This is a genomic window from Deltaproteobacteria bacterium (assembly GCA_019310525.1).
Classification (GTDB): domain Bacteria; phylum Desulfobacterota; class DSM-4660; order Desulfatiglandales; family HGW-15; genus JAFDEE01.
The window spans coordinates 1-57,671 of sequence record JAFDEE010000034.1 but is presented as its reverse complement, the minus strand read 5'-3'; the positions used below and the strand labels follow the sequence as shown (position 1 = coordinate 57,671).

48 protein-coding genes, 1 tRNA gene and 1 pseudogene (1 of these 50 running past the window's edge) are annotated in these 57,671 nt (G+C 51.0%); 26 read left to right on the top strand and 24 right to left on the bottom strand.

Annotated features, from left to right (window positions below):
• Nucleotides 1-449: the 3' portion of an NAD(P)H-dependent oxidoreductase gene (locus JRF57_08210; GenBank protein MBW2303678.1), read on the top strand. Its footprint begins 34 nt before the window's first position; only the last 449 of its 483 coding nucleotides appear in the window; its start codon lies beyond the left edge, outside the window; the stop codon is at nucleotides 447-449.
• A gap of 34 nt (nucleotides 450-483) precedes the next feature.
• Complete coding sequence (larB, locus tag JRF57_08205) at nucleotides 484-1,233, top strand: nickel pincer cofactor biosynthesis protein LarB (GenBank protein ID MBW2303677.1); 750 nt, start codon at nucleotides 484-486, stop codon at nucleotides 1,231-1,233.
• Nucleotides 1,234-1,427: 194 nt separating this feature from the next.
• Here the strand turns inward: larB and JRF57_08200 are convergent, their stop codons facing one another.
• A complete protein-coding gene (locus JRF57_08200) occupies nucleotides 1,428-2,939 on the bottom strand; it encodes a radical SAM protein (GenBank protein ID MBW2303676.1) in 1,512 nt (503 codons plus the stop codon).
• 383 nt (nucleotides 2,940-3,322) lie between these two features.
• Here JRF57_08200 and JRF57_08195 point away from each other — a divergent pair, with 383 nt between their 5' ends.
• Nucleotides 3,323-3,772: a D-tyrosyl-tRNA(Tyr) deacylase gene (locus JRF57_08195; GenBank protein MBW2303675.1), complete on the top strand. Its 450-nt coding sequence runs from the start codon at nucleotides 3,323-3,325 to the stop codon at nucleotides 3,770-3,772.
• A gap of 241 nt (nucleotides 3,773-4,013) precedes the next feature.
• On the opposite strand, the gene JRF57_08190 is transcribed toward JRF57_08195, so the two are convergent.
• The 3 genes from JRF57_08190 to JRF57_08180 form a co-directional block, all read right to left on the bottom strand.
• Complete coding sequence (locus tag JRF57_08190; GenBank protein ID MBW2303674.1) at nucleotides 4,014-4,292, bottom strand: hypothetical protein; 279 nt, start codon at nucleotides 4,290-4,292, stop codon at nucleotides 4,014-4,016.
• Nucleotides 4,293-4,372: 80 nt separating this feature from the next.
• Nucleotides 4,373-5,068, bottom strand: coding sequence for a DUF1641 domain-containing protein (locus JRF57_08185; GenBank protein ID MBW2303673.1), 696 nt, complete (start codon nucleotides 5,066-5,068; stop codon nucleotides 4,373-4,375).
• 19 nt (nucleotides 5,069-5,087) lie between these two features.
• The gene (locus tag JRF57_08180; protein ID MBW2303672.1) at nucleotides 5,088-6,320 is read right to left on the bottom strand and encodes an FAD-dependent oxidoreductase; all 1,233 of its coding nucleotides are present in this window, start codon (nucleotides 6,318-6,320) and stop codon (nucleotides 5,088-5,090) included.
• Nucleotides 6,321-7,335: 1,015 nt separating this feature from the next.
• On the opposite strand from JRF57_08180, the gene JRF57_08175 reads away from it, so the two are divergent.
• Both JRF57_08175 and JRF57_08170 read left to right on the top strand, forming a co-directional pair.
• Nucleotides 7,336-7,473, top strand: a complete 138-nt coding sequence (locus JRF57_08175; protein ID MBW2303671.1) for a hypothetical protein — start codon at nucleotides 7,336-7,338, stop codon at nucleotides 7,471-7,473.
• Nucleotides 7,474-8,462: 989 nt separating this feature from the next.
• A complete protein-coding gene (locus JRF57_08170; protein ID MBW2303670.1) occupies nucleotides 8,463-9,944 on the top strand; it encodes a methyl-accepting chemotaxis protein in 1,482 nt (493 codons plus the stop codon).
• A gap of 146 nt (nucleotides 9,945-10,090) precedes the next feature.
• On the opposite strand, the gene JRF57_08165 is transcribed toward JRF57_08170, so the two are convergent.
• From JRF57_08165 to rnhA, 4 genes and pseudogenes are all read right to left on the bottom strand, one after another.
• Nucleotides 10,091-10,163, bottom strand: a tRNA-Phe gene (locus JRF57_08165).
• A 145-nt stretch (nucleotides 10,164-10,308) separates the two neighbouring features.
• Nucleotides 10,309-11,556 (bottom strand): hypothetical protein, encoded by a 1,248-nt coding sequence (locus tag JRF57_08160; GenBank protein MBW2303669.1) that lies wholly within the window; start codon nucleotides 11,554-11,556, stop codon nucleotides 10,309-10,311.
• A gap of 349 nt (nucleotides 11,557-11,905) precedes the next feature.
• Complete coding sequence (locus JRF57_08155; GenBank protein MBW2303668.1) at nucleotides 11,906-12,346, bottom strand: flavin reductase; 441 nt, start codon at nucleotides 12,344-12,346, stop codon at nucleotides 11,906-11,908.
• Nucleotides 12,347-12,394: 48 nt separating this feature from the next.
• A pseudogene (gene rnhA / locus JRF57_08150) lies at nucleotides 12,395-12,913 on the bottom strand (ribonuclease HI).
• A 172-nt stretch (nucleotides 12,914-13,085) separates the two neighbouring features.
• On the opposite strand from rnhA, the gene JRF57_08145 reads away from it, so the two are divergent.
• The 6 genes from JRF57_08145 (at nucleotide 13,086) to ddlA (ending at nucleotide 20,372) form a co-directional block, all read left to right on the top strand.
• A complete protein-coding gene (locus JRF57_08145; GenBank protein MBW2303667.1) occupies nucleotides 13,086-15,518 on the top strand; it encodes a PAS domain S-box protein in 2,433 nt (810 codons plus the stop codon).
• Between the two features lie 71 nt (nucleotides 15,519-15,589).
• Nucleotides 15,590-16,018, top strand: a complete 429-nt coding sequence (locus tag JRF57_08140) for a PaaI family thioesterase (protein ID MBW2303666.1) — start codon at nucleotides 15,590-15,592, stop codon at nucleotides 16,016-16,018.
• A 236-nt stretch (nucleotides 16,019-16,254) separates the two neighbouring features.
• Nucleotides 16,255-16,767 carry a hypoxanthine phosphoribosyltransferase gene (gene hpt / locus JRF57_08135; protein ID MBW2303665.1) on the top strand — a complete coding sequence of 171 codons (513 nt, stop codon included), beginning with the start codon at nucleotides 16,255-16,257 and terminating at the stop codon, nucleotides 16,765-16,767.
• Between the two features lie 36 nt (nucleotides 16,768-16,803).
• Nucleotides 16,804-17,793, top strand: a complete 990-nt coding sequence (locus JRF57_08130; GenBank protein MBW2303664.1) for a zinc-ribbon domain-containing protein — start codon at nucleotides 16,804-16,806, stop codon at nucleotides 17,791-17,793.
• A gap of 405 nt (nucleotides 17,794-18,198) precedes the next feature.
• Nucleotides 18,199-19,224, top strand: coding sequence for a potassium channel protein (locus JRF57_08125; protein ID MBW2303663.1), 1,026 nt, complete (start codon nucleotides 18,199-18,201; stop codon nucleotides 19,222-19,224).
• Nucleotides 19,225-19,265: 41 nt separating this feature from the next.
• On the top strand, nucleotides 19,266-20,372 hold the full coding sequence (ddlA, locus tag JRF57_08120) for a D-alanine--D-alanine ligase (protein MBW2303662.1): 1,107 nt from the start codon (nucleotides 19,266-19,268) through the stop codon (nucleotides 20,370-20,372).
• A gap of 84 nt (nucleotides 20,373-20,456) precedes the next feature.
• Here the strand turns inward: ddlA and JRF57_08115 are convergent, their stop codons facing one another.
• The 4 genes from JRF57_08115 to JRF57_08100 form a co-directional block, all read right to left on the bottom strand.
• Nucleotides 20,457-22,244 carry a long-chain fatty acid--CoA ligase gene (locus JRF57_08115; GenBank protein ID MBW2303661.1) on the bottom strand — a complete coding sequence of 596 codons (1,788 nt, stop codon included), beginning with the start codon at nucleotides 22,242-22,244 and terminating at the stop codon, nucleotides 20,457-20,459.
• A 523-nt stretch (nucleotides 22,245-22,767) separates the two neighbouring features.
• Nucleotides 22,768-23,589 (bottom strand): NTP transferase domain-containing protein, encoded by an 822-nt coding sequence (locus tag JRF57_08110; protein MBW2303660.1) that lies wholly within the window; start codon nucleotides 23,587-23,589, stop codon nucleotides 22,768-22,770.
• Between the two features lie 612 nt (nucleotides 23,590-24,201).
• Nucleotides 24,202-25,641, bottom strand: a complete 1,440-nt coding sequence (locus JRF57_08105) for an RtcB family protein (GenBank protein ID MBW2303659.1) — start codon at nucleotides 25,639-25,641, stop codon at nucleotides 24,202-24,204.
• A gap of 9 nt (nucleotides 25,642-25,650) precedes the next feature.
• Nucleotides 25,651-26,124 carry an archease gene (locus JRF57_08100; GenBank protein MBW2303658.1) on the bottom strand — a complete coding sequence of 158 codons (474 nt, stop codon included), beginning with the start codon at nucleotides 26,122-26,124 and terminating at the stop codon, nucleotides 25,651-25,653.
• Nucleotides 26,125-26,378: 254 nt separating this feature from the next.
• Here JRF57_08100 and JRF57_08095 point away from each other — a divergent pair, with 254 nt between their 5' ends.
• Nucleotides 26,379-26,666, top strand: coding sequence for a hypothetical protein (locus JRF57_08095; GenBank protein MBW2303657.1), 288 nt, complete (start codon nucleotides 26,379-26,381; stop codon nucleotides 26,664-26,666).
• A gap of 204 nt (nucleotides 26,667-26,870) precedes the next feature.
• Here JRF57_08095 and JRF57_08090 read toward each other — a convergent pair whose 3' ends face one another.
• From JRF57_08090 to ppcB, 9 genes are all read right to left on the bottom strand, one after another.
• Nucleotides 26,871-28,160 (bottom strand): Tm-1-like ATP-binding domain-containing protein, encoded by a 1,290-nt coding sequence (locus JRF57_08090; protein MBW2303656.1) that lies wholly within the window; start codon nucleotides 28,158-28,160, stop codon nucleotides 26,871-26,873.
• Nucleotides 28,161-28,570: 410 nt separating this feature from the next.
• Nucleotides 28,571-28,960 (bottom strand): CTP-dependent riboflavin kinase, encoded by a 390-nt coding sequence (locus JRF57_08085; GenBank protein ID MBW2303655.1) that lies wholly within the window; start codon nucleotides 28,958-28,960, stop codon nucleotides 28,571-28,573.
• Entirely contained in the window at nucleotides 28,890-29,555 is a 666-nt protein-coding gene (locus JRF57_08080) for a UbiX family flavin prenyltransferase (protein ID MBW2303654.1), read from the bottom strand. The genes JRF57_08085 and JRF57_08080 overlap by 71 nt, the downstream gene beginning before the upstream one ends.
• A gap of 1 nt (nucleotide 29,556) precedes the next feature.
• On the bottom strand, nucleotides 29,557-30,918 hold the full coding sequence (locus JRF57_08075) for a UbiD family decarboxylase (protein ID MBW2303653.1): 1,362 nt from the start codon (nucleotides 30,916-30,918) through the stop codon (nucleotides 29,557-29,559).
• Nucleotides 30,915-31,193: a phenylphosphate carboxylase subunit gamma gene (locus JRF57_08070; GenBank protein MBW2303652.1), complete on the bottom strand. Its 279-nt coding sequence runs from the start codon at nucleotides 31,191-31,193 to the stop codon at nucleotides 30,915-30,917. Before JRF57_08070 ends, JRF57_08075 begins: the two co-directional genes overlap by 4 nt.
• Nucleotides 31,194-31,205: 12 nt before the next feature.
• Nucleotides 31,206-32,651: a phenylphosphate carboxylase subunit alpha gene (ppcA, locus tag JRF57_08065; protein ID MBW2303651.1), complete on the bottom strand. Its 1,446-nt coding sequence runs from the start codon at nucleotides 32,649-32,651 to the stop codon at nucleotides 31,206-31,208.
• 184 nt (nucleotides 32,652-32,835) lie between these two features.
• Nucleotides 32,836-33,378 carry an HAD hydrolase family protein gene (locus tag JRF57_08060; protein MBW2303650.1) on the bottom strand — a complete coding sequence of 181 codons (543 nt, stop codon included), beginning with the start codon at nucleotides 33,376-33,378 and terminating at the stop codon, nucleotides 32,836-32,838.
• Between the two features lie 18 nt (nucleotides 33,379-33,396).
• Nucleotides 33,397-33,954, bottom strand: coding sequence for an HAD hydrolase family protein (locus JRF57_08055; GenBank protein MBW2303649.1), 558 nt, complete (start codon nucleotides 33,952-33,954; stop codon nucleotides 33,397-33,399).
• A 12-nt stretch (nucleotides 33,955-33,966) separates the two neighbouring features.
• Nucleotides 33,967-35,385 carry a phenylphosphate carboxylase subunit beta gene (gene ppcB / locus JRF57_08050; protein MBW2303648.1) on the bottom strand — a complete coding sequence of 473 codons (1,419 nt, stop codon included), beginning with the start codon at nucleotides 35,383-35,385 and terminating at the stop codon, nucleotides 33,967-33,969.
• A gap of 483 nt (nucleotides 35,386-35,868) precedes the next feature.
• On the opposite strand from ppcB, the gene JRF57_08045 reads away from it, so the two are divergent.
• Nucleotides 35,869-36,813, top strand: a complete 945-nt coding sequence (locus JRF57_08045; GenBank protein MBW2303647.1) for a LysR family transcriptional regulator — start codon at nucleotides 35,869-35,871, stop codon at nucleotides 36,811-36,813.
• 240 nt (nucleotides 36,814-37,053) lie between these two features.
• Here the strand turns inward: JRF57_08045 and JRF57_08040 are convergent, their stop codons facing one another.
• The 3 genes from JRF57_08040 to JRF57_08030 all read right to left on the bottom strand — a co-directional run bounded on the left by JRF57_08040 (nucleotide 37,054) and on the right by JRF57_08030 (nucleotide 40,601).
• Nucleotides 37,054-37,578: a response regulator gene (locus JRF57_08040; protein ID MBW2303646.1), complete on the bottom strand. Its 525-nt coding sequence runs from the start codon at nucleotides 37,576-37,578 to the stop codon at nucleotides 37,054-37,056.
• Between the two features lie 11 nt (nucleotides 37,579-37,589).
• Nucleotides 37,590-38,666, bottom strand: a complete 1,077-nt coding sequence (locus tag JRF57_08035; GenBank protein MBW2303645.1) for a PEP/pyruvate-binding domain-containing protein — start codon at nucleotides 38,664-38,666, stop codon at nucleotides 37,590-37,592.
• Nucleotides 38,667-38,753: 87 nt separating this feature from the next.
• Nucleotides 38,754-40,601, bottom strand: coding sequence for a PEP-utilizing enzyme, mobile region (locus JRF57_08030; GenBank protein MBW2303644.1), 1,848 nt, complete (start codon nucleotides 40,599-40,601; stop codon nucleotides 38,754-38,756).
• 1,269 nt (nucleotides 40,602-41,870) lie between these two features.
• Here JRF57_08030 and JRF57_08025 point away from each other — a divergent pair.
• The 13 genes from JRF57_08025 to JRF57_07965 all read left to right on the top strand — a co-directional run bounded on the left by JRF57_08025 (nucleotide 41,871) and on the right by JRF57_07965 (nucleotide 57,396).
• Entirely contained in the window at nucleotides 41,871-43,727 is a 1,857-nt protein-coding gene (locus tag JRF57_08025; protein MBW2303643.1) for a DUF4445 domain-containing protein, read from the top strand.
• Between the two features lie 8 nt (nucleotides 43,728-43,735).
• Nucleotides 43,736-44,653, top strand: coding sequence for a hypothetical protein (locus JRF57_08020; protein MBW2303642.1), 918 nt, complete (start codon nucleotides 43,736-43,738; stop codon nucleotides 44,651-44,653).
• A gap of 88 nt (nucleotides 44,654-44,741) precedes the next feature.
• Complete coding sequence (locus JRF57_08015; GenBank protein MBW2303641.1) at nucleotides 44,742-45,662, top strand: MoxR family ATPase; 921 nt, start codon at nucleotides 44,742-44,744, stop codon at nucleotides 45,660-45,662.
• A complete protein-coding gene (locus JRF57_08010; GenBank protein ID MBW2303640.1) occupies nucleotides 45,640-46,812 on the top strand; it encodes a VWA domain-containing protein in 1,173 nt (390 codons plus the stop codon). The genes JRF57_08015 and JRF57_08010 overlap by 23 nt, the downstream gene beginning before the upstream one ends.
• Before the next feature lie 137 nt (nucleotides 46,813-46,949).
• Nucleotides 46,950-48,419, top strand: a complete 1,470-nt coding sequence (locus JRF57_08005) for an MCP four helix bundle domain-containing protein (GenBank protein ID MBW2303639.1) — start codon at nucleotides 46,950-46,952, stop codon at nucleotides 48,417-48,419.
• Between the two features lie 66 nt (nucleotides 48,420-48,485).
• A complete protein-coding gene (locus JRF57_08000; GenBank protein MBW2303638.1) occupies nucleotides 48,486-49,916 on the top strand; it encodes a sigma-54-dependent Fis family transcriptional regulator in 1,431 nt (476 codons plus the stop codon).
• 726 nt (nucleotides 49,917-50,642) lie between these two features.
• Nucleotides 50,643-51,071, top strand: a complete 429-nt coding sequence (locus JRF57_07995) for a response regulator (GenBank protein ID MBW2303637.1) — start codon at nucleotides 50,643-50,645, stop codon at nucleotides 51,069-51,071.
• Between the two features lie 19 nt (nucleotides 51,072-51,090).
• Nucleotides 51,091-52,770: a two-component sensor histidine kinase gene (locus tag JRF57_07990; protein MBW2303636.1), complete on the top strand. Its 1,680-nt coding sequence runs from the start codon at nucleotides 51,091-51,093 to the stop codon at nucleotides 52,768-52,770.
• A 65-nt stretch (nucleotides 52,771-52,835) separates the two neighbouring features.
• On the top strand, nucleotides 52,836-53,267 hold the full coding sequence (locus JRF57_07985; protein MBW2303635.1) for a response regulator: 432 nt from the start codon (nucleotides 52,836-52,838) through the stop codon (nucleotides 53,265-53,267).
• A gap of 94 nt (nucleotides 53,268-53,361) precedes the next feature.
• A complete protein-coding gene (locus JRF57_07980; GenBank protein MBW2303634.1) occupies nucleotides 53,362-53,745 on the top strand; it encodes a response regulator in 384 nt (127 codons plus the stop codon).
• 115 nt (nucleotides 53,746-53,860) lie between these two features.
• On the top strand, nucleotides 53,861-55,441 hold the full coding sequence (locus tag JRF57_07975; protein MBW2303633.1) for a DASS family sodium-coupled anion symporter: 1,581 nt from the start codon (nucleotides 53,861-53,863) through the stop codon (nucleotides 55,439-55,441).
• Between the two features lie 30 nt (nucleotides 55,442-55,471).
• Nucleotides 55,472-56,668, top strand: a complete 1,197-nt coding sequence (locus JRF57_07970) for a response regulator (protein ID MBW2303632.1) — start codon at nucleotides 55,472-55,474, stop codon at nucleotides 56,666-56,668.
• A 287-nt stretch (nucleotides 56,669-56,955) separates the two neighbouring features.
• A complete protein-coding gene (locus JRF57_07965) occupies nucleotides 56,956-57,396 on the top strand; it encodes a response regulator (protein ID MBW2303631.1) in 441 nt (146 codons plus the stop codon).
• Nucleotides 57,397-57,671: the final 275 nt, after the last annotated feature.

Here is a 57,671-nt window from a genome sequence, read left to right as displayed (position 1 = left end):
GAAACACCCGGAAACTGGCTGAGGCCATCGCAAAGGGGGTCGGAGAGGTTGAAGGCGTTGAACCCGTCCTGAAGAGCGCGGCAGAGGTAACCCAGGAAGATTTTCTCGCCTCCGAGGGCGTCATCGCCGGATCACCCGTCTATTTCGGGGTCATGGCCGCTGAATTGAAAAAGGTCTTCGATGAATTCGTCGGGGTCCGTAAGAGAATGGAGGGCAAGGTAGGTGCCGCCTTCGCCACTTCTGGAGATCCTTCGGGCGGGAAAGAGACTACCATCATGTCCATCATTCAAGCCCTGTTGATATACGGGATGGTGATCGTTGGTGATCCCATGTCCGCTACCGGTCATTACGGCGTCGCATGTGTCGGCGCTCCGGACGCCCGGACAGAAGAGAACGCCGGGAAGCTCGGACGACGGGTGGCCGAACTCGTCAAGAAGCTTCGCGGCTGATTCCGCCGCTCGGGAGGTTTCGGGGAGGGGAGAGGTGGAAGAGAAGGCCGTTCGGGAACTGCTGGAGAATGTCAGGAAGGGCCGGATCGGGATCGATGAGGCGATGGAACGCCTCCGGGGGCTGCCCTTCGAGGATCTCGGTTACGCCTGTATCGATCACCATCGGGGCCTGCGCCGGGGAGCCTCCGAAGTTATCTTCGGCGAAGGGAAAACGGCTGAGGAGATCCTGGGAATCGTGCAGGGGATGTGTGAGCAGGGAGACAATATCTTGGTCACCCGGCTGGCTCCTGAAAAGGCTGAGAGGGTCATAACCCGCTACCCGGAGGCCACATACCACGAGAACTCCCGTGTCCTTGTGCTGGAAAACCGCCCCGTAGAGGACCGGGGAAAGGGAGAGATCCTGGTGATCAGCGCCGGAACCTCCGATATACCGGTGGCCGAGGAGGCGGCCCTGACAGCACGATTCATGGGAAATAGGGTGGAGACCGTCTACGATTTAGGGGTGTCGGGGCTTCACAGACTCCTGGCTCACCGGGAAAAGATTGCGGCTGCAGCGGTACTCATCGTGGTGGCGGGGATGGAAGGGGCGCTTCCCAGTGTGGTGGGGGGAATGGTGGACAAGCCCGTCATCGCAGTTCCCACAAGCATTGGCTACGGTGCAGGCCTTGGGGGGATTGCAGCCCTGCTGGGAATGCTCAACTCCTGTGCCGCCGGGGTAACGGTCGTGAACATCGACAACGGCTTCGGGGCCGGGTATGCGGCAAGCTTGATCAACAGGTTGTAAGGCCCCAAATCCCCGCCTGAAATCTTCGGCTCCCGCCTTGTCTGATCCCGGCACTCATTACTCGGAATTCCAAGGGCAGGGAGGTAAGACCCTCGAAAATCCTTAACCGTCAAGATCGGGATTTTCCCCGAAATGGAATATCAGCCCCTTAACAGGTTGTTGAAAAACGTAGCATCAGCAAGCGCAGTAGTTTTTCAACAACCTGTTAGATGCCGTATTTCCCTGACCAGCCCCTTCAATTCCGGGACCCTTTCCCTTTGATTCGAATCCCAGCAGGGCCAGAGCGTGTTGTTGTGGTAAAGGGGTTCCCCGGCCAGGTCATACTCCGATTGGTTCAAGGCATCCTCCCACAGGGCCGTGTGTGGGATGGGTGAATATTCGGCGAGGTAAGGCATGGCCCCTGCACTGTCCACGAATCGGATGGTGTCTATGACCGATTCAACGGACTGGCCGGGCAGGCCCGCAAGGATGTAAGCTCCGATGTCCTTTTTTTCGTAACCGGCCCGATGAAGGTGGCCTGTGGCCCTCTCGAATTCACCCTGGGATACCTTCCCGCCCAATCGATCTTGCAATTCCATATCCGAGGTTTCCAGCCCGAGGCGGATAGTCCTGAATCCGGACCTGATCATGAGCCTTGCGATCTCACCCGTTATTTCCCTGACATGAAGGGCGTTGGGGGTGTGAAACCTGATCTTCAGTCCCATTCTGACCAGGTCTTCCATGATCGGTATCATGCGGTTTTCGGCGTGGACGAGCAAGGCATCGTCATAAAAGGCAAAGTCCCGGACGCCGAAGTCTCGGTGCCAGTATAGGATCTCCTCCAGGATCTCGTCCCGGTCCCGCTCCAGGAACAGGGGTTGGAGATATCCGCTCGCACAATACTGACAATGGTAAGGACAACCTGAGGAAGTGGAAAGACAGACATAATCCAACCTGCGCATCAGATCAAAGGCCGGAACCAGAAATCCCGGAGCCTCGTTAAAACTTTCCCCTTCCGGGATCCCCAGCTTCCTTAAAAGTGCCAGCAGCTCCTCGAAGGCTCGCTTTCCCGCACCCGGGATGAGATGGTCGGCCCCTGAATGCTCCAGTGCATGATCCCTGCAAAGTGTGGCATAGATTCCCCCGAGGATCACCGGAACCCCCGGGAGATTGGTTTTCACCAGATTGATCACTTCCTGGACACCAGGGTACCAGTAAGTCATGAGGGAGGTGACCAGTACGGCCGCTGGCGGGGGGTGCTCTCCCAGTTCCCTGAGAAAGACCTCCTTTCGGATTCCATAACGGCTGTAAGGCCTGGGAACCCTTTGGAGGGGTGAGGGGTGGGGGACCCTTTCCCTCCAGAACTTCCCTGTTCCGTATGCCCTCCGGACCGGGTGACGGAGGGAGGATTCCCGGTACATCAGGGGGTGATAGACATCCATGCAGTCCAGGAAACGGATCGAATATCCTTGTCGCCTCAGCCCGGCGGCCAAGGTGAGAAGCCCTAAAGGCTTCGACCACAGGTCGTATGCTGCAAAGTCGTAAATCCAGGGGTTTATGAGGAGTAAAGTACCTTGCATTTGGAATATGGATGAAAGGTTTCCCCCTTTCGTTAGGGACTTCTTAATAGACGGACAACCATTGTAACCTATCCCGGTTTTAATGGACAGCCTTTGAAGGTTTCCCAGATGAAATTCTCTGGGCTCAGAATGGATCATTTGGATCATTGGACTGAAAGGCTCCCCTTGGAAGGTAAGGGGTAAGACAGGTTTGAATAAAAAGGGATCTTATGCAATAATCCCATCAGCGCGGGATCCCGTAGATAGTGTCCATCCATAAATCCATAAATGGCCAATTTCCGCAATCTCTGCGTCAGGCTCAAACCGGGGACCCGCCCGAAGGGTGGGGAGTCCAAGCGCAGCGCGGACAAATTTTAATCCTCGAAATACTTCAAGGTATTCCTGCGGTTAAAATTTTCGCCTTCCTTGACCTTGCACAAATTTTCTCATTTATGGATGGACACTAGATAGAACGTGAGGCATGCCGCCCCGGATGGCGGGTCCGGCCGAGCCACAATCAGGTGCGGGGTTATGGTTTTTCGGAGGATCGGATGCGGGCTGTTGTTCAAAGAGTTGAGGAGGCGAGAGTGCTCGTGGAGGACCGGGTGATCGGTGAAATCGGGACTGGACTCCTGGTCTTTCTAGGCGTTGGGGAGGAAGACGACGAAAAGGACGGCGAAAACCTTGCAAGGAAGATCGCTAATCTCAGGATCTTCCCTGATGAACATGGTCTCATGAACGTGTCCCTCGCCGAAACAGGGGGAGAAATCCTGGTGGTCTCCCAGTTCACTCTTTGGGGAGACTGCCGAAAGGGCAGGCGACCGTCTTTTGTCCGCGCCGCCTCTCCTGAGAAGGCAAAAGTACTTTACGAACGTTTTATAGGTGCGCTTCGCGGCATGGGCTTAAGGGTCTCCACTGGCGAGTTCCAGGCTATGATGAAAGTGCACCTCGTCAATGATGGGCCTGTTACCCTGCTCCTTGACAGCTCCAAGGCCTTCTAAGTCGGTTTGGAACGGTCGTTTGCAGCGGGAAAGATTTCGGTGCCTCTCCAAAAGCCTTTGGTGACGCTGCGTTCCAGGCCCCAAAAGGATACTTGCAAAGTGCCCTGAGGCCGCCCTCTTCTTGCCGCTGGAGGAGTAACGGTTTTGGCAGGCTGTTGAAAAGCTACTGCGCTCGCTACGTTTTTCAACAGCCTGTTGGACGGTCCTCAGGGAAAGAGGGGGGCTACCCTCTTAGGTTGTGTTAAAAGGTTCGGATACTGGGGGAGCGAAGAATCCGTGTTTCGGTGCACTCGGGTTTAGGACATCGCCTGGGGAGAAGATGGGGGTTTTTTCCATCAGGGGCGGAAAAGAAATACCAGATTCCACTTTTTCTGTTGAACCAGGCTTCACCGGTCACATGCTTTCCCTTTACGCGTACTCCGGCCTGATATATTGTAAACACGCCCTCTTCCCGGGGAATTCCGTAAACCCTGGCCTGTCTTTGACGGCCGTCTTCACACTGGACCATTTGCCTTTGCATGGCTCCCTCCTCTCCTGTGTTGTTCATGCATGTTCCAAAGGCGGAAGGCCCCATGGCTTCCAAGCCTGGCCTGCCTGGTTTTACTCTCCCATCCTGCGTGCCTCCCTGGTAGCGGCGGATGAGCTGGCTTCCTTAAGCTTTCCAAGACCCTTGGTCAATTCGAGCAACACACCGAGACCGTCTTTCAGTTCTTTTTTGGATCCGCCCCACAACAATCCAATAGGGCTTACGCATTTGGCTTTGGAAAGATCCACGCTGCACGGCACTTCTATCATGCTCTCAAAAAAGGCCTTGGCTTGGGGATCGGTCAGTTTCTTCGCGAAACCCAGCAGGGCCACCAAGCCGTCGCCGATCTGTTCGATATCCTCCGGGGTATATTCTGCGGCGATCTTGGCCCGGATACCCAACGTAGCATTTAGAATGCGGAACACCCCCCTCTGTTCCAGGTCATCAAGGTAATTGATGATCTGAGGCACACTGGATTTTAGCAGGGGTTCCAAGGTGGTGACGAAATCGATCAGATTGCCCAGTTGGCGTAGCGCGTAAGTCAGGTGTCGCACGCTTCTCAACAGTTGCTTGCCCAGTGCCAATAAGTCCTCCAACTGGAAGCTTGATTCCACCTCCTGAAGTTCTTCTATAAGGCTCTTGACAGCATGATTGGCCAGGGGCGTGAGGTCGTTTTTAAGCTCCTGCATGGAGGCCGAAGCCTCCAGCAAGGGGGTTAGTTTGGCCTCGATCCGATCGAGTCGTTCCAAGATCAAAGCTTCTTGATTCATGATACCCTCCTCCCTCCCCTCAAAAGACCTGGCGCATCTTTCCTGCCATGGTGAATTGCGGTTCTAATGGCAGCTCCAATCCCTTGAGCATCAGGTTCCAGTAAACCCACTTAAACATCATCTTGCCGTAGTAATTGAAGGCGCTCTCTCCCAGCAGATTGAATGGCCCCAGGCCCGGAAACGGAAATTTGCCGGGGAGGGGCTCCACCTCGTAATTGAAGTCGATCAATAGGGCTTTTTCATACCCTGAGCAGATAAAGCAAGTGGCATGGCCGTCGAAAGTGGGCTTGGGTTCTTTGCCGTCGATTTCCCTCAACAGGTTGTTCACCACGGTGTCCGATTCGTAGTGGGCTACTGCACCCGCCTTGGAAGTAGGAACGTTGGTCGCATCACCGATCACATACATGCGGTCATATTGCTTGGCCTTGAGCGTGTAATGGTCGGTGTCCACGTATCCCATGGGATCGCCGATTTCGGATTTTTGAACGTAAGCGGCCCCAAAGTTGGGTGGAATGGAGACCAGGAGATCGTAAGGCACCTTGTCTCCCTTATATGACTCAATGGTCTTCTCTCCGGGATTCACCTGGGCCAAGTCGAAATTGCCGGTGAACAGAACCCCCTTTTGCTCCGCGAAGCTGCCGAAGGTCTTGGCGGCCATAGGCTTGGTAAATATGTCCCCGAGTGGTGAGACCAGTTCAATCTCGACATCTTGGCGCACACCCTTTATCGTGAAGTACCAATCGGCCATAAAGATAAATTCAATGGGAGCGACCGGGCATTTGAAGGGCATTTCGGCGATGTTGAGGACGATACGGCCGGATTCAAAATATTTCAGCTTTTTTTGGAGTTCAATGGCGCCCTCCAAAGTATAAAAATCAAAAATATCTTTTCGCCAACCATCCATCATGCCATCAACCTCTTCCGGAACTGTACGGCAGCCCGAGGCGATGACCAGCCAATCGTAGTCGTAGTTGCCCTTTTTCCCGGTTACGGTTCGCTTGACCGGGTCAACGGCCACTACTTCATCCAACACGAATTGGACGCCTTCAGGAATGAATTCCCGCTTTGGTTTTACGCAGTCCCTCGGGGTATAAACGCCGAAGGGGATGAACAACCACCCGGGCTGGTAGTGGTGCATCTCGTCATTGTCGATGACCTGGATCTGCCATTGATTTTCATCGAGCTGTTGTTGCAACTTTGCGGCAACCATAGTGCCGCCAGCACCCGAACCAAGGATTACGATCTTTTTCATAGGATCCTCCCTCTGATTTTGAAACGAAATCTCCGTCTTCAGCGTTAACAGATACCGATCCTTCCCCCGGGTCCCCATGGATCGATAGGTGCCGCACCGTGGCGGCCGACTTCAATAGGGTTGAATAATCGTGATGGCTCCAGATGTTGCTCGATCAGGATTGGCTCTAAAAGCTGGAAAACTTTTCTATGATTTTGGGCTTCACCCGCCAAGAAAGAGCCAAGACAGCAGCCTGGGAAAGGATGTTAATCCTACAATGTAGTTATATTAATACGACATTGTAGTATATAGTGTCAAGTAACATCTCAATGTTTTTTCAACTCATCCTTTAGGTTTTCCCTGTAGGGCATCATTGTGGATTTTTTTTCAACTCATCCTTTAGGTTTTCCCTGTAGGGCATCATTGTGGATTTGATGAGAACTGGTGCGGTCCGTTAATATAGTGCCCATCCATAAATGGCCCTTTTGCCCAATCTCTGCGTCAGGCTCAGATTTTAATCCTCGAAATACTTCAATGTATTCCTGCGGTTAAAATCTTCGCCTTCCTTGACCTTGAACAAAATTGCCTGCTTACAAAATTGCCTGCTTTATGGATGGACACTAATATAGTTGACACACCGGGTTCAGGGCATAAATTGTAGGAAAGCGTCAATCCTGCTGGATGTTTGAACAAGAGATGCCTGAAGGGAGATCCTTTTGAATAAGAAAGAATTCGGCCGTATCCGGTCAAATTTGGGCAAGACCCAGGCCCAAATAGCCCATCTTCTGGGATGTTCCGTCAAGACTGTCCAGAGCTTTGAGCAAGGACTCAGGAAAATCCCCGTCCACGTTGAAAGACAGCTTTTATTTCTTTTGTCCTGTGCCAGGAGCCAAGGGCAAGAGAATAAGGGACTGTGCTGGGAAATCAACCATTGTCCAATAGAAATGCGGCGGAAGTGCCCGGCTTGGGAATTTCAATTGGGACACCTGTGTTGGTTTGTCAATGGGACGTTCTGTAAGGGGAAAGTCCAGGTTACATGGAGAGAAAAGATCAGGCTTTGCCGGAAATGCGAAGTGTTCCACCAGGCTTTGCCCGGCAAAATTTCAATCCTCAAAATACTAAATGTATTCCTGCGGTTGAAATTTTCGCCTTCCTTGAACTTGACCAAAATTGAGCATTTTTCAAAGATCTCACCTTATTGTTCCACTCATGAAATGTGGGAAAGCCCGTGCCTCCGGCAGGGAGAGAAGGAGTGAATATGACCGGAACCCTGATTTTTAAAAAAGAGGACAGCCTTGAATAAAGGTCCCTTGCTAACATGGCAGCTTTATGAGTCAATGCCCCTGGCAAAATCGTCTCTCTTCAAGAAAGCTTCGAGCAACAGCCCGTCAAGGGTTGACCCCGAGTTATTTTTTGCCTCCACAGCCGATCATTTCAGGTTTCAGTTTAGTTTTCACCTTCATCAACCGATGAGATAATAGAAAAATGCTATTAAGGGCCTGAAAAGCATTGTCGGCTGCTGAAAATGACGATTGAGGGGATGATTCATCAATGCCCTGACCGCGATAGCAATAATGAGGGAAACCAAAGGAAAGCAGCCACTAACCATAGATCCATCAGGGCGAAAAGGTCATTTTCAAAAGATAAGCCCATTGCCTGACCTTTTCGCCGGGCAAGACGGAGTACCGAAATACCCGGTCATTCGGAGCCAGGAGTGCCTTTGAATGAATTTTCGGTGCAGCCGCATTGTAGGTGCGACCATGCGTGGTGCTAATAGGATCTTCTGCGCCGAGCAGGTTTCCGAATTTAAGCAAACCTGTGTAACGCAGGAAGGCGCTATATTAAGGGATGGCAACGTTTCACATGCTTTGCCGCCCAAGTAGTATCCACCCCTGAATAGATTGCAAACACTAAAAATTTTTCGACCTTGAAATCAGGTACTTCTCAGCAAGGCCATGGAAACCGGAAACCAATCCTGAGGGTCAATGGTTAGGGTCCGGGCGGAGACAAAACAACGACTCTCCAGTGACATACTGCGTAGCGTTATATCCCGCCGCCGGCGCAAATCTTCCGCCTCCATGAGACGGTTAAAATTTTCGCCTTCCCCTCCGGGGCGTAGGCCTTACGGGCCGGAGGCTTGGCCTTGAAGAAAATTGCCTATTTATGGATGAACACTATTTAGGGATTTGCCAAATGAATTTGAAGCATTTACCGGTTGGAAAACAAATTGGGCTCAGTTTTGGTCTTGCCACAATCATAGTGACTGTGGTGGTGCTTTTAGGTTTTGCCGGCCTGAGCGGAGTTATCGTCGATGCCTCCCGGATAATCAAAGGTTACAGGTTAAATATGCTCTTGGCGCAAGAAGAGGTCGATGCCCTTGACTGGGCCAATAAGGTCCATGGGATATTGGCCGACCCGGACGTTGCCACATTGGTTGTGCAGATCAATGACTCCAAGGATGGTTTCAGCAAATGGCTGTATAGCGACAGGCGCAAAGAGGCAGAAGCGTTGTTTCCCTCCCTCGCACCATTACTTGCCAAAATCGAAGCACCGTACCGCCGTTTTCATGATTCTGCAGACAAGATCAGCAAGGACTTCAAGGAGGCTGGACAGGACCTTTCAGTCATTAAGAACGCAGAAGAGACTTACTTAAGGAAAGCCATGCCAGCTCTTGCTGAGATCAGAGAAGTTTTACATGAGATCCGCACTGAAGTCGAAAATCGGGTTTTGGCCGAGGAGACCACGATGCTGGATTCGGCCCGGAAGAGCAGGCGCTATGTGGCCATAGTGGGAATCGTGGCCATTGTCGCCTCCATAACCATCGGATTTCTCATTACATGGGGATTCGTTTCAGTCCTTAAAAGAGTTTCTGAACAGATAAACGAAGGGGCTGAAAATATTGCTTCAGCATCCACCCAGGTATCATCCTCCAGTCGCCAATTGGCCGAAGGCGCATCCGAGCAGGCTGCCTCCATTGAGGAAACATCTTCTTCATTGGAGGAAATGTCGTCGATGACCAGTCAAAATGCAGACAATGCCGACCAGGCGGACCATCTGATGAAGGATGCAAATATGCTGGTGGGTCAAGCGAACCGATCCATGACCGAATTGATCGAGTCAATGCAGGAAATTTCTGCTGCCAGCGAAGAAACTTCCAGGATTATAAAGACCATCGACGAAATCGCCTTTCAGACCAATCTGCTGGCCTTGAATACAGCGGTGGAGGCGGCACGGGCTGGAGAAGCTGGCGCCGGGTTTGCAGTGGTGGCTGATGAGGTGCGAAATCTTGCCATGAGGGTGGCTGATGCTGCCAAAGACACCGCAGCGTTGATTGAAGTCACGGTGAAAAAGGTGAATAACGGATCGGAACTGGTCTCCCGCACCAACGATGCCTTCTCACAGGTGTATCAAAGTGTCTCAAAGGTGGGAGAACTGGTGGCTGAGATTGCGGCTGCTTCCAATGAGCAGGCCCAGGGGATCAATCAGATAAACACTGCGATTTCCGAAATGGACAAGGTGGTGCAGCAGAATGCCGTTAATGCCGAAGAATCGGCTTCCGCCTCGGAACAGATAAACGCCCGGGCCGAGAAACTGAAAACCACCGTTGATGAACTTGCCCGGCTAGTGGGGAGCCGTTGGAAATAGGATGGGTTTTCCCAATATTCTTTGATATTTTTGAATGATACGGATTCGCTGGTTGAAAGGCGAGTACCTTTACACCCAGCAAAACGGCACAAAAAAAGAGGGTTAGGTGTGTTCCATCTAACCCTCATCCATATTAGCTTTTGGAGTGCCGAGACCCAGAATCGAACTGGGGACACGGGGATTTTCAGTCCCCTGCTCTACCGACTGAGCTATCTCGGCAATCGGGGCGTATGATAGTCTCTCCGGGTTCGCGCGTCAAGATGAATTTTCCATAATTTTCCCCCGATCCGGCATCATTCCTTTCCGTCCTTTCAGAAGGGGAGAGAGCGAGAGATTGTGGACCGGTTCAATAATTTAGTTTTTTTCAGGACTTAGAATCATCTTTATCCAATTCCAGTTCGAGGTCCAGGTTTTCCAGGTCCGTGGGGAGTTCAATCTCCTCCTGGGGGGTTGACTCCCGTGGCGGCTCTTCAGAAAGCATGATTTCGTCCAGATCTATGGGGGTCTCTTCTATCTCGAGATCAACTCCCTCATTCCCTGCCGCAGGTTCCAGTATGGGTTCCTCAAGTTCGAGTTCCTCATATTCAAGGGAAGGTTGAGCTTCATCAGAGGCGGATTGTTCGGTTTCGAGGGGGGGAGCCGGGGGTATGTCCGTCCCGATTTCCAGTTCCCCGGTCTCATTGACCTTGAGATCCTCAAGGCTTAGGTTGATCTCCCCGAGTTCAGCTCCACCAGTCGTTTCCGGTTCCACGGGGACCTCTTCGTCGGTTTCTCCAGGGGAGCCGTCACCGGGCTTAAGGAACTCATCTTCCAGGCTGATCTCATCCAGGGAAAGTTCGACCTCCCCGCTCTCACCCGTATCTGCAGCCTCTTTTTCTCCGATCTCCAGGTCGCTGAGGTCCAGTTCGCCTTCCCCTTCGCCCTCAGGTAAAGACGTTTCAAGGCCGACTTCAGGAGGATTCTCTTCAGCACCTTCAAGAGCGGAGATATCTCCCTGGTCCGCCCCTTCGATACTGTATTTGTTGAGTTCAAGTGTAAGGTCTTCAGAGCCGGCCTCCATCAGGGGTTCCCCTTCTTCATCAGAGGCAAGCCCTTCTAAATCGAGACTGATTTCTTCTTCTTTTGGTTCCAGCGCGGTCTCTTCATGGAGGTCTTCGGCGAGTTCCGGAGCCGGCTCTTTTGATTCAATGGGGATTTCTTCCTCCTCAGCCACTTCGAGTTCGAAATCGGGACCGATGTTGATCTCGGCCTCTTTGGGCAGTTCGATTTCTCCCTTCAACTCTTCTTCTGCTGAAACAATACCCTCGTCGGCCGCGCCGGTTTCAGGTTCAACAGGAGGTTCAAACCCGAATTCACCGGTCTCGTCCATCATGGTATCCTGTGCCTCGAGATCAACATCCAGGGATGGTTCACCCAAAATGGCCTGTCCGTCAAACTGCGCTGAATCCTCGATCCCTTCCTCCTCGCCGATCAGGGCTCCCAGGAGAAAGGGAGGGTTGGGTGGAAAGGCCGGGAAATTCAGCATTGCCTGTACCTGGGAGATGTCACGATTACACTTGGGGCAGGCAAGGTTATAATCAAAACTGATATAGTTGCATTTTGGGCATTTCATTTTCGACCCCCGCTGTTGATTGTGTTTAAAAAGAGTATGACCGGCGTTGGTGGCTCGGACGAAAATAGAGCCTCCCAGGCCGGAACCAGGTTGCTGTTTTTCAAAAACCTAAACTGAGCGTTACGAATTTTTTAAACACCTTCTTAATCCCTTGAATACAGTAACTGTGTCCGGTGCGGCAGCGAGACCTTTGAAAAACGCCCCCTTTTGCCCAATTAATTGCGGCGTCAGGCTCAAATTTCAATCCTCAAAATACTAAATGTATTCCTGCGGTTGAAATTTTCGCCTTCCTTGAACTTGACCAAAATTGAGCATTTTTCAAAGGTCTCGCAGCGAAAATGCCCCCTTCCTAGTCCTTCCCGAGGTACACCCCTCCGTAGTCTGAAGTATTCAAGGGGTCTTCACTAAAATGAAGTCGACCGCTCAGGACCTGGCCCACATAAAGGGTATGGTTCCCTGGAGTGTATTTTTCGATAACCCTGCATTCGATAAAGCCAAGCGAATCCTTGAGGATAGGGCAACCGCTCGCCCCCTCGACCCAGTCGATGGACTTGAATTTTGCTCCGGGCTGCGGCCCCTTGAAGCGCTCTAAAAAGTCTTTTTGATCCTTTCTGAGAAGGTGAAGGGCAAAGGCGTTGCTCTTTTCTATAAGTTCGTGGGTGTATCGATTTGGATGCACTGCGACCAGGACAAGGGGAGGGGCATAGGATACCTGGGAAACCCAGGAGGCGATCATGCCGTTGATCCGTGTCTTGTAACGGGCCGTCAGGACATAGATCCCATAAGTCATACATCCCAATACGTCAAGCCACTCATCCGGTACGGGTTCTCTTTCCTCCGGGCGTCTTTGGCACTGTTGAAGGGCCTCCCTGGCAAGGGCGTCACAACGCTCGTTCTCTTTATGACCGGCATGCCCCTTTATCCATTTCCACTCGATCTCATGTCCCTTGGACAGTTCAAGGAGTCTCTCCCACAGATCGCGATTCAGGACAGGTTTCTTCCGTGAATTGATCCAGTTGTTTCTTTTCCAGACGGGAACCCATTCCGTCATTCCTTTTAACAAATAATTGGAGTCGGTGGTCACCCGTATACGTGAAGGCCTCTTGATAAGGCGGAGCGCCTCGATCAGGGCTGTCATCTCCATTCGGTTGTTTGTGGTATTCGGATGGCAGCCGGATATCTCTTTTACCGTATCACCGAACTTGAGAATTGCTCCGTACCCCCCCGGCCCAGGGTTGCCGCTACAAGCTCCGTCACAATAGATCTCGATAGCCCTGTCACTGCGGGTTTTCTTCGCACCAGGCTTTGTTTCCCCTCTTACAGCATTTTTTCGAGTCACATCAGACAAGATTCCCATCTCCCGAATGAAATTTTTATGCAAAACTTGTTCCTGAATGAAAAAAAGGGGATTTCCCAACCTATCGAGAGAGCCGATAAGTTGAACCGGTTGAGGGAAAACCCAAAAATGTAATGACAATTTAACTGAATTTATTATAGGATGCACGAAATATACTACAAGCGGAATTTTTATGGCAGACGATCGAACGAACGGAAAACAGGGACCCCAAAAGGGGGAAGTACCGGAAGGGCCCATAGGAAGCCCCCAAAGCGCCGGAAAGTCGAAAATTGACCGTCAGGCCCGCCTCTCTGATGAACGGTATCGAAGCTTCATAGAAAATATCAGGGAGGGGGTCTATGAAGTGGATATCGACGGCAATTTTCTCTATTTCAACAATTCCCTTTGCACGGTCTTCGGCTACCCTAGGGAAGAGATCCAATGGCAGAACTTCAGCAAATTCATGGATGAAGAACATGCCCGGGCTGCCTTTGAAATCTTCAACAAGATTTACAGGACAGGCGAGGGGATCTCGGATCTGGTCTGGCGGATCGTGGACAAGGATGGACAGGGGAGGATTATTGAACTCTCCGCCAGTCTCATCACCAATCCAGAAGGGGAAAAGATCGGTTTTCGGGGAATCGCAAGGGATGTCACGGAGAAATACAGGGCCCAGGAAGCCCTTCGCGAATCCGAGTACCGTTATCAATGCCAGTACGAGGCAAGCCGTGCGGCTGAAAAAAGATACCGGACCCTCCTGGAGTTTGTGCCTTACCCCATGGTGGTTTTCGCCATGGATGATACCGTGACCTATCTGAATCCCGCCTTTACTGAAACCTTCGGATGGACCTTGGAAGAATTAAGGGGCAAGCCGATCCCTTACTTCCCCGACGATCTGGCCCAGGAATCCCGCAAGGATTTTCTCAAGCGGTTCGAGGAAGACCATCTATCACGTTATGAGTCAAAAAGACTGACCAAGGACGGCAGGGTTCTTGACGTTGTCATCAAGGAGACCCTGTTTTCGGAAGATGGCCGCGGCCCGACCGGAAAACTCGTAATTCTAAGGGATATCACTCAAGAAAAACGCGTTACCAGCATGAGCGAGGCCATGATCCGGATCAGCATGGCCCTTCCTGAATATCCGGACCTGGAGGACTTGCTCAATTACATCAGCGGAGAGATCAAGCGATTGTTGAACGCCGAAGGCGCCATGGTTATTCTCCTGGATGAGGAGAAAAACGAGCTTTTTTTCAGGGCGGGTGCCTACCTCGACCAGGACACCCAGAGGCGTGCCCGGGAGATCCGATACCCGGCCAACACGGGAGTTGCAGGCCGGGTGATTCAGACGGGAAGGCCGGCCATAGTTTTGGACACCTCGAAAGACCCGGATTTCAACCCGGCTGTGGATAGAAGGCTCGGAACCCATGCCCGAAATATGCTCATGGTGCCCTTGAGGAGCAGTGATCGGATCATTGGTGTGTTATGTGCCATCAATAAGGGAGAAGGCGTATTCGAAAGCCAGGACCAAGAACTCCTGAACATGATCGCGGGCACGGTGGCACTTTCCGTGGAAAACGCCCGGTTCGCCAAAGAGATCACCGAGGCTTACAATGAGGTGACCAGCCTCAACCGCGCCAAGGACAGGGTGATCAATCACCTCTCCCATGAATTGAAGACCCCGGTGTCCATCCTCATGGGATCCCTGAATATATTGAGAAAAAGGCTTGAAGCCCTTCCGGAAAAAGACTGGAAAGTCACCTTGGAAAGGGCCCACAGGAATCTCAACCGAATTCTTGAGATCCAGTACCAGGTTGAAGACATCATGCAGGAGAAGCATTTTAAGACCCATGCCCTCCTCTCCATGCTACTTCAACAATGCCGGGACGAACTTGAAGTGCTTGTGGCGGAAGAAGTGGGAGAGGGCGACATCGTAGAAAGAATACATAAACGGATCGAAGAACTGTTCGGCACAAAGGAGAGCAAGGTCAGGGAGCTTTCCCTTAATAAATTCGTGGGAGACCGGGTCGAACAATTAAAGGAGCAGTTTTTACACCGGAAAGTCGAGATCAACGTAGAATTGGAAGATACTCCCTCCATCTGCATTCCGGAAGATGTCCTCGGGAAAATCGTGGACGGGATGGTGAAGAACGCCGTGGAGGCTACTCCGGACAGCGGGAAAATCGAGATCACGGTCAGGAAAAGAGGCAGGGGTGCGGAGTTTGAAGTCAAGGATTACGGTATCGGAATCACCGAGGAAAACCAACGGCGCATCTTCGAAGGGTTTTTCATGACCCAGGAGACCATGGAATACTCATCGAAAAGGCCCTTTGATTTCAATGCGGGGGGAAAAGGAGCGGACCTGCTTCGTATGAAGATTTTTGCGGAACGCTACCATTTTGACCTGGACATGGAGTCCTCCCGGTGCCGCTATATCCCTCGTGAACAGGACCATTGCCCCGGAAAAATAGAGGAGTGTCCATTCTGCAAGACGAGGGAAGATTGTTACCAATCGGGGGGCAGCAAATTCAAGGTCTTCTTCCCTCCGGCCCCGGTAGAGGGCTGCGATAAGAAGGAGTCTTCCGGGGAGGACAAGGGAAAGGAAAGGGACGGTGCATTTTCCGCTTAGGAGAACGGATGAGAGATCCAGGAGTCTCAGGGTCTGCCGAGTGGTACGGAAAGGAGGTCTTGTTCACCGGTATGGAGCAGGGGAAGCAAGAGGCTTTTAGGAGGGCGGTGGAGGATGAGCCCTTTGCCGTTAAAATGGGTATGCGGTTGATATCCGTGGACGAGGGTCGTGCCGTGGTGGAAATGAAGATCCGGCATGACAGCCTCAACACCCTCGGTATGATCCACGGAGGAGCCGTTTTTTCCCTCATCGACGAGGCCTTTGAGATTGCATCCAATTCCCACGGTACAAAGGCGGTGGCCTTGAACATGAATGTGACCTTTCACCGGCCGCCTGCCCTGGGAGACCTGGTTCGGGCCGAGGCGAAAGAAATTCATCGTACCCGGAAAACGGCGACCTATGAGATCAAGGTGACGGACCCCGCAGGGGCCCTCATCGCCTCTTGCACGGCCCTGGTCTACCGCAAAGGAGAACGACTGGATTTCCTTGATGGAGAATAGGTGCTTTATGCAGCCGCCTTGCATTTTGACGCTTCCATTGATGCAGCGGCGGGTTTCATGGGCTTGGGCCGACTGCCTTGTGATTAAAAAGGGGGAGAAGGCGCTCGGCGGATTAGGAAGTCGGTTGACTTATCTTTAGAAATTCAATATCTTACGAAGAGAGTGCTGGTCGATGAAGTGGGGGGTTCGACCAGAAACCTGGTGGATTTCGAGTATGAAAGCGAGTAAAGGGAAAGGTGAAAAAAGAACTGCTTTTTGATCGCAAAACGATTTTTGAGCGTGTGCAGGGCCTTGCCCGGGAAATATCGTCAGAATATGCAGGGAAGGAGCCGGTCGTTATCGGAGTCCTGAACGGGGCCGTTTTTTTTCTCACGGACCTGGTCAGGGAGTTGGATATTCCTTCTGTCATCGACTTTATAAAGGCATCAAGTTACGGCTCCCGGATGCAATCCAGCGGATCGGTCGCCCTCACCAAAGACGTCGAGATACCCCTTGAGGGCAGGGATGTCATCCTGGTGGAGGATATCGTGGATACCGGGCTCACACTGAAAAAGATCCTGGAACACCTCGAAGGCAAGTCTCCTTCATCGATAAAAGTCTGCGCCTTGATCGACAAGCTGGAACGGAGGGAGGAACAGATAAATATCGATTATTGGGGATTCCGGGTGGACAAAGGATTCCTGGTGGGATACGGCCTTGACTTCAACGAGCAGTACAGGTCCCTGCCGGGTATATATACGCTGGAATGACGGGGTATCCCGCGCTTCAAAGGGAGGAAGGGGCGTATGATTGTAACATGCGAAAAGTGTCAGTCGAAGTTCCGGTTGGAGGATGGTTTGGTCAAGGAAGGAGGGACCAAGGTCAGATGTTCCCTCTGCCGACACGTATTTACCGCCTATCCCTCCGAATCCGTTGAGCCCGGAGAAACGGAGGATACCCATGATGTGGTGGAAGAGACCCTGAAGGAAACCGTCGCCCTGGATGCCCCTCCGGGTCAGGAAGAGGCGCAGCCCGAACCTCTCGGGGGGGAGGAGAAGGAAGCTGACAGGGGAGAGGCCGAAAAAATAGCCGAAGAAGAACTTCAGGATTTTTCCTTTGGAGAGGAGGAGGGAGCAGTCGAGGAAGGCGCCGTTGATTTCGGGGAAGATGAAATGGAAGAAACTGAAGCAGAACCGGAGCCTTCAGGAGATGTTGAGGAGACCTCCGAGCCGTCCACGGCACCGAAGCGGGGTCGTTCAAAGGCAGTACCCATAGTTCTGATCATTATCCTTCTCCTTCTGCTCGGAGGCGCATACGTCTATTTTTTCAAACCTGACATCATCACTGACTTCCTGCCTGTTCCCAAGAAGAGCCCGCAGGAGGAGATAAAGGATTCCGGTGTCAGCAGGCTCACCTTTCCAACTGTAAGCGGAGCCTTTGTGGAGTCCCAGAAGGCGGGTCAACTTTTCGTGATCAGGGGGATGGTGACCAATAATTACCCCAAACCCCGCAGTTTCATATACGTAAAAGGGAGCCTATTGGACGACCGGGGCAAGGTAGTCAAGATAAAAAAGGTCTATGCGGGAAACAGTGTCCCGGATGAGGAGCTCAAATCCATGTCCATGGCGGATATTGACCAGATCCTCAACAACAAAAACGGAAAGGGAAACATGAACATCGGAATCCTGCCGGGAAATTCGATTCCCATTATGATCGTCTTCGACCAACTCCCGGAAAACCTCAGCGAGTTTACCGTGGAAGCCGTCAGTTCCAGTCCATCCACCCGGGCGGAATAATCCACTGACCTCTACGGCCCCTCCGGTTCCTTCTGAAGGAGTAACTGAAGAATATTAATAAGGAAGTTCATGTCACTATTGTCCAAAATAGGATTTGTTGCTCCAAGCAGAGGCTTCGGATTTTCTCCGGAGCGGGCCTATTTCGGCCCTGAATCAGGACAGATGAAGGGCCGAAATCCGCAGTGCCTGTCCGCCGCTGTCTGGCGGGAGCGGAGCCATGGACGGCGGAGCGCCTGCCCGCCGGCTTTCTGGTGGGAACGTTAGCGAGGAGAACATCCGCAGCCTCTGCGTTCTGCCGGCCTGCAAAAGAACCTGAATTTGAAAGAAACCGTTATGTATGGCTATCCATCTGATTTTATTATTAATGAATAGCAAAACAATTCTATTCCAGACAGCAATGAGTTCATGTTCCAGGTAAACAAGAGAATAGCGCCTTTCAGATCCAAGACAATTATCCGGGCCTTTGCCATTCTAATGGTGATCGTGTTTGCGGGCACCGGCGGTTATATGATAATCGAGCGGTGGGGTTTCCTGGACGCCCTGTATATGACCGTGATCACCATTACCACGGTTGGGTTTAAAGAGGTGCGGGAAGTTTCTGAGGCGGGCAGAATATTTACCATTTTCATCATCTTTTCTGGAATGGGAATAATCGCCTATGTGCTGGGTATTGTTGCCCAGGCCATGGTCGAATTTCAGATGAGTACTTTGATCGGGAGGACAAAGTTGGGTTTAAGGATGAGGTCCATAAAAAATCATTTCATCGTCTGTGGATTCGGCAGGATCGGCCGGATCATCTGCAGGGAGTTGAAGGCCCATAATGTCCCCATGGTGGTGATCGACAACCGGCCGGAGGCCAGGCAGGCCCTTGAGAACGAGGACATCCCCTTCATCATCGATGATGCGACCAACGAGGAGGTCTTGCTGGAAGCGGGGATAAAACGGGCCAAGGGACTGGTCTCGGTGGTGGCCTCTGACGCTGATAATCTCTTCATCACCATGAGTGCCAGGGGGTTGAATCCATCCCTGTTTATCCTTGCCAGGGCAGAAGAAGAACAGACCGAAAAGAAACTCAAACGGGCGGGGGCCGACAGGGTCGGGATGCCTTACCTCATCGGTGGTCAAAAGATGGCCCATATCCTTACCCGGCCTGCGGTGACGGATTTCCTGGAATTTACAGTTCACAACAGGGATATGGGGCTCGAAATGGGTGAACTGGAAGTGGGGGAAGAATCACAGTTGAACGGCCTCACCCTGGTGGAGTCCGACATCCGTAAGGACATGAACGTCATCATCGTTGCGATACGAAAAAAGGGGGGAGAGATGAAGTTCAATCCCTCATCTGAAACCCACATCAGGGCAGGGGATACCCTCATCGCCTTGGGAAAGAGCGAGGAACTGGAGAAACTTTCGAGAATCCTGGCCGGTTAAGGGAAAGGAAAGGTTTTTTTGGTAGAAACAGGTGGATAGATATGGAAAAGCTGCGAGTGGCCGTCTTGTGCGGGGGACAATCCGCGGAACACGAGGTCTCCCTTCAGTCCGCCCTGAACATCATCAATGCCCTGGACCGTGATAGATATGATATCCTGGTCATCGGCATCGACAAGGAAGGAAGGTGGTTTGCTTACGAGCAGGCGGAAGATTTCCTGGAACACCCTGAGGATCCGAAACTCATCTCCCTGAAGGAAGGAGGCCAGCAGATATCCCTCGTCCCGGGGGATCGGGAGGGGCCATTCAGGGATTTGTCCGGAGATGTTTCTCTCGGGAAGATCGATGTGGTCTTCCCTGTTCTCCACGGCCCTTACGGTGAAGACGGAACGATGCAGGGACTCCTTAAAATCCTTCACGTCCCCTTTTGCGGAGTAGGGGTCTTGGGTTCTGCCGCCGGAATGGACAAGGACGTGACCAAGCGGCTGTTGAGGGATGCAGGTATTCCAATCGCAAAATTCATGGTCCTTGAAAGGGGGGCCGGGGAGGTGGATTTCGAGGAAGTCCGGAAGACCTTGGGATCTCCCTGTTTTGTCAAACCCGCAAATCTGGGCTCCTCCGTCGGAATAGAGCGGGTCGGGGACGAAGCGGCCTTCAAGGCCGCGGTGGAAGAGGCCTTCCGGTGGGATCAAAAGGTCTTGATCGAGGAAACTCTAACGGGCAGGGAGATAGAGTGTTCGGTCCTGGGGAATGAAGACCCCATCGCATCTCTTCCAGGAGAGATCATTACCGATCCTGAAAGGTATACCTTTTACTCTTATGAAGCCAAGTATATCGACGGGAAAGGGGCCACTCTCGAAATACCGGCCAAGGTCTCCGAGGAAGTCGTTCAACGCATAAAGGACCTGGCCGTCCGTTCCTTCCAGGCCCTCTGCTGTGAGGGGATGGCCAGGGTGGATTTTTTTCTTCTGGAAGACGGACGCATCATCGTCAACGAATTGAATACCATTCCTGGATTTACGAAAATCAGCATGTACCCCAAGCTCTGGGAAATCAGCGGCATACCTTACGGAGAGTTGATCGACCGCTTGATCCGGCTGGCCTTGGAGCGGGATCGAAGGGAGAAGGAGTTGAAAACAGCCCTGGGTTAAAGAACTCTTTTCAGGATCTCCGGGAACTGGTGCATCTTGGGAGGCCTTCAGCAGACCCGGAACCCTGAGGAATCCCCCTGGAACTCAAATCGCCTTACCCTTGTGCATCTCTCTTCTTTTCGCCTCTTCCTCCTCTTTGAGAACTCGCCTCAGGACCTTGCCCACCATGGTCGTGGGAAGTTCATCCCTGAATTCAATGGATGCTGGAACTTTGTATTCCGTAATCTTGTCCTTGGCCCAGTCCAGAATATCCTTTTCGCTTACCTTGCCCCGGCTCTCCGGTGTGAGAACCACGAAGGCCTTTCCCACCTCGCCAGTCTTGTCGTGGGGCACACCGATCACGGCTGCGGAAAGGACGGCGGGATGCCTGTGGAGAAGGTCCTCCACCTCTGCTGGAAAAACCGGGTAGCCCTTGCACTTGATCATGTCTTTCGCCCTGTCCCTGAGGATCGTGAACCCTTCGGCGTCCATGCAGGCGATATCACCCGTATAAAGCCAGCCGTTCCGGATGGTGACGGCGGTTTCGTTGGGCCTGTTCATGTATCCTTTCATGACCTGGGGGCCTTTTACGATAAGTTCTCCCGTATAGGCATCGGCCTCCAGGGCCTGTTCCCCGGTAAGACCACCGGTCTTGGAAAGGGCGAAGGGGAGGGGAGCGAGCACCTTGGTGCCGGTTTCAACGTCCACGATACGGACGTCCGTATCGGGGAGGGGAAGTCCGATGGAACCTACCTTACGCAAGTCCTTATCCAATGGATTGGCGTGGGTGACGGGGGTGGCCTCGGACAGCCCATATCCCTCGATGATGATGGAACCCGTGAGTTCCTCGAAACGGTTTTGGACTTCCAGGGGCAGGGGGCCGGCACCGGAGATGGCCATCATCAGGGAGGTGAGGTCATATTCGCGGACCTTGGGATGGTTGTTGATTTTGTCGAAGAGCAGGGCCACTCCGGGCATGATGGACCCTTCGGGAGGGCTGTACTTCTCGATAGCAGTGAAAAGGTCAGAAAAGTCTTCAGGGGGCTTGGGAAAGAGCAGTTGAAAGCCACCTACACGAATCGCCGTGTTCATGACCGTTGTCATAGCATAGGAATGGAAGAGGGGCAGAACGCCGATGAAACACATGCCCGGTTTATGCTGCCAGAGAATAGCTTCGCACTGGACTGCGTTGACCACCACGTTTCTGTGTGTGAGCATGGCTCCCTTGGGGAGACCCGTTGTGCCTCCCGTGTACTGGAGAACGGCCACGTCGTTTCGGGGATCGATGTCGGGTCGGGGAGGATCGGGGTCTGAGTTCAATAGTTTCATGAATCGGATCGCATCCGAGGGCAATTTTCCGGACGGAATCTTACCAAGGATCCTCCCCAGGAATCGTTTCAAGGAAGAAATGGCGCAAAGATCAACCACGTTGGTTCCGATCAGATAGCGGACCTTGGTGCCTTCGAGGGCCTTTTCCGCTTCATTGAAGACAGCATCCAGGACGACGAGTGCTCGTGCCCCTGAATCTTTTAATTGATGTTGAATTTCAAAGGCCTTGTACGTAGGGTTGATGGCGGTGACTGTGACTCCCAGGAACTGGCAGGCGTAATAGGCAACGACATATTGAATGGAATTTGGGAGCATCATGGCGCAGATATCCCCTTTGCGGAGGCCGAGGGAATAAAACCCCTTGGCCATTCTCCGGACAAGGTCCCAGAGTTGATCATAGGTGATTACAGTGTCCAGAAAAACAATAGCGGGATTCGCGCCATAGCGGGAGGTTGTCCGGTGCAGAAAATCCGCCAGGGAGCAATCAGGATAATCCAAGGATTTGGGTACCTGCTCGGGCCACTTCTTAAACCAGATACGATCACCCAGAGAATACTCTCCCATGGGTCCAACCTCCTTGCTTTTTCACCCCAATTTCTGAGACCTTTGAAAAACGCCCCCTTTTGCCCAATCTCGGCGTCAGGCTCAAATTTTATCCTCGAAATACTAAGTGTATTCCTGTGGCTAAAATTTTCGCCTTCCTTGATCTTGAACAAAATTGAACGTTTTTCAAAGGTCTCATTTTTATGATCGGATCGATGAAATGGGAGTGCATTAAAGAATAAGAGGGGGCCCGCAGTTGGCAGGCACCATTTTGAGAGCTTGTTACTCTATCAGGAAGATATGGATGGGCCTGACTGAGCGGTCCGACACCTTGCGGAATGTATCTTCTCGGCCTTAGGACAGGCCGGTTTCACACACCCTCTTGTTTTTCAGGGAATATAAAAGGAAAGCAAAGGTCGTGTCAAGGATAAAGAGTGCCGTCGTGCGGTCCCTTGTTCCGCTACGAAGAAGGGCTTGGAAATATAACAGCTTCCAGGGCCGTTGCGGGAACGGTGAAGACGGACATAAGAAGGAATGTTTTATGTCAGGTTGCTTCGAGATGTTTCCATTCTCTCTTGTAAAACTCCTGGGCCTTTCCGAGGGATACGGGATCGTCCAGTCCCATGACTTCCCGTTCGTCCTCTGCTACAATAAACCCGACTTTGCCCCCATCGGAATGGATAAGCTCTACCAGATCCGTAATGAAAAATTCTTCGATTTCTACCATCTTTCCTTTTCTTTCCTTCAGAACCCTGTGTGGACGGCTCTCAAGGCGGGCAAGGTAAGGTAGAAGTTCGTGTCTTCTGGCCCCGTAAATCCCGGAATTGCAGATCTGAAAACGGTTCTGCTCCTCCCGAGGCAGGCGATGCCAGTAGGTCCACTCAACAATTCGGGTGACGTGGTTTCCCCTGGTTTCCAGGACTCCGTAACGTTTCTTGTCATCCGTTCGGAAGCCCAGCACCACAAAACAACTATCCTCTAAGGCCCGGACAAGGTTCTGGTAGGTGGACTCCCTGACAAAAGGTACATCTCCCATGGTGATGATCATTCGTGAAAAATCACCTTTCTCTATAAACGGCCTTGCAGCCAGAAGGGCTCCCCCGGTCCCGTTGGTCACGGGCTGCTCGTAATATTCGATTCCTAGGTGTGAAGTGGCACGGATTACGTCTTCTTTCCTGTGGTTGACAACAATGGCCTTGGGGCCGGGAGGGAGGTTTTTCAAGATATGGAGTAGAATGGGTTGATCTCCATCGTAAAGGGAACTTCCTGGCACCAGAGGGAGCAGAGCCTTGTTTCCCTCATAACCCTTCATACGACTGCCCTTGCCGGCCGCCATGATAATTGATCCGGTCAATAGAGATTCCAATTGCTAAGTCTCCTGTTGTTTCATGAAGTCCAGGATTCGGCCGGGATCCTGTACCAAGGAAACTACATTACATAAACGGGAAAGTAAATGGCTTTTCTGGGGTCATTCGCCTCCGCCAGGGTACTTTGTGGCTGGCTATGGATAGGAATAGCGGGGTGAGCGCATCGAATCGCTTCGGCGCGAATGGGCAGGTTTGGCCCCACCGCGATTCCGTTCAAGATATTCTGTTGCCCGCGACAAGTAACTTCATTTTTCTTGTTGACCCCCGGGAGGCATATTGATAAATAGTCGAGATAGAGCGGCCCGGACTCCTGGGGGGTGCAATAATAGTCCGGGAAAAGAGACCTTTGGAAAAATGTTCAATTTTGGCCAAGATCGAGAAAGGCGGAAATTTCAACCACCCTGCTTGGGATACCAAGCGGCAGAGGCACCATACATTGAAGTATTTCGAGGATTAAAATTTACCCGCGCGTAGCTAGGACTCCCTATCCTTCGGGGGGTCTCCGGTTTGGTCCTGACGCAGCTTGTCACGCCGTGGCGGAGGCGGAAGATTGAGTAAAGTCAGGCTTTTTTCAAAAGGTATTAAAATGGACTTTCCCGGAGGATGCTGATTTATCCCTTGATGACTGCGAGGGGTTTCAGGCGCGCGACCTTTTTCGCCAGTCCGGCTTGATGAACCACCTCGACGACCTGGGAAACATCTTTATAGGCCTCCGGGATCTCTTCTTTCATAGTTCTTTTTCCCTTGGACTGAACCAGGATGCCCCTATCTTCCAGCTCTCGATGTATAGCCCTTCCCTTCGCGGTTTTCACGGCCTGGGAACGGCTCATAACCCGACCGGCGCCGTGACAGCTGGATCCGAAGCTTTTTTCCATGGCACCAGGGGCTCCTGCGAGAATAAAGGAATATGTGCCCATGTCCCCGGGAATGAGCACGGGTTGGCCTGCCTGCCTATAGAGGGGAGGAATACCGGGATGCCCGGGAGGCAATGATCGGGTGGCACCCTTGCGATGAACGCATAGCGAGACTTCCCGGCCCTTGTAAGTATGCCTTTCAATCTTCGCGATATTGTGACAAACATCATAGAGTAATTCCATACCCAGTTCCTTTGGGCCGATGGAAAGACTGCGGATGAAGGTCTCGTAAACCAGATGCATGAGGATCTGCCGATTGGCCCAGGCGTAATTCGCGGCACAAGCCATCGCGGAAAGGTAGCGTCTCCCCAGATCCGATCGAAGGAGAGCACATGCGAGTTGCCTGTCGGGAAGATCGATTTTTTGGCTCGGGAGTTGCCTGCCCATTTCTTTCAGGAAATCGTCGCAGATTTGGTGACCGAATCCCCGTGATCCGGAATGGATAAGGACGGTCACTTGGCCTTCGAAAATGCGGAAGGCCCGGGCGATTTGGAGATCATAGACTTTATCCACGACCTGGATTTCCAGGAAATGGTTTCCAGACCCCAGCGTGCCGAGTTGGTCGATTCCCCGTTTCATTGCCCTGTCACTCAGCACTGAGGGGTCAGCTCCTTCAAGGGTGCCGTGGTCTTCGGTCCTTTCCAGGTCTTCCGGCCGGCCGAAACCCTGTTTCACGGCCCATGCGGCACCTTCCAGGGCCACCTCGGTCTCTTCCTTCTTGGAGAGATGAACGACCCCGGTGGAACCGACACCCGCGGGAACCGCAATAAACAAGTCTGAGAGAAGTTTCCTGAGGTTGGGCATGATCTCGTTTGCTATCAGGGAAGTCGTCATGAGGCGGCATCCACAGTTGATATCATAACCGACTCCGCCGGGAGAGATGATCCCTTCGTCCACATCAAAGGCCGCGACACCGCCTATCGGAAATCCGTATCCCCAGTGAATGTCGGGCATGGCCAGAGAGTACCCCCTGATTCCCGGCAAGGTCGCAACATTGGTGACTTGGACCAGACTTTGATCCTTTTCGATGTCTTTGATCAGGGCCTTACTTGAAAAGATAAGCCCTGGAACCCTCATTTTCCCGGCTTTGGGGATCAGCCATCGGTTATCGTCCAATTGTTCGAGCTTGATTTGCATGCTTAAACCTCATACATCCATGATGACAACGGCTTCCCAGTGATCCCCCCGGTCGGTGACTTGGATTTGATGGTAGGTCACCGCCTTGATTTCAGTGAGGATCTCGTGACGTCCCGGGTCAAAGGGAATGATTCCCAGGGTTGCCTTGAGGTGTGAAGCCGTCAGGTGTTCAACCGAAAAAACGGTGGCGATTTGTTTTTCGCCCTCCAGGAGATACAGTATCTCTCCCAGCCACTGGACCAGGAGATCTTCCAGGTCTTCACCTGAAAGGTCGATGGAAAAGGAGGGGCCTTGATCCTTCGGCACATCCCCCAGTGCGATATGAATAAGGGCCCTGCCCGCATTCTCGAAGAGATCTATGGGGTCAGACCCGGTGATGCATACAGCCATGTCCCCTGTATGGTCGAGCAAGGTATAAGGGAGATCCTTCATGGTTTTTTTTAAGTCAGTCCCCTTTGTAAGAAGAATCCTGGTTGATATCATGCCCGGTTTCACGTGTAAAAAGCATTTCAAAAACCCATGCCGCAAAGTGTGGGTAATCTAATATTCTATTAGTCAGCATATGAAATGTCAAAAGGAGAGCTTTGAGGTTCTCAGTCCCTTCCCGCCCATGAACCCGGAATGTGCCGGTCCAAGGAAGGAGGTGGGAGATAGAGGATATCGGGGAAAAGATCCCTTCATTGAAGGATACATCTGGAAATTAAAAGCAATATACCAATGAACAAGAGGTTGAAGAAATGAAATGTGCGTTTTGTCACCATGAACTGGATATAAAAGGAAATATCGGAAGACATGACAAGTGCCCTCATTGTGGCCGGGATCTGAGATGCTGCAAGCAATGCAGGTTTTACGACCCCGGTGCTTACAACGAGTGCAGGGAGGTGTCCGCTGAACGCATTATGGACAAGGAGAGGGCCAACTTCTGCGACTATTTCCAGATTCGGGGCACCAAGGGAAGGAGCGGTAAGACCCTGCGCGCCAAGAACGCCAGGGATGCGCTCGAGGCCCTTTTCAAGAAGAAGTGAGTCATTTTGGAAAAACGGATTGCCCCCGGTAACCACACGTGCACTTTTACAAGGGCCCTGTCTCGGGCTTTCGGCCACGAAACGATCCAGCCTGCTGGCCTCCGTTACCGGATCCACATCTATAAGCTGTACATTAAGGGGAGAAGATTTCGATCCGGAAGGTGACCTTTACGGGGTGGACAAGATCGTTCTTTTTCCGATGTATCATTTCTCCCCGGTGAGTTTCAGGAACCATTTCACGGCCTCTTCGGCAAATTCAGGGGAGTTTAGAGGGACATCGACCTCGATTACCGGAATCTCCCGATTCAATTTTTCCTTGAGTTCTTCCACAAAGACCCGATCCGTTTCCGGATCATGGAGGGGCCTTCCTTCCTCGCTTAGGGAGGACCAGCCCCTTCGGGGAATAAGAAAGGCCACAGGCCCCTTGGCCCGGTTCAGCTTTTCAGCGACTGCTCGGGCGATCTCTTGCAGTTCTTCTGCGGTGGTACGGGCTTGAACCCGGAAAGGGTCCGGGATGAAACTTTTCCTTTCCTTGATGTTCCTGGAAATCCAGAGGGGATCGTTTTTTTCTCCCCTTTCGAGGGGGCCGCAACTGAGCATCTCAAATCCACAGGGTGTAACGATCTGGGGGATTCCCATCTCACCGGCCCGTTCCAAGCGGTTGGGACCCGCTGCGCGGTTTCCTCCCAAGAGTTCCTCTGCCACCCCTGCGGGAACGATATCCATTACGCCCTTGAAAAGTCCCTCCCCGATCAACTCCTCCATGGCCTGATCACTGATCCCCTGGGCATGGAATGGGATCACTTCGAATCCATGCTCTGGAAGAAGTTTCCTGATTAGGGAGCAGCATTTCTCCGAAAACTTGAACTCGGTGAGGGCGACGAGGGGCTTTTCCCGGACATCTCCACCCAAGGAAGTAAAGCCTTTTCCCTCCTCCACCATGCCGCAAATGGCCCCCGCGCCCCTTTTCAAGATATCCCTTACGAGGGGGTTGAGTCCGGCGATATCAACCACCGAATGTAATATGGTAATATCCTTGGTCCCGAAGTACCCTCCGGCATAGGCCGGCATGGCCGCGGTGCTGGAAACCATAAGCTTGGGTATACCGAAGGGAAGGGACTTCATGATGGATGTTCCCATGGCGGTGTTGCTGGCCCCGCCGAAGGAAATAATCCCGTGAAGTTCGCCCCTTTCGAGAAGGTCGTTTACGATCTTGGAGGCCCCTTCGACCATGATCGATGAGGCCTTGTGGGTGTCCTTCGATCTCCTGATCTCTTCTATGTCTCCCCCGGCGCTCTTGGCGATCTCCCCAGCCGATATATCGGCGGGGATTGACGGCTCGCCCCCGGTGTTCGTGTCCAGCAGCAGCACCCGATGTCCTCTCGCTTCTATCAGTTGCTTCAGAAAGGCCGTCTCCCGGCCCTTGGTGTCCAGGGTGGCAACGACGGCTATGGTTTTCCCCGCCATGAGATTTCCCTCCTTTTTCCGCTCCATGGGTTTCTCCGCCGTGTGTCCTTGTCAGGGACGGCATGTTAACACAAGAAAGTTCACCTTGTCCAAGATCCCGGTGGATGAACAGGTACCCCAAGCCCCCTCCGATACTGATGAGATCTTTGAAAAACGCCCCCTTTTGCCCAATCTCGGCGCCTGCCTGTGCCGGGCCTATCTGCCGTTCCAACGGGACAGGCAGGCACGGCAGACAGGTCAGGCTCAAATTTTAATCCTCGAAATACTTCAATGTATTCCTGTGGTTAAAATTTTCGCCTTCCTTGACCTTGAACAAAATTGAACGTTTTTCAAAGGTCTCACTGATACAAAAAGGGGGGCCTCGTAAATTTTGCAAAATTCCAGAGGAGTTATATTGGATTGACTCAGCAGGGGCCGATGGATGTGAAAGATCAGGGTTATGGTGAAAGGACCTCGATCTCGATAAGATCATTCGTCCTCACCGAGAGGTAATCCTTGAGGTGGACCGGTGCAATCAATTCCAGCTTGTTGGGAGGGTAATCCTCGATCATGGGAAAGATGATCGCCCCCTTGATCCTGCCGGCGATGAGTACGGGTAGGCACTTTGCGCTGCAAAAGGAAGGGTTTTCCGGAACTAATTCCACCCCTTTGGAGGCCTTGAGATCCTTGAGGATCGCCAGGTCACCGGAATCTTCTATATCGAGATTGAGGGTGCCGGGGAAGGGATCGAAGGAAAGCTTCCGGATACACTGATCTCTAACCCATGGAACTTGTGTGAACTTGGCCGCGACCCGCATTCCTTCGCTGATCTTCCCTCGAATTTTCATTCATTTCTCCTTTGCTTGAAATGGCCCTTTTTATCTCCTCGCTTCCCCACCTGTTGAAGAGATGATGGTTGATGTGGAAGATATCGAGCACTTTCCCCACCGTGTGATTGATAAGATCGTCGATCGTTTTCGGGAGGAAGTAGAAGGCCGGGATAGGCGGAAGGATGGTCGCTCCAAGATCGGCCAGTGTCGTCATCAGGGCCAGATGTCCCTTGTGAAAGGGAGTCTCTCTGACTACCACCACCAGTTTTCGTTTCTCCTTGAGCGTCACGTCTGCCGCCCGGACCAGGAGATTGTCGTTGTAAGAGTGGGCGATGCCGGAGAGGGTCTTGATGGCGCAGGGGATGACGACCATGCCTTCACAGAGGAAGGATCCACTGGCAATGTCGGCCCCAACATCCTTGATGTCGTAGCAGGTATGGGCGAGGGCCTTGACATCCTCCACGCTCCATGGGGTCTCCATCCGGATGGTCTTGGTGGCGGCTTCGGAAATGACCAGGTGGGTTTCGATGTTCGACCTGGAAAGAACCTCCAGCAACCTGATGCCGTAAATGGCGCCTGTGGCCCCTGAGATGCCCACAACGATTCTTTTCATTTTACTCCTTTCTGATTGCCTCGATGAAAGAGCCCAATCGTCCCTTGATCTCCTGGGGGAAGTCGACCTTTTCGAACCCTTCCTTTCGGGGGCGTGTTGCATCCATGCCAAGCTTTGCCGTACCAAAGCCTTCTCCTGAAGAGGGATCGATGGGTTGGCCCTTGACGCACGGGATGACGATGAGGTCACGATCGGCCTGGAACCGGGTCGCCAGGGCCCATTCCACCTCCAGCGAGTCCCTGGGATCGATGTCTCCATTCACTATGACAGCCTTCTTTATACTGGTAAACGAGAGGGCCAGGGTCAAGGCCCTCCGGATTTCCGCCCTATTTTCGCTCTCAATGGACATCACGACGTGGGAGCCGAAGGTTCCCGGAACAAGGTGGATGTCCAGGAGGGAAGGTATTTCTTTCATCATCTTGGGAATGAAATGCAACCCATGAATCAGGGACATGAGATTATCCACTTCCAGACTCCAGGGAAGAATAGCCTGGAAATAGGGGTCTTCCCTGAAGCTGATAGCAGTGACACGGATCGTGGGGCTGCTTGAAAAGGACATATAGTAACCGCTTGCCTCGCCCAGGGTCCCGTCCCTTTCTTCGCTCATTGGGTCGATGACCCCCTCGATGATGATCTCCGAGTAGGCGGGCACCTCCAGATCCACCGTCTTCGCACGTTCCGTGCATACGGCTTCTCCCATCAGCCCGCCTGCCACGGCCAGCTTATCCGTCCCCTGGGGGACCTTGAGAACGGTAGCGAAGAGGATGACCGGATCCACACCTATGGCGGTAGCCACTTCCATCTTTGTGCCATGCTTCCGGTGGTAGGCGTAAATATCTGCCAGGGGCGGGTTGAGCAATGAAATACCGAGCGCTTCCTTACCTCGGATTTCCATTCGGTGAAGTCCCCTTCCCATGGTGCCGTCCCGCGGATCCCGGGCCGAAGTAATACCTGCTGTGATATAGGGACCGGAGTCCCGGACGTAGTGGGTAAGAACAGGAAGAACTTCTCCTATGTCCAGACCTTGTTCGGCGGTCAAAAGGGTCCGGGAGGGTGGTTCTTCTTGGATCGGAACAGGTGGAATTTTCTTTTCCAGGTTCGGGAGATGCCCACGAAGCAAATCCCTTTCGGGAATTCCCAGGGCCAGGGCGAGGCGCTTCTTTGTCCCCAGGAGATTTCCGATGAGAGCTGTCTGGCATCCCTTGACCTTCTCAAACAGGAGGGCGGGAGCCTCTCGTTTTCCCATTTCAGAGAGCAGAGCCGCAATCTCATAGCGGGGATCAAGGGGAAGGGAGACCCGCTGGAGTTCTCCCTGATCTTCTAAAACCAGGGCGAATTCTTTCAGACCCCTAATCGCTCTCAAGATGTTCCCCCCTCAACGTCGGAAAACTTTTTCAATTCCTCCAAGACCTTAACCGACCAAGGCTTCTCCAGGAGTTGTCCCCTCCCTAGTCTGACCCAAAGCCGATCCGGATATTTGGATTCCAGATCGGAAACCATTGCCTTTGCAAAAAAACTCCGGTATTTATATCTTCTGTCGCCGGGGGAGAGGTCCCTGAGGATCATTTCAATTTCCTGCTCCTGGGGGATCTTTTCCGGGTCCGTTAAAAAAAAGGTGTCAAATTCTTTTCCCGCCATTGGTCTTTCCTCCTAGTCCTGAAAACCGTAATTTTTCCAATTCGACAAGACCCTTTCCTGGATTTCTCTGGGATAGACCGTATTGAAGGCCACCTTGATGGGCAGGTCGGACTTCGGCCAGTCCAGGGGAAAGGTGCAATCGAAGAGCACCTTGGCTCCGCGGCTCCATTTCCGTTCTTCCGGTGAGGCATAAGGATTGAGGGGAGTTCCGGGAGCCTGGTCGTACTTGTGGATGCCCCGGATGGGATGGCATTTGGTGGAAAGGGCATGGATGACTTCGTCCTTGCTGTAAATGTCGGTTTCATGGTCCACGACGATTACCATGTGAAACCACGGACTCAGTTTGCTTCCGAATATCAGCCCGGCGATCTGGGATGCGATCCCGCTGTAAGCGGGTTTCACCCCGACAACCACGAGGTGGTGGGTGGATTCGGGAAGCATGTAAACGCCGGTAATGGGAATCCCCTGGCTTTCCAGGAGCTTTCGCATTTCCAGTCCCAGGGAGAAGGACCGTAGAAGTTGTCCCTCGTCCGTGGGAACCCCCATGTTGGAGACCGTGAGAATGGGATTGTTACGGTAGGTAATCGCTTTGACCCTGTAAACCGTCCGGGGTTCCCTCGGGGAGGTGCGGTATCCCGTGTACTCGCCGAAGGGCGCCTCCTCGATCATCATGTTGGGGATGACTTCCCCTTCGATAATGATCTCTGCGTGGGCGGGTACCTCTAGGTCACAGGTTTCGCACTTGACCAGCTCGACGGGTTCTCCCATCAACATGCCCGCGAACTGGTCTTCAGGAATAGGGGAAGGGGCGCTGGCCGCCACCCCTGAGAGGGGGTCGCAGGCGATCACGGTGGCAAAGGGCATGGGTTCGTTCTTGGGAACGAATTTCCCGTAAAACATCTTTCCCATGTCGGAGAAGGGGAGAACGGGGCCGACCATGGTCTTCTCGTCGAAGACCATTTGCCGGTACATGCCCCAGTTGATATCTTTAGTCTCGGGATCCTTTGATACTACGAAATGCCAAGTGGCGAGATACCGTCCCCCATCACCGTCGTGGACCATGGGAGCCGGGAGCTTGAAAAGATCCGCTTCTTCTCCCATCAGGATGTTATCCTTGCAGGGTGCATCTTTCCGGTCGATCAGAACAGGGGGTATGGGCTCGGCCGTGGTCCTCCGGACGTACTCCTCCGCGATTTCGGGAATGGAAGCATCGCTCCCCAATCCCATGGCGATGGCCAGCCTCCGATAGGTGGCAAGGGGTGCCCCAAGGGCCTCGAAACCGGGATAGTCCTTGATCTTTTTGAAATAGGGGGAGGGAAGCTTTTTTTCGCAAACCCGGCGCACAATCGCACCCATCTCGAGATCCCAATCCACCTCCTGTTCCACCGTAACCAGATCTCCATATTTTTTTAAGAGGTTGATAAATTCCCTGTTGTCTTTGGGATAAGTATAGGCCATAAAATCCTCCCGTCCTGTCCCGCCAGGGGAATTTCTGAAAAGGCGCTTCCGTCTCCGTGACCGGAGTAGAAGGCCCATCGACGCCGCCCCTGAAAGGTTTGAATATCCTTCTTGGTTTCTAAAACGGTGAAGCCCTTAAACATTATAAGGGTCTTCGGAGTTCAACTCCTTGCCTTGGAAGATGTCAGCCGTGTTGGGAGATTTTTTGGATCACGGTGTCCCACTTCCCTTGGGCCTTCAAGATGAACTCGGCGATCTCCCTCACCACTCCCCTGCCTCCCGGTGCCTTGGTGATGTATGCAGCAACATTCCTGGCCTCTATGGCGCCGTCGGCCGGGGCAACGGGAAATCCGACCCGTTTCATGATGCCGAGATCAATCATCTCGTCTCCTACATAGCAGAAGTCCTGATCCTGGAGACCCGTCTCTTTTTCGAATTCATCGAGTTTTCCTATCTTGGCGGATGTTCCCCAGAGCCGATCGGGCGGGACCGTATAGATTTCCCCGACCTGTTGATCGGCTCTCGAAATCTTACTGGTCAGGAAGGCCACGCCGATACCCCCTTCCATCAACGAGATACACCCGAGGCGGTCCGCCAGGGAGAAACACTCCGACTTCTTCCCGTCATCCGTGTAGTAGAGTGTGTTGTCCGTAAGGACCCCGTGTATGTCAAGGATGACGAATTTGACTTGTCTTGCCTTTTCGATAGCCGTTTCCGTGCTTACCATCCTTTCCCCCCTTCCCGACTACTTGTATCCCATTTTGGTGACCTTTTCGACCCAGTTCTCCCACTCTCCCATGGCCCGGAGGATGAACTCGCAGGTTTCCCTTATGGGTCCTCTTCCTCCGGGCGCATTGGTGATGTAATCCGCAATTTCCTTGGCCTCGTCTATAGCATCGGCCGTGGCCACCGAAAATCCTGAGTGTTTCATGGCCTCGAGGTCCGTGACCTCGCAACCGACATAACAAACGTTTTCGGCTGTAATCCCTAGTTCCTCTTCGAGTTCGATGAGCTTTCCCACCTTGTCCTTCACCTTGTAGTAGTACTTGTCAAGTTTCAATTCTTTGGCCCGGTAAAATCCTTCATCGTCGATGGAAGTTGAATCCAGGAAGGCGATACGGATCCCGTTGGCTGAAAGAGAAAGATCTCCGAATCCGTCCATGTGCCAGAATCCGTATCTTCTTCTTCCCTCGATGTCGCAAAAAAAGTTGTTCTGGGTGAGCACACCGTGAATATCATGGGCAAACAACTTGACCTTTCTCGCCCTTTCCTTCGCCGCTTCTATATCCTTATCGAAGACCATTTCGACCTCCCTTTAATCGATGCCGTATTCCGACCATCTGGCCTTTACCTTTTCCAAAACACTCTCAGTGAGCTTGATCTCCGTGGGTTTGACCTTCCACTCAAAGGGTATAGTGGCATCCAGGATGATCCGCGAAGTGATGAACTTGTTCTCATCCGCTGCAAGGGACGGATCCAGAGGTGTAGCCCTGCCTCTGTTGATTATCTGCGTGCCCCGGGCCGGGTTATAGCGGGTCCCAAGCGCCCACCACACCCTGGGAAGGTCGTCTGCATCGATATCGCTGTCCACGATAATCACACCCTTGATTCCGTATGTCCCCGTGTTGCTTGCAATGACCGCCGCGCCCACCTGGTCCGCGTGACCCGGATACATCTGCTTGACGGAGACGACCACCCAGAAGCGTCCCGAGGCCTCCGGCATCGTATATACCGATTTGATTCCATGGATCTGCATTCGGGTCAGATCCGTCCACAGGCTTGCGTTACGCACAAAGGCATAGAGCATATGCTGATCGCCCACGGGTCTCCCCACGCTCGTCTCCCAGAGGATAGGATTGTTCCTGAAGTAGATGCGCTTGACTTCAAGGGCTGGTTTGGGAATGGGCTTGATGAGTTCTTCCGTGTAGTAGCCCGTATACTCACCGAAAGGTCCCTCCTCTCTCAGGTGCTCAGGGTCGATTTCCCCTTCCAGCACAATCTCGGCCGTCGCCGGGAATGGAAGACCCGTGAGATGACCTTTCACGGTTTCCACAGGGGAGCCTCGCAGGGAACTGACCACGTCGTATCCGCTTTTTGCATTGGCTACTGTGGCGGCCCCTGCAAAGATATGGAGGGGATCACCGCCTATAATGGCGCATGCGGGCATCTTTTTGCCTTGTTTCCCGTACTTCTTCAGGATCCTGTCACCCTTTTTCCCTTTGAGGATCTGAACCCCCACTGTCTTATCGTCGAGGACCCCCATGCGGTAAGTGCCTAGGTTGATGTCACCTGTTTCAGGATCCTGAATGGCCATGAAAACCGCCGTGCCGAAGTAACGACCTCCGTCCAGTTCGTAAAACCTTGGTGAAGGGAAGGCAAAGGTATCCACCTTATCGCCCTCGAGAATATTCTCAAAGATAGGCCCGTCCTTGACTTCCTTCGCCGGAATAAGTTCCTTGACGGTGGCTTCCACCCATTCCTTCGTAAGCTCCACCATGGAGAGGTTGGGGTTTTTCCCAAGGATGACGGCCAGCCTCTGGGTGGTGCCGAAGGCGCCGGTCAAGACCGGGCTCGAGTATCCTTTCACGTTTTCGAAAAGGAGGGCGGGTCCGCTCTTTTCCTCGACGATTTTGGCGATGTGGGAGAGTTCGAGGTCCCAGTCCACCTCGGCCTTTACCCGGCGAAGCTGACCTATTTCCTCTACCTTTGCGATATAATCCCTGAGATCCTTCATGGGAGATACCTCCTTTAGGAAAAATGATAAGATTTTTAGTGCTCAAAGGCCGGGTGAAGTCCCGGGCATCAGCTCACTTCCCATCAAACGCCCCTCATTGATAAAGGGTTACAAAGTTTGGATATGACTGTTTCATGGGCCGATGATTGAAAAAAATACCGGATCCATAGAACGAGTCGCTTGATTCTTTGGTTGACGGGTTGAGAAAGTGTGGTTGTGCCTGTCAACGGTTCACAGGAGAAACGCCGAAATCATAAAAACTGTTTCATGAGATACACGTTGCCGCTGCTTTTTTGAATGGCCTATTACCCGGGCATTGTCAATTTCATAATTCTTATGTTATTCATAATAGAATGTTATAGGTGAAAAGTCGGCGCGGATACCCGTTGCTCAATGGAGTTTAATCTGGTGCCCCATTGTTTATGATGGGGAGATCCAGGGAGTTACGGCCGGCCTTCCCGAGCCGGTGTGGAGTTTTTCAAAATGATTAATTTCAACCAGCTTCGTGTGTTCCACTGTGTCGCAAAGAACCTGAGTTTCACCCAGGCCGCAAAAGAGTTGTTTATCACCCAACCCGCCGTAACGGCCCAGATGAAACTTTTTGAAGACTATTGCGGAGTGAAGCTCTTTAAAAAAAAGGGGAGAAAAATTTTTCTCACGGAAGAAGGCAAGACACTTTATAATTACACTTGTAAGATTTTCGACTATGAAAAAGAGATTGAGGGACTTCTCGAAGATATGAGAAAGCTTAAGCGAGGGATCCTTCGCATAGGTACTTCCAAGACTTACGCACGCTACCTTATGCCACACTTGATGAGGGACTTTCACGAGAGGCACCCGCAGATCAAAATCCACCTGGACGAAGGAAGTTCACAATCCATGGTCCATAGCTTGATGGAGATGAGAAACGAGGTCGCCATTGTCGCAAAGGTGGAGGAAAGCCCGGAGGTGGAATTTGTTCCCTTCTCCCAGGAGGAATTGGTCCTGATCATTTCACCGAACCATCCTTTCAAGCAAAAACCATTTGTAACAGTAGAGGAATTGTCCCATGAACCGATAATAATGAAAGAACTCGGATCCGGAACCCGGAAGCTCATAAACGAGCTTTTCAAACGAAATGGATATGTTCCCAATATCCTGATTGAAACGTCCAACGCGGAATTCATAAAGCAGCTTGTGGAGAGGGGGGACGGTATTTCTTTTCTCGTAAAGGCCTCTGTATCGGCTGAGTTGCGCGCCGGAAGGTTGGCCTCAGTTCCCATCAAAGGAGAAAACATCTACCTTGAAGTGAATATAGTGTACTTGAAAAATCAACCCCTTTCCCCTTCTGCACAAGCCTTCCTTAAAACCCTCGACCATCTGGCCTCCGGGAAGAGACCCCTGGGCGGAGTCCGGGCTCTTTTCCCTGATTCCAATAATTTTTCCTGATGCCTTTATCTTTTCATGGATGCCTGTCCCGCTCGGCATCCCAAGGGGGGCGGTTAAAATTTACACCTTCCTCTCCTGGGCGTAAGCCCTACAGGCCGGAGGCTTGACCTTGAACAAAATTGAACGTTTTTCAAAGGTCTCGCCATGGCGGGGTGAATGCGCCGAAGTGCTTCTGGGCGAAGGCGGGTTTGGCTCCTTTTCAATTCCCCTCAAGACACTCCACTGCTTGCAGCGCGGTGTTCATTCTTTTTTTAAGGTTTTTGCTCTGGATTTAATGCTGGCCTTCAGCGCATCTCGGAATTCCTGACTCGCCGCCTTCCAGGCCGCTCCGAACTTCATCTCGAAATAGGTTCCCGGCATTCGTTGTTGCCACGAGATCCAGGGACTCTCGCCCTTTGCCCGGGCCACAAAGATGTCGTTCAGAAAATCCTCGATTCTCGTGATTTCCTCTTTTGGTACGTAAGAGGCTGCTCCTTCCTTGACGGATTTCACCATGTCTTCAGGAGTGAAAGCATGGGCCGTCAGCATCAGGGCGGGTATTTTCTTGCGGGTTGCGATTTCCAGGAGGTCATAGCCTTTAACGCCCATTATATCAAGGATCGCGGCATCGAAATCCTGGGATTCGAGAAGATCCCTTGCCTCTTCGAAGCTGGTGGCTTTGACAAGGCGGCACATCTTAAGGTACTCCTCAAGGACTTCAAGAACATCCGGCTCGTCATCCACGATAAGAATCTTCTTTCCGTTCAACATGCTGCTTTCCGACATTTTCAGTCTCCTTAATCGGTTTTCAATTTTATGGGCGTAGTGGCCTTTTCAAAGAGCAGTTCGAAGCCGCTCTTTTTCCCCAGAACCGATTCTTTTTTCTTCTTGCCCCATACGCTCTCAGGGCGCGCCTGGACAAAAAAGATGTTTTCAGGAAAAGGCAGACTCATGGACACTGAGAATTCTATATCCTGCAGGCAACCGAAATGGGCCTCTATTTTCTTGGCGATCTTTGTCAATTCCAGTATCTCTATGTCTTCGAGACAGGGAAGTTTCCTCTTGTCGGCAGGCAGTTCTTTATACTCCATTTCCCTCGTCTCGGGGTTGTAAACGAATTCAGCACCCTTGTCGGAGATAACCTTTTCTTCGATCTCAAGGGTCACTTTGTCGACCAGGTACCGGTCCGGGGTAACATTCCCGGAGACGACCGCTTCGCCGAACCCGAAAGCCGCCTCGATGGCCACCTTCGATTCATCGCCGTTGACCGGGTTCACGGTCAGGATCACCCCTGCAGCCTTTGCATCGACCATGGTCAGGACGGCAACACCGATCGGATCATGGTGGAGCGGGAGACCAAGCCTCGCCCTGGCGATGATGGAACGGGTATTGAAAGTACTTGACCATACGCGCTTGATATGCTGAACAACGTCGTCGGGGCCGCTTACATTCAGATAAGTTTCGTACTGTCCCGGATGGCTGGCCGGCCCTGCAGATCGTGTTGCAACGAACTGATTTTCTATCCCTGTTTCCTCACACAGTTGGGAATAATACTTCTTCACAGTCTCTTCCATGTCAGGGGGCATGTCAATGGATTCAACGATAGCTCTTATTTCCTTGGAGGCGGTTTCATATTTCGGAGTGTCCTCCACGTTTTCCGGGTCTGCATGGAATCCTTCCAAATATTTCAGGACCCGCTCAGAGGCCCCCGTCTCCTTCATGAACCTTTCGTATGCCGCTACACCCAAGGCATAACCGGGCGGCACGTGAAATCCGGCTTTGGTCAGCTCCCCGAGATTGGCGCATTTCTTTCCCACTATGTCGTTGTGCTCTGTGCCCAATTCGCTAAACCAATATATCCATTGCTCCGGCATGTCGTACTCCTCTCTTGATGCCGCGTAATTCCAGGTGTGCCGGGGGTACACGTAAATGTGTACCCCCGGCGGGATCAATCGTAGTCCCTAAGCCCTCTTCACTATGGTTACGGTTCCGGAACTTCCGTCCACCCTGATAATATCCCCGGTTTTGATTACCGTTGTAGCGACTCCGGTTCCGGTCACGGAAGGCAGACCGTATTCCCTGGAAACGATGGCCGCATGGGATGTAAGTCCTCCGATATCGGTTACCGCTGCCTTGATTTTGGTAAAAACGGGCGCCCAGGAGGGGTTGGTGCTGGGAGCGACCATAATCTCTCCTGGCTTGAGATCCACGACGTCTCCAAGCATCTTCAGCACTCTTGCCGGCCCTTCTGCTACACCTGCGGAGGATGCAAAGCCTTTGATCTCGGTTACATCAGTGTCCACCTCGGTGGAGCCTTTCAGCCATTCGTCCACCTTATCGGTGGTGACCCCCCACAACATGAGGGTAAAGGGCTCGGAGACCTCTTCAGGCGGCACCCCGAGGGCGGGGACAGGATTCCACTTTCGGGCCGCCTCCAGGATCTTCCGTCTCTTATCAGCCTTTTTCTTCCAGTAGGGGCCCCTTGCGGGAACGCCGACCCCGCATGCCCACGCTGTGGCCAAATCCTCAAGCAACATGGGGATTTCGAAACGATTGAAGAGGTATATGTCGTCGGCCTGCTGCAACAGGTCATACTTGGTCAGGATGTTCCCGAACTGCCTGATTTTTTCAAACCAGATCGTGTGCAACCAGTGTTCTACCCAGAAGAGGTGATCTTCAGCGTATCTGTAAATGGACCGGACCACATTATAGGCGTCTTCAAAGGATTTGCGGTCGTCATCAGATTTTATCAGGGCCTTATACTCACTAACAAGCCTTTCCCTTTCTTCCGAGATTTCGTTCAGGTTCCGTTCGATCTTCTCTCCCTTTTCCAGCCTGTTTATGTAACTCTGTAAGTAGCTGAAGGGAACATCCATTTTATTGATCCAACTTCCCTCGTAATGATACCATCCGCTCCCGCATGAAACAAAGAACCAGGGATCTTTGACCTTTTCCAGTTCTTCGAGCCATTCTCTCCCCTCATCGGTATTCTTCAGAGCGTTCATCTTGTCCGCGGCAGAAGCGTCCCCTTTGAGTATTTCTTTTACGGAAGACTTGGCCGCTGCAAGCCTGCTGAGACGACACAACTCCTCCTCGGGACGGAACATCGAGACCTCGGCTCCTGCAACCATCTTCCCGATGGTGCTTTCTTTAATGCCGGGAAAGAGCTTTCGTGCAGTATCCACGAACATCAGATAGGCAAGATAGGCGAGGTTCAGATACTGGAAATGGTACTGCCATGCCTTGAAGATCATATTGATGATCGTGTTGAAACTCTCGATCAGATCATAGGCATCAGTGGTTCCCTTGGGTATCGGGATAACCTCCTCTTCGGGGACAAAATCAGGCAATTCCTCCGGGACGTGGAGTTGCTGCATATCCTTCCCCAGTTTTTGGAACCTTTCGAGCCAAACCTCGAATTGTTTCAAGTAGTTTTGAAAGGTATAGGGGACCCGCTTTTCAAAAAGCTCTGCCTTTTGTTGGATCACCTCCCCAGGGGGCGGTTCAATCGCACAGATATACATATAGCATCCAAACATTCTTTGAGCGATTCCCTGGGCAGGGGGGATGCAGAAAACCCGTGTCGTAAACTGGGAAAGAGCGATCTGCCAGGCCTCCTGAAAGATATCATCAAGCGGGTACATGGGTTCGGGTGCGTGAATCTTGTCCTGATACCAGAAATGCTTCTTTTCCCATTCCGCCCGGTCCTCACTGAAAAGACGCTGGGGCGGATACATCTCTTCCCATCCCTCCAGTTCAGGCGGCAGTACTACCTCTTCTGCAAAAGGAAATTGCCTCTTTTCTGCCATAAAGACCCCCTCTCTTTTGTTGAATAGTGTTATCCTTGTTCGGAATATCCGGTTGTATCCATTTTCCTATCTATCCGTTTTCACCTCCCTTCAGGACGATCTTCAAGGATTCCGCCCCTCCCGTTATTTCGGCTGGCCCTACGCACCCGTTGTCTAAGCTTGTCCGATACTTCAAGATTTTTTAAAGGTCTCAAAGGGGAAAACCATCCCGGCGGTCGAATTGACGGGATCAGCCGAAATTATTGATGTAAGGGGTCGGAAAAAGCCCCTCCGCCCTCCGTTCCTTTCCATCAGGGTCCTTATCGCGTGCTATAGGAGCCTGAGTATATATGTCCACACAACAGAGATGCCCATTGACCCTGCAATAGTACTCTCTTGTCACAAGCGTTCGATAATGAAGCAGATCCGATGAAATCGGTTTTTTCCGGCAACTATGGAAATCAGACTCCCAGGTGAAACAACGGTTTTGAAGAAGATGAATCCCCCGGGGGAGCGGTTTATACGAGGCCAAGACCTCATTAGTGTCCATCCATAAATAGGCAATTTTGTTCAAGGTCAAGCAAGGTCAAGGAAGGCGAAGATTTTAACCACAGGAATACATTGAAGTATTTCGAGGATTAAAATCTGAGCCTGACGCAGAGATTGGGCAAAAGGGCCATTTATGGATGGGCACTCATTATAATTTCGGTTATGGATACCAGGCCCCAATTCAGGGCCGCCGCATATTCCGGTATGACCCTCTCCATGACTTGAGAGGGATTTTCTGTCTGAAGGTAGGTTACCCGTGAATGTGAGTGATAACTTGTGTCATAGTTATGAAATCGCAATAGTATGTCAATTTTATTTTTGTTATGATATGTATAAGAATAAATTATGGATCGTTCGGCCTTTTTCCCGGATAGTCTGCCCCTTGTGCTTTTTCCTGTATTTCATTGGCATTTTTTCTGCTGCACCTTTATGCATCAAAAAAGAGTATTGTCTCCTGGTGAAACAAACAGTTCTTTTGTTTTATCAGAACCGAGAAAAACACTCATGGCAAGCATTGGTCTCTTGCATTTACAAATAAGCATTTTCCCTGGCCTCTGAGTCCGATGGTGTTCTACCTGCAGGTTGGAAGGATATATTGGACTGTGGCTATTCGTAACTTTTTGATTTGTTCCTATTCTGCTTGGTACAGAAAAGAACATTTCGGAAAAAACGAGAAAAGACAAAATAGGGATTATGGCTGGGCACAAACCCGCATTGAACATTAAGGAGGGCTTTTCCGAAATGCACAGGAAGGATGAAAAGGAGATTTTCGTAACAGCCACCTTTTTACCCTGGGGGAATAAGGGAATTTTCCCGGCCGGGACCAATCTGTTGAACGCGGCCCGCAAGGTCGGCCTGGAGGTGGATTCGGTATGCGGGGGAAACGGGAAGTGCGGGAAATGCCTGGGCCGCATTATCGAGGGCCGAGTGAGCGAGGTGAGCGCCGCCGAAAAGGAGTTCCTGTCTCCCGAGCAAATCGAGAGAGGAGCATGTCTCCTCTGCCGTAGGACCCTCCTGGGGGATGCCGTCATCGAGGTAGAGCCTGAGGTCCCGGAAAGAATGCGGTCGCCTGACAAGGGAGAATGGGCCGATTCATTCCAGGAGATCGATTCCCATGTTGTGAAAACCTGCCTGAATCTCTCCGTACCGACAGTCAAGGACCAGGTTCCCGATCTTGAGCGGTTACAGGATCTGCTCCCTGCGGGTATTCAGATCGACCTCCCTCTCATCCGGGAGATCCCCCGCATCCTGCGGGACAATTCGTTTCGGGTGACTTCCGTGGTCGTGGGCGAACGGCTGGTCGCCCTGGAGGGGGGAGATACGACGGGTGAGTCTTGTGGAATCGCCCTGGACATCGGAACGACCACTGTGGGGGGGTACCTGGTGGACCTGGTGAAGGGGGAGATCCTGCATTCGGTCGCCGCATCCAACCGGCAGAGGACCATAGGCGCTGATGTCCTCACCCGTATCGCTTATACTATGAAAGAGCCTCAGGGGCTTTTCGAACTGAAAGACCTCCTTTGCAGAACCATAGATGAGACCGTCGCGGAGTTGTTGGCGGGGTCCGGTATCCCGGCCGAGCGCGTATATCTGCTTTCGGTCGTTGGAAACACGGTCATGAGCCATCTGCTCCTGGCCGTCCCCGTCGAGGCCGTGGCATCCTCTCCATTCGTCCCGGCCTTTTCAAAAATCCCCATGTCCACTGTCGGGACCTTAGGCCTGGAAACCCTTGCCCCGGGAACCCCCTTTCTCCTGTTGCCCAATATCGCCGGTTACGTGGGATCGGATACCATCGGGATGATCTTGGCCACAGACCTCCATCGCCGCCCGGGTTCATGGCTCGCGATAGACATCGGAACAAACGGTGAGGTGGCCCTGGCATCCGGCGGCAGGTTGCTGACCTGCTCAACGGCCGCGGGTCCGGCCTTCGAGGGAGGGAGTATCGGTCAGGGCATGAGGGCTCAACCAGGGGCGGTGTGCGAGGTGAACCTGGGCGGGGAGGTCTCCCTCTCGGTGATCGGGGGTGTGGAACCCTCTGGAATTTGCGGTTCCGGACTCATCGACGCCGTTGCGGAAATGGTAAGGGTCGGAATCATCGGCGCCGATGGGAAGATCAAGCCCCCTGATGCGTGTCCCAGGGAGGTGTCCGCCGGGGTGAGGGAAAGGATCCGGGGGACCGACAAGGGATACAAGTTCGTGCTGTGGGAAGGGAGAGCAGAAGTCGCCCTGACCCAGAAAGATATCAGCGAACTCCAATTGGCTAAGGGCGCCATCCGTGCAGGTATAGAGATCCTCCTGGAGGAGCTGGACCTCGATGCCTCCCGACTTGACGGTGTATTGCTGGCAGGTGCCTTTGGAAGCCGGATTCGTCCCCGGAGCCTGTTGAACATCGGCCTGCTTCCAGATGTTGCACCCGAGCGCATCGAACCCGTGGGAAACGCGGCGGGGAAGGGCGCCGTACGGGCCCTTCTTTCAAGGAAGCAGTTTCATGAGGCGCTAATGCTGGCGAAGAGATGTGAGCACAGGGAACTGTCCCTTCACAAGGATTTTTCCACGAAATTCGCGAGGGCTCTGGGTTTTCCTGCAGGCCCTTTCTGAGATACAAGATGCAACAAGGTCCATCGTTTGAAAAAGCCGCAGAAAGGGTCCGCCTGGCCATTGAACACCGTGTCCCTGACAGGATACCGAAGGGTGAACTGATCATAGATCCAGCGGTGATCCGGGAGGAGTGCCCGGAATCCAAAACGGTCGGGTTCGAGGAGGAGCTTGAGTTCGTAAAGAGGCTTGGTCTCGACCTTGTCTGTATAAGCCCGGTTTACCCGAACGGTACCGGTGCTCTTCCTGCGCCGGGGGAAACAGGGTGGCCCCACCTGGACCAGTGGACCGGAAAGACGGACCTTTTCACCTTCGCGATCCTTGATGGGCTCTTCGGGTGGGGCCTCCGTATACTGGGTTTCAAGGAACTCATTTTGCTCCCCAGGCGGTCGGCTTCCAAACTTTTCGTCTTTGCCAAAGAAGTTGAGAAGTTGAACCGATATCTTACGGGGCGGCTCGCCGGGCAGGGTGTCGACGGGATCATATTCGCCGATGATATCGCTTATACCCGCGGTTTGATGACGGATCCCGAAACCTTCCGCACCTTTTTCCTCCCTTGCCTTGAGAACCAGGTGGAGGAGGCGGTACGCAGAGGCCTGGTCCCTTTTTTCCACTCCGATGGCAGGTACGAGGAAATCATTCCCGATCTCCTGGCTATAGGTATCAAAGGAATCCACTGCATCGATCCCCAATCCGGCATGGAAATCCGGCGGATTAAGGATCGATGGGGAAAGGAACTTTGTCTCTGGGGGCATCTGGTTCCAGGAGATCTGGGTCTCCTCGCAAACAGGGCGGACCTGGGGGAATGGTTTGAATCCCTGGATTACCTGGGGTCCGGCGGAGGGCTGATCCTGGGGACCACATCGGGGCTCTTCCCGGGCGTCGACATCGAGTCCCTGAAACAACTATACAGGTACAGGCTGCCTTGACCCCCCTCTTTTTTCATTGAAAAGACATATATGTTTCGCTAACGTAATCGGGTTTTTTGTTGAGAAAACAGGAGACACCGATTTCGTTATGGGAACTTTCAGGCATTTTCAATCCATTGACCAGGTGGAAGAGGAACTTGCCGGCGCCAGGTATATCGCTGACCGGTCGCTGGCCACGGTGCTTTTCCTCTCTTACAGACTTCAGAAGCCCGTGTTCCTGGAGGGGGAACCGGGGGTGGGGAAGACCGAGGTGGCGGTCGTGATGGCCCGGTTGTTCGAAACGGAGCTCATTCGGCTCCAGTGTTACGAGGGGCTGGATGCCTCCGCTGCCCTTTACGAATGGAACTATCCCAAGCAGCTTCTTCATTTGCGACTCGAGGAGCAGGGAACAAAGAGGAAGGAGGAGATTGAGCGGACCCTTTACGGGCCGGAGTTTCTCATCCAGCGGCCGCTTCTTCAGGCCGTCATGGGTGCCGATCATAAACCCCCCGTTCTCCTCATTGATGAAATCGACCGGTCCGACGAGGAATTCGAAGCCTTTCTCTTGGAAATCCTGGCTGATTTCCAGGTCACGATTCCGGAAATCGGGACCTTCAAGGCCAGGGAACGTCCCCTGGTGGTGGTAACTTCCAACCGCACCCGGGATGTGCATGACGCCTTGAAAAGGCGCTGCCTTTACCATTGGATCGACTACCCGTCGTTCGAAAAGGAACTGCGGATAGTCAAAACGCGGCTTCCCGGAATCGACGAGGCCCTGGCCCGTCAGGTGACCCGATTCATGCAAAAGGTGCGGTCCCTGGACTTTCTTAAAAAACCCGGGGTGTCGGAAACCCTCGACTGGGCCCGCGCCTTGATCGCCATGGAGCGCAGGGAACTGGACCCGGAGGTGGTCCGGGAGACCCTCGGATGTATCTTAAAATACCAGGACGACATCCGGATGTTTGAACGGGACATCTGGCAGGATCCTGAGAAGCGGGGTGAATACCTTGAGCCCGATTCCGACGGCTGATAACGGAAACCTCGCGGAACGCATCGTCGCATTTTCGCACTATCTGAGGGACCGGGGATTCCGTGTCTACGCCTCAAACGTCCTGGGGGCTTTGCAGGGACTGCAGGCGATAGACATCGCTGAGAGGAGGGATTTTTTCTCTACACTGCGGACCCACTTCGTATCCAACGATACGGAATGGGCCCTTTTCGGGGAGTACTTCGACAGTTTCTGGAAGGGGATACCAGCGAAGGGGGTCCAGGAGGCGGAACAGGAACCTCAACTCCCTCCCGACCTTACCGAGATGCCCGCGGGAGAGGTGATCCCGGATACCAACCCCCCAGGGACGGAGACCCTGGAAGAGCTTCCCGAAAAGGAGATCCTCGAAGGAGCCACCTACAGCCCTATCCCCAGCCTGGAAAAGCGGGATATCGCCACCTTCAGCAAGCGGGATATCCGGGTCGCCCAGCTTCTTATGAAGTACCTCATCTCTCTTTTCAAGGTTTCCACCGGAAGGCGCACAAGGAGATCCAGGAAACCGGAGAATATCGACTTTCGGAGGGTAACGGCCAAGAGCTTGAAGACAGGGGGAATCCCGTTCAAGCTCTATTACCGGAAAAAACGGAAACGGCCGAAGAAAGTGGTGGTGCTGGCCGACGTGAGCGGATCGATGGAGCGTTATGCTCACTTCGTGATCCCTTTCGTCCTGGGCCTGCGTGGTGTGGGATCCAAGGCAGAGGTGTTCCTTTTTTCTACTTCCCTCTCATGTGTTTCTCCATACATGAAAAAGTTCGGTCTGGACCGGGTCCTGGAAATCATGTCAAGGGAAGTACCCGATTGGTCGGGGGGGACGCGCATCGGGCACAGCCTGCGGCAATTCAACGAGGAGCACGGGGACCGGCTGCTCAACAGAAGAACAGTCATCGTCATCCTCAGTGACGGCTGGGATCTTGGTGGAAGACAGATCCTGGTGAGTGAAATGGCGAACTTGAAGCGGCGTGCGAACTGTATTCTTTGGCTGAATCCCCTCCCGATCCATTCCGCGTCCTACGTCCCGGCCAAAGGGATGCGGGCGGCCTTGCCCTTCGTCGATTATTTTCTTCCCGCCGACAGCCTGGAGAGTCTCCGGAAGGTCGGGAGGACCCTGTCCAACATCCTGGCGGAGAAGTAACCGGATTGTATTGTCAGGTATAGCCTGATTTTAAGGATTATTGTCCCACCTTGTCTTGTGAGATCGATTTGCTTATACTTCATACATGAGAACGAAAGTCCTATTATCTGTTGAATAAAGACTATAGGGTTTGGTGAATGTGGAAAAAAATTAGCCTGCGCGTCCGAATTTACGTGACTTTGACTGCCTTGGTGTTTGTCACATTTGCGGGCGGTTTGGTGATGGTATGGTACACTTATCAGATGGAAGATCTTTTGAGTTCTATTATTGATAAAAATATGGAAGTCTTCCAGACAGCCGGAGAATTAGAGGTTGCTTTGGTGAACCAGAAGGGATTCGTTTCCTATTACTTTCTGGATGGTGATCCAGATTGGCTTAGGCAATTAGGAATGTATCGCAGGATTTTTACAGAGCAGCTTCAAAAGGCGCGTTTCCTCGTTGAAACTCAACAACAAGAAGAGTTCGTCAAACTGATCGAGTCAGAATATTCTAGCTATGTAACCTTAAAGGACCAAGTCATCGCCAATTACAAGGCAGGCAGGCGGGAAGCCGGTGCCAGGCTCCATAAAGAAGTACGGAATCGCTTTTTCAAAATCCTTCAGCTATGCGAAGAATTTAAAGATTTTCAAGCGGAGAGAACCGAAGGAGCAATTGACAGAAGCCATGCCCAGGCCGAAAATCTCAGACTTATAGCGGGGACGGCCATGTTGATTGTCCTGTTTCTTGGTGTGCTCATGGCCTTTGTTCTTGTAAACCAAATTTTAGGTCCGGTGCGCAGATTGGCCTTGGAGGCGGATCGAGAAGGTAACTCACAAGAACCAGAAGATGAAGTCAAAGCACTCAGTCGAAGTGTTCATGGTTTGATTGAGGATATGTACCGCACTTATTCTGAACTCGAAAAGAGTCGTGAACATCTTTTACAGGCCGAAAAGATGGCCCTTGTTGGCAAATTGGCAGCAGGCATGGCTCATAGCATTCGGAACCCACTTACTTCTGTTAAGATGAGATTGTTTTCCTTGGGACGGAACCTTGATTTGTCTGCTCCTCAAAAAGAAGATTTTGAAGTGATCTCCGAAGAAATTCGTCACATAGACACTATTGTCCAAAATTTCCTTGAATTCTCCCGGCCGCCCAGACTCAAGATGCAGAGGGTTAGTCCTTCAGATGTGGTAGACTTGGTAATTCAGTTGATGCAACACCGCCTTGAATCTTATGAGGTGGAAATAAGGCTCAACAGGGAACGTGTTCTTCCGGAAATCCTGATCGATCCCGAGCAGTTGAAGGAAGTCCTTGTCAATATCTTGATAAATGCATGTGAAGCAATGCAGAAAGGTGGATCAATCGTCATTCATGAGGAAGATAGTTACAGTTCTTCTTTGGGGCAGGTGGCCGTGATTCGATTGACCGATAATGGCCCCGGCATCCCGGAATCAATCCGGGATAAGGTGTTCCAGCCCTTTTTTACCACCAAAGAGGAGGGGACAGGCTTGGGCCTGAGTATCGCAGCCCGAATAGTGAGAGAGCATGGTGGACGTTTGGAACTCATGTCAAATGGAGATGAAGGAGCCACTTTCGTAATTGTACTCCCTGTAAAACCCATCAAATAATGATGTCTGCTCATAAACCCAAACTATTCAAAAATAAGGATACTTGAGAAATGAAGGGGGCCGACTTTGAGCAAGATCTTGATCATCGACGATGATGACCAGTTGCGGAGGAGCTTTGAGAAGCTTTTGGCCGAGGAGGGGTATACCGTGCAGAGCGCTGCCTCTGGAGAAAAAGGCCTCAAACTGATCTGTTCCACTGTTCCTGACCTGGTCATCCTTGACATGCGCCTTCCGGGAATGAATGGATTTGAAACCTTTCAACGCATTCATAAGATCGAACCAAAGTTACCTGTGATAATAATGACCGCTTACGGCACGACTGAAACCGCCATAGAGGCCACAAAAATGGGCGCATTCGATTATATACTCAAACCATTTGACATACCTGAAATGTTGGTAGTAATCGGACAGGCTCTTGAAGCCGGTCGTTTTATGCGATCGCCCGTAGAGATGGACGTTATTCCTGAGAAGGCTTCCAGAGAGGCAATAATTGGCAGGAGCAAACAGATGCAGGATGTTTACAAGGCAATTGGGCGGGTATCCTCAACGGATGCAACGGTGCTTATTCGGGGAGAGTCCGGTACCGGCAAGGAACTGGTTGCTCGGGCCATTTACCAGCACAGTCTCAGAGCAAAAAGTCCTTTCATGGTGATCAACTGCGTGGCGATCCCGGAGAATTTGCTTGAAAGCGAACTGTTCGGTTACGAAAAAGGGGCCTTTACAGGGGCATCGCATCGCCGTTTGGGAAAGATCGAACAGGCCCACAAGGGTACGGTTTTCCTTGATGAAATTGGCGACATGCCATCCAGTATCCAAGCTAAGATACTGAGATTACTCCAGGAAAAAAGTATCGAGCGATTAGGGGGGCAGGAAACCATTCCGGTGGATGTGCGAATTATTGCCGCAACTAACAGGGACCTGGAAAAGGCTCTTGTTCAAGGTCGTTTCCGTGAAGACCTCTATTACCGGCTCAAGGTAGTCACAATATGGCTTCCTCCCTTGCGCGAACGGGAGGGTGATATACCACTCCTCACAGAATATTTTCTTTCCCGATATGCAGCGGAAGTGGGTGTTGACAATCCCGGTATAACAGAAGAGGCTATGGAAATTCTCAATACTTATTCGTGGCCGGGCAACGTTCGGGAACTTGCCAATACCATTCAAAAAACTTTGATATTCAACCGCGGGGCTCCAATCTGCCGCGAAGATATCCTTCAGGCCATCACCGGGGAACACCACGGAACAAGGATTGGCTGCGAGACTACTGATGAATTGATTCGGCGATGGGTGCGTGAAGTGCTCACCTCTCAACCCGAGAGCAACGTTTTTGACGCATGTATGGATCACTTTGCTGGCATACTAATTAAGGAAGCGTTAAATCTGACTAGCGGCAACCGCTCCCGTGCCGCCAAACTCCTTGGCCTCTCCCGCCCGACCCTCCACTCCAAAATCGAAAAGTATCGCCTCAAATTCGAGATATCAGTTCGGGAGGAATGATCTCGGTTTCAGATTCAGGGATCCGGACAATATCATTAGATAGCTGAGCCATTTTCAAAACGTTTCAGCTTGTTCAAAGTCAAGCTTTCGACCTGGAGAGGAAAGCGGGAATTTTAATCACATGAATACATGGAGTATTTCCAGGATTAAAAATTAAGCCTAGCTGTCCGCGTCTGCCTGTGTGTGTCGCTTTTGTCAGTATGCAGAGACGAACATGCAGGCGCAGAGATTGAACAAAATGTGGTGTTTGGAACTAAGTTCATATATTTGATTTTTTACATTCTGTAAAAAATATGGACAGCGATTTTCACATTAATAAAGCAACGATAATTCTGACAGGCTAAAATATCGTTAAATATCAACACGTTGAATGTTGCCATCCCAGAAAAGCTCACCGGCACACCCCTTGCTTCTCCAATACTTCTATATAGGGTAGTCTGGTGTCCATCCATAAATGAGAAAATTTGTGCAAGGTCAAGCCTCCGGCCCGTAAGGCCTACGCCCCGGAGGGGAAGGCGAAAATTTTAACCGCAGGAATACATTGAAGTATTTTGAGGATTAAAATTTGAGCCTGACGCAGAGATTGCGGAAATTGGCCATTTATGGATGGACACTAGTCTAAAATATTTCATTTCATCTTAGGCCGTACGAAAAACGCAAAAACGCCCCGCCCGGGGGTATTGCTTCGGAATTTGAATGATTTTTGAATAATTAACAGGCAATTCCATGAGGAAAGTGAGATTCACAATTTTGGTAGCAGATCGAAATCCTCATGTCCGTGATTTTTTAAGGCGTGAAATGACGGTGGAAGGGTATCAAGTTCGTGTGGCAAAAAACGGTATGGAGTTGCTAAGATGGATTTACCGCCATGAGCCCCTTGATCTCCTTATACTGGATCTTGATTTGCCAGATGTAAGTGAACTTGAAATTTTGGAGAAGCTTCAGGACCGTATTCCCACCTTGCCAGTGGTGATTCATAGTTTTGTCCCAGTCTATATCAATCATCCGGGTATTTCGAGTTTTGCTGCCTTTGTGGAAAAGAGTGGAAACAGTATAGAGAAGCTCAAAAAGATAGTGTGTGAACTTCTAGAAAAATCAAAATATCGGCGGATTAAAACCCTAAGAAGCAACAAATCGGTAACTCCTGGATCTTGATATGGATCAAGCTAAAAATATGAATAGTGATTATTATCGGTCACTGGCCCGGAACATGTTCTTAATCATAATTATCGTGTCTTTCACACCCATGATTCTGGCCAGTGGGATTTTGATTTATGAGTTCAACATTTCTTATCATGAAAAGGTTTATGCTCATCTGAAAGAATTGGTTCAAAAACATAAACAAAACATTGATAGTTTTCTTAGGGAAAAACTGGGAGATATTCGGTCTATGGCTAAGACCTTTAGTTACGAAGAAATGATGGACCAATCTTTTCTTCGGGACAGGTTGGAAACCCTTCAGACCGAGTATGCCCCCGTTTTCGTGGATCTTGGAGTCATAAATGCTAGAGGGGTTCAGGTCGCTTATGCTGGCCCTTTTAAATTAAGAAAGGCTTTATATTACAATGCTGATTGGTTCCAAAAGGCTATGAGAAGGGAGTATTTCATCAGTGATGTTTTTTTGGGCCTCCGCGGCCTGCCTCACTTCATTATAGCAGTAAGGGAAAATTGGAAAGGAGAGCATTGGATATTGAGGGCTACCATAGACTTTGGAGCCTTCAACAACCTTGTAGAGAATATCCGTATCGGTGAAACTGGATTTGCTTTTATTCTGAATAGACAAGGAGAATTTCAGACTAAGCCTCTTCTGGAGATTGTACCGAGAAAGGGACCTTATATAGACCTTTTAAAAAGTTGGAAGAAAAACAAAGATGACATAAGCATTATTGAAAGACCGGATGACTCCGGTAATAAGAATATCTATGTGGTAGCCTTCCTTAAGAACGGCGACTGGCTTTTAGTTTATCAGCAAAATGCCTCTGATGCCTTTTCCGATTACCATAAGGCATTAAAGATGACTTTTGCAATTATAATGCTGGGTGGTATCGCAATCATAACCATGTCGTTTATTCTCTCAAGAACAATGGTCAACCGTATTGCCAAAGTGGATCGTGAGAAACAGATGATGAATGATCAGGTTGTTGAAGCGGGAAAACTGGCATCCGTCGGTGAACTGGCGGCCGGTATAGCTCATGAGATCAACAATCCTGTGGCTATTATGGTTGAGGAAGCTGGTTGGATCGAAGATCTATTGGAAGATGAAGAATTCCATGACAGTGAAAATTATAATGAATTTAAAAGGTCATTAAAGCAGATTCATGTCCAGGGGATGCGCTGCAAGGAGATAACTCACAAATTGCTAAGCTTTGCAAGAAAAACAGACTCAACAATCCAGGATGTCAAAGTAAATGACCTCATTGAAGAGGTGGTATCGCTTTCATCCCAAAGGGCGAGATATAGCAATGTAACTATAAATACAGATCTTCAAAGGGATTTGCCTTCTATCCGAATGTCCATATCAGAGTTGCAGCAGGTGCTTTTGAACCTAATCAATAATGCCCTTGATGCCATGGAGAATGCTGGGGGCTCCATAGATGTAAGGACTCGATTAAAAGGGGATTATATCGAGATAGAGGTATCTGACAATGGTCCTGGGATTCCAAAGGCCAATCTGACACGAATATTCGACCCCTTCTTTACCACAAAACCGATCGGTAAGGGAACCGGCCTGGGATTGTCTATTTGCTATGGCATTATCAAAAAACTTGGAGGAGAAATAGAAGTCCATAGCATCGTTGAAGTGGGAACCACATTTCATGTGTGCATTCCTATAGCAAAAGATAGCAATATATGAAGGGATTTCTCTAATCAGAGTGGAATGGTAAAAATGAAGGAGCTTTTTTGAAAGGAGAACAATATATGCCTAATGCAAATGTACTTCTAGTCGACGATGAGGTTCCATTTGTGGAAGCGATGACAAAGCGTTTGGCCAAAAGAGAACTCAATATCATCTCTGCCGTTAGTGCAGAGGAGGCTTTGAATAGGCTCGAAGAGGATAGAAGTATTGAAGTCGTTATTCTTGATGTCAAGATGCCAGTTATGGATGGCATTGAGGCATTGCGGCTGATCAAAGCGAGATATCCTCTAGTGGAGGTCATCATGCTTACCGGTCACGGATCGGTCGAATCAGCTATTGAAGGAATGAAACTGGGCGCCTTTGATTACTTGATGAAGCCTTGTGACATTGATGAGCTTGTCTCTAAGGTAGAGGAAGCGGCTATCAAGAAGAGGCAACATGAAAACAAGATCATCGAAGCGCGCATGAAGGAGATTACAGGCAGACGTACTTAGGAGAAAAATCGTGTCTGAAAAGAAAGAAAACTCTAAATCTGACAGGTCTTGGACTGGAAGTGATCTGATGGGAACTTGCGCCGGGCGGACGGACATGCATGCTGGGAGAATTAGGCTTTTACTTGTCGATGATGAAAAAGGTTACACAAATGTGCTCTCCAATAGGTTGGGTAAGAGGGGAATTGATGTTAAAAAGGCATTCAGCGGGTCTGAGGGTATTCAGATTCTTCGAAGTGAGGATTTTGATGTGGCGGTTTTGGATCTTAAGATGGAAGACATGGATGGCATCGATGTTTTGAAGATATTCAAGAAAATAGACCCGCGGATGAAGGTTATTATGTTGACTGGCCACGGCTCAGAAAAGGCTGCCAGAGAAGGCATTGCATTGGGTGCATATGATTACCTGACCAAGCCTTGTGAACTTGATGATTTGCTTGCAAAGATCAGGGAGGCCTATCAAGAACGAAAGCGGATATAACTCTCTAATCCGTCATTTGACCTGTAAAACCTAACGGTACACGAAAGTGGCATCTTGCTGCTTTATGAAATTTAATTAATCTATGGGCTAAAATGCATCCTGATTTGGAGGAAAAATGTTTTTTAGAACTAAAGGATTCCAGCTCTGTTTGGCATTTATACTTGGGATTGTTGTTCTGCTTTTGCCCAGACCTGAAGGTACTAAATTCCGAATAACTGGTGATGAGGACCGGATGCTTTTCCGGAGCGTAAGTCAAAATTTCAAAATGGCTACTACCCATAAGGATTACAAAAAGGGTTATATATTAGAGGTAAAAGATCCAAGAAACCCTGTTTCCACAGGCTTATTCCTGCGTGAGAAAGCCATCAAATTAAAATTGACCGGAGTTAAAATTGATTATCTCAATGGTCTCTCCCCAAAGGCCAAAAGATTCCTAGCTGTTTTGGTGGTATTGGTCTTTCTTTTTGTTGTCGAGCCCATCCCACTTGAAATTACGGCAATTTGTATAGGCATTTTTCTTGTCATTATGCGTATCTGTGATGTCAGAGATGCCTGGGCTCCTTATATGCATCCGGTCGTGGTTTTTATCATGTGCTGCCTTATATTTGCAATTTCGTTGGACAAGGCAGGCCTTACAAAACGAATCGGATACTTTATCATTAGAAAAGCCGGAACCAGTGTCACTAGATTCACCTTTATCCTATCCGTGGGTCTTGGAATTGCATCGTCCTTTATGCACGATGCTGCGGCTTGCGCCATCGGCATTGTGACGATGCTTCCCTTGATGAGGGCCGCCAATATAGAGCCTCATACCAGGACGGCAAAATTTATGATGCTCTCTCTGCCCTTCGCCTGTTCATGTGGTGGTATGGGAACCCTGGTGGGAGGCGGAAGGAATATGGTGGCGGCTGCTTTTCTCAAGGAGTTTACGGGGATAGAGATCACATTCCTGGACTGGATCAAGTTTGCCATGCCGGTAGCCTTGATAACCGTTCCTGCTGCGGTAGCAGTGGTTTATTTCGTATTTCGCCCCGATTCGAAATATAAGTTGCCACAATTCGACGAAGATCTGGGTTCTTGGACTTCTCTGGAAAAAAAGACCGTTGTAATTGTAGCTTTGACATTTCTGCTATGGCTCACAAAAAATTTTCATGGTATACACTACTCTGTAACCGGCATGTTAGGTGTGGCAGCCCTTGTGTTTTCAGGCGTCTTGAAGTGGGAGGATATTCACGCCGACCTAGAATGGGGAACAGCTCTTTTTATTTTTGGGGGTGGCATATCCCTTGGCTTGGCCATGGGTTACTCTGGAGCTGCAGAGTACTTTGCCAACCTCTTTTTCCCATTGGTGCAGGGGGGAGGTTGGCTGCTTCTTTTCATTGGTGTAGGGGCCTTCGGGGCCTTGGTTACAAATGCAATGGCCAACGTGGCCGCAGCGGCCCTGATACTCCCCATCGTGATCCCTATGGCACAGCTTGAAGGGGTTGACCCAAGAGTCATAGCTCTTTGCCTTGGTATGGCCACTTCATTCGCCATGCTCCTGGTGATCGGATGTCCGCCAAATGCTATTTCTTACAGTTACCGTTATTTTAAGGCATCAGACCTAGCAAAGGCTGGAGCTATAGCTACTCCTGTCCTGTTGACAATACTGGTACTGGTAGCAGCCGCGTGGTGGAGGGTGCTTGGCCTAGTGTAATTTCAGCGGCAAAGCGTTGGAGAAGCGAGGATGATCATGCAAGAAATGCGGCTTCTTCTAGTTGACGACGAAGAGGATTTTCGGCAAACTATCGCCAGGCGCCTGATAAAAAGAGGCCTTCTGCCTGAAGAGGCGTCAACTGGAGAAGAGTGCCTCTCCATTTTAGAAAAGAAACCTATGGATGTGGTGGTACTGGATGTTAAGATGCCAGGCATGAACGGGATCGAAGTACTTCATCATATCAAAACGAAATTCCCTCGGACCGAGGTCATACTCCTGACTGGTCATGCGACGACACAGGATGGGGTTGAAGGCATCAAATCGGGTGCCTTTGATTATCTAAGTAAACCTATAGAATTGGAACATCTTTTTAGGAAGATAAAACAAGCCCATGAAAAAGTCTGCAGGGAAGAAGAAAAAATCAGAGATGCTGAATTTAGAGAAAAGATGGAGCAACAGATGATTGCGACTGAAAGACTCGCATCCTTGGGAACTTTGGCAGCTGGTATCGCACATGAAATAAATAATCCTCTCGCTATTATCAATGAATCGGTTGGCTGGATGAATCTCCTCTTAAAAAGAGAAGAAGCGGCAGATATACCTTTCAGATGCGACTTAAAACGGGCCTTGGATAAAATTGAAAAAAGCATTGTAAGGGCTAGAAAGATTACGCACCAGTTATTGGGATTTGTTGGAAAAGACGATTTTGCGTTAACTGAGGTAAGTTTGGCCGAGTTGGTGGATGAGGCTTTATTACTTGTAAGTCGTGAAGCGATGAACAAGGAAATTGAAATTGTCAGGGATATTGATGCTTCTCTGCAGACCATATGGAGCGATCCGTACCGGTTGAGACAAGTTTTGGTCAATATATTAACAAATGCGGTTCACGCGACTGGTCCTGAAGGTAGGGTGAGAATAATTGTTGAAGATATGGACCAGGAAGTTTTGCTTAAGGTGCGTGATACTGGGGAGGGAATCCCCAAGGAAAATCTGGATAAGATTTTTGAGCCATTTTTCACTACAAAAAATCCCGGTCAAGGAACAGGTTTGGGATTATATGTCTCTCGCGGCATCATCGAAAGATTGGGAGGACGAATCGATGTTAAGAGCGAACTTGGTAATGGAACTACCTTTTGTGTCCGACTGCCAAAAAAAAATAGAACAGATGAAGTGCAAACTCAAATTGGCCGGGATGATTTGATGGATAAAATAAACAAATATCAGTAGTGTCCGGTTAAAGGAATATTCACCTTTTTACTGGACACGAGTTGTTGCAATGATTTCAAGTCGATTCCATTTGAAACCAGTTAAAAAGCTTTTATATTCAGCTAGTTATATCCTTTGCTCATCGAATTAACCGGACACTACTGAACAAATATAACTGTTCAGTGAATTGAACCAGGCATATTGCGACCTATTAATCCTAACGCCACAAATTTGTATCCTGGTATACTCAAGAAGATATATCACAGTAGGTATAGAAAATGTCGAGATTTTAAAGGAGTTGAAATACCATGATAAAAATACCAATTCGGGTGCTTATAGTCGATGATGAGAAAGATTTCGTGGAAATGCTTTCTCTAAGATTGAAAGAGGTAGGAGAAAAAGTTACGACCGCTTATAGTGGCAAAAAATGCCTCGAAATACTCGAAAAAAAAGACGTTGATGTGGTCATCCTTGATATAAAGATGCCCGGTATGGATGGTATTGAGACTTTAAGGGAAATAAAGAAGAGATTTCCATTGATAGAAGTCATCATGTTGACAGGGCATGGTACTACCGAAACTGCTGTTGAAGGGATGAAGTTGGGCGCATTCGACTATCTTTTGAAGCCAGCTGACTTCAAAGATTTGATGACAAAATTGGAGGGTGCTCGAAAGAGAAAAGATGACCAGGAAGAGCGCATTAGAAGAGCAGAGGCCAAATTCCTTATGAGAAAAAGCGGAGATATATAGTGCAATGGGCATATATTTTTAACTTTAACTGGGAGCAGGTGGAAGACTGTCAGGCTCCCTTTTGATGCCCCAACCTTGAAATGGGAGAAATCCCTAGTCTTAAGGCTGAGACTTCAGTTGGATCGTCTTTTTGAGTAGAGTTCAAGGAGTCCAGGGTTCGGGTGAGAAATCGAGATTTAAGGAAAAATGATCTTCACTCGACCCCTCGACCCTTGAAGCTATCGACTTCAGCCGATAGTAGTTTACTTTCTGCCTTGGAGGCTTGATTTTTATCT

Coding starts and splice junctions, on each gene's coding strand:
- JRF57_08185 (MBW2303673.1), bottom strand. CDS start 5,068: ATGAATCAAGAAGCTTTGATCTTGGAACGACTCGATCGGATCGAGGCC.
- JRF57_07995 (MBW2303637.1), top strand. CDS start 50,643: ATGAGGAAAGTGAGATTCACAATTTTGGTAGCAGATCGAAATCCTCAT.
- JRF57_08190 (MBW2303674.1), bottom strand. CDS start 4,292: ATGCAAAGGCAAATGGTCCAGTGTGAAGACGGCCGTCAAAGACAGGCC.
- JRF57_08060 (MBW2303650.1), bottom strand. CDS start 33,378: ATGGTAAGCACGGAAACGGCTATCGAAAAGGCAAGACAAGTCAAATTC.
- JRF57_08140 (MBW2303666.1), top strand. CDS start 15,590: ATGGAGCAGGGGAAGCAAGAGGCTTTTAGGAGGGCGGTGGAGGATGAG.
- JRF57_08005 (MBW2303639.1), top strand. CDS start 46,950: ATGTGGAAAAAAATTAGCCTGCGCGTCCGAATTTACGTGACTTTGACT.
- JRF57_08105 (MBW2303659.1), bottom strand. CDS start 25,641: ATGCAAATCAAGCTCGAACAATTGGACGATAACCGATGGCTGATCCCC.
- JRF57_08055 (MBW2303649.1), bottom strand. CDS start 33,954: ATGGTCTTCGATAAGGATATAGAAGCGGCGAAGGAAAGGGCGAGAAAG.
- JRF57_07970 (MBW2303632.1), top strand. CDS start 55,472: ATGATCATGCAAGAAATGCGGCTTCTTCTAGTTGACGACGAAGAGGAT.
- JRF57_07965 (MBW2303631.1), top strand. CDS start 56,956: ATGATAAAAATACCAATTCGGGTGCTTATAGTCGATGATGAGAAAGAT.
- JRF57_08125 (MBW2303663.1), top strand. CDS start 18,199: ATGTTCCAGGTAAACAAGAGAATAGCGCCTTTCAGATCCAAGACAATT.
- JRF57_08180 (MBW2303672.1), bottom strand. CDS start 6,320: ATGAAAAAGATCGTAATCCTTGGTTCGGGTGCTGGCGGCACTATGGTT.
- JRF57_08095 (MBW2303657.1), top strand. CDS start 26,379: ATGAAATGTGCGTTTTGTCACCATGAACTGGATATAAAAGGAAATATC.
- JRF57_08090 (MBW2303656.1), bottom strand. CDS start 28,160: ATGGAGCGGAAAAAGGAGGGAAATCTCATGGCGGGGAAAACCATAGCC.
- JRF57_08085 (MBW2303655.1), bottom strand. CDS start 28,960: ATGAAAATTCGAGGGAAGATCAGCGAAGGAATGCGGGTCGCGGCCAAG.
- JRF57_08145 (MBW2303667.1), top strand. CDS start 13,086: ATGGCAGACGATCGAACGAACGGAAAACAGGGACCCCAAAAGGGGGAA.
- JRF57_07980 (MBW2303634.1), top strand. CDS start 53,362: ATGCATGCTGGGAGAATTAGGCTTTTACTTGTCGATGATGAAAAAGGT.
- JRF57_08130 (MBW2303664.1), top strand. CDS start 16,804: ATGATTGTAACATGCGAAAAGTGTCAGTCGAAGTTCCGGTTGGAGGAT.
- JRF57_08045 (MBW2303647.1), top strand. CDS start 35,869: ATGATTAATTTCAACCAGCTTCGTGTGTTCCACTGTGTCGCAAAGAAC.
- JRF57_08070 (MBW2303652.1), bottom strand. CDS start 31,193: ATGGCGGGAAAAGAATTTGACACCTTTTTTTTAACGGACCCGGAAAAG.
- ppcB (MBW2303648.1), bottom strand. CDS start 35,385: ATGAAGGATCTCAGGGATTATATCGCAAAGGTAGAGGAAATAGGTCAG.
- JRF57_08115 (MBW2303661.1), bottom strand. CDS start 22,244: ATGGGAGAGTATTCTCTGGGTGATCGTATCTGGTTTAAGAAGTGGCCC.
- JRF57_08040 (MBW2303646.1), bottom strand. CDS start 37,578: ATGTCGGAAAGCAGCATGTTGAACGGAAAGAAGATTCTTATCGTGGAT.
- JRF57_08025 (MBW2303643.1), top strand. CDS start 41,871: ATGCACAGGAAGGATGAAAAGGAGATTTTCGTAACAGCCACCTTTTTA.
- JRF57_08195 (MBW2303675.1), top strand. CDS start 3,323: ATGCGGGCTGTTGTTCAAAGAGTTGAGGAGGCGAGAGTGCTCGTGGAG.
- JRF57_08015 (MBW2303641.1), top strand. CDS start 44,742: ATGGGAACTTTCAGGCATTTTCAATCCATTGACCAGGTGGAAGAGGAA.
- JRF57_07985 (MBW2303635.1), top strand. CDS start 52,836: ATGCCTAATGCAAATGTACTTCTAGTCGACGATGAGGTTCCATTTGTG.
- JRF57_08100 (MBW2303658.1), bottom strand. CDS start 26,124: ATGATATCAACCAGGATTCTTCTTACAAAGGGGACTGACTTAAAAAAA.
- JRF57_08170 (MBW2303670.1), top strand. CDS start 8,463: ATGGATGAACACTATTTAGGGATTTGCCAAATGAATTTGAAGCATTTA.
- JRF57_08020 (MBW2303642.1), top strand. CDS start 43,736: ATGCAACAAGGTCCATCGTTTGAAAAAGCCGCAGAAAGGGTCCGCCTG.
- JRF57_07975 (MBW2303633.1), top strand. CDS start 53,861: ATGTTTTTTAGAACTAAAGGATTCCAGCTCTGTTTGGCATTTATACTT.
- ddlA (MBW2303662.1), top strand. CDS start 19,266: ATGGAAAAGCTGCGAGTGGCCGTCTTGTGCGGGGGACAATCCGCGGAA.
- JRF57_08155 (MBW2303668.1), bottom strand. CDS start 12,346: ATGACTTATGGGATCTATGTCCTGACGGCCCGTTACAAGACACGGATC.
- ppcA (MBW2303651.1), bottom strand. CDS start 32,651: ATGGCCTATACTTATCCCAAAGACAACAGGGAATTTATCAACCTCTTA.
- JRF57_08035 (MBW2303645.1), bottom strand. CDS start 38,666: ATGCCGGAGCAATGGATATATTGGTTTAGCGAATTGGGCACAGAGCAC.
- JRF57_08030 (MBW2303644.1), bottom strand. CDS start 40,601: ATGGCAGAAAAGAGGCAATTTCCTTTTGCAGAAGAGGTAGTACTGCCG.
- JRF57_08175 (MBW2303671.1), top strand. CDS start 7,336: ATGGAGAGAAAAGATCAGGCTTTGCCGGAAATGCGAAGTGTTCCACCA.
- JRF57_08160 (MBW2303669.1), bottom strand. CDS start 11,556: ATGAAATGCCCAAAATGCAACTATATCAGTTTTGATTATAACCTTGCC.
- JRF57_08200 (MBW2303676.1), bottom strand. CDS start 2,939: ATGATCCAAATGATCCATTCTGAGCCCAGAGAATTTCATCTGGGAAAC.
- JRF57_07990 (MBW2303636.1), top strand. CDS start 51,091: ATGAATAGTGATTATTATCGGTCACTGGCCCGGAACATGTTCTTAATC.
- JRF57_08080 (MBW2303654.1), bottom strand. CDS start 29,555: ATGAAAAGAATCGTTGTGGGCATCTCAGGGGCCACAGGCGCCATTTAC.